Genomic DNA, 57257 nt, shown 5'->3' with positions numbered 1-57257 from the left:
GGACACGGCGAACCCCACCACCAGCAGACTGCCCAGCACGGAAAAGAACCAGAACACCGGCCGCGGCCGTTCGCCACCGCGCAGGACACCGAAGACGGCGGTCGCCAGCGGCAACAAACCGAGGAAAACAATCGAGTGCGCCGAGGTCACGTACTGCAAGGCCAGCGCTGTCAACAATGGAAAGCCGAGCACCACGCCGATGGCCACCACCACCAGGGAAAGCAGTTGGCTGCGGGCAGGGCGCTTTTCCCTGAACAGCAACAGCAGGCATAGCGCCAGCACCCCGGCAATGCTCGCCCGAGCGACGGTCAGAAACACCGGGTTGAACTCCAGGACCGCCACCCGTGTCGCGGGCAGCGAGCCGCTGAAGATCAATACACCGATAAATCCATTGAGCCAGCCACGGGCGCTGCTGGCGATCGCCGGGGTGTTCAGGGGCGAGGCTCGTTCCATTTTCTCTTCACGCTCAAGGTTCGGGTTGCTTGAGGCGCATGCTATGACTGAGTATTGATACAATCAAAATATTGTCATGGATACATCTGCCCCATGCCTCGTTCCCGGTACAAATCACTGGTTGACGTTTTTGCTGCCGATATCCGCTCGGGCCGCTTGCCGCCTGGCGCTCGCTTGCCCACCCATCGCCAGTTGGCCGCCACCCATGGTCTGGCCCTGGTGACGGCCAGCCGGGTCTATGGGGAGCTTGAAGCCATGGGCCTGGTCAGCGGGGAAACGGGGCGCGGCACCTTTGTCCGGGAGACGTCGCTGCCCTCCGGCCTGGGTATCGACCAGCCCGACGTTGCCCGGGGGATGGTCGATCTCAATTTCAACTATCCCTCGTCGCCGGGACAGGCCGAGCAGTTGCGCACGGCCTTGCGCCAGTTGGCGTTGTCCGGCGACCTGGAGTCCTTGCTGCGCTATCACCCCCATGCCGGGCGTCTGCACGAACGGGCAGCGGTCGCCCGTCACCTGGCGGCGCGGGGGCTGAGGGTGTCGGCCGAGCAGGTGCTGATTGTCAGCGGTGCCCAGCATGGTTTGACGGTGATCCTGATGGCGTTCCTGCAACCCGGCGATGTGATCGCCGCGGATGCCTTGACCTACCCGGGATTCAAGGTGTTGGCGCAGGCGCTGCACCTTGAAATAGTGCCGATTCCCGTTACCGACCAGGGGCCGGATCTCGATGCCCTGGAACAGCTCTGCCGCAGCCGCCCGGTGCGTGCCGTCTACAGCATGCCGACCCTGCACAACCCGATGGGCTGGGTGATGGCAGCCGATCAGCGTGAAAAACTGGTATCGATTGCACGTCAGCATGATCTGTTGATTATCGAGGATGCGGCCTACGCGTACCTGGCGGAGAAAGCGCCGCCGCCGTTAGCCGAACTGGCGCCGGAGCGGACCCTCTACGTTTCCGGCCTGTCCAAAAGCGTGGCCGCAGGCTTGCGGGTGGGATTTGTCGCGGCGCCGCTTCCACGGGTGGCGGCTCTGGAGCGCACCATCCGGGCGACCACCTGGAACACCCCGGGGGTGTTGACGGCGATTGCCACCGCCTGGATCGAGGATGGCACCGTCGCCAGGCTCGAGGTGCAAAAGCGCAAGGACGCCCAGGCCAGGCAGGCCCTGGCCGACGAGTTGCTGGCCGGCCTGCGCAGCGTTCGCTATCCGTCTTCGTTCTTTCTCTGGTTGCCCCTGCCGGAAGAGGTACGGGCCGATCAGATCGCCATGGCGCTGATGCGCGAGCAGATTTCAGTGTCCACCGCCGAGCCTTTCGCGACCTCCGTACATGTGCCCCATGCGATCCGCCTGGCGTTGGGTTCCGTGGACATGGAGACCCTTCGGGTTGCACTGGTGAAAGTGCAACGGCTGCTCGGGCCGTTGTTCTGATCCGTATTTTTCATCGTCATCTGCCTCTGTAATGTATTCGGCCCACGACCGACAATGAACCTACGGATCAGCCTTCTGCAGATGCCCGGGGCTACAGCCTGTGATGCCGGGCCACGGACCTCTGTTTGCTCTGCTCCGTAAACTCATTACGCAATCCGCGTTATGCGCTGACCTTATAGTTGAGGAGGCCTTATGGCCAAGATGGCGATGTTCCTGGGTGGATTTCTCATACTGACAATTGCGATTGGCCTCCTGGCCACGATTTCTCCGACATAGGCGGCGCTAGGGGCGTGTCGCACAATCGGTTGAAAAGGCCAGGTCCTTTTGTGCTCCTACAGGGGCGCGGCGCTTTCCGGGTCAGACCAGGTAGCGCCGAAACCATCCCAGGGTCCGGTCCCAGGCCAGCTTGGCGGCCGCCTCGTCATACCTCGGTGTGGAGTCGTTGTGGAATCCGTGGTTAACCCCGGCGTAGATATGCGCTTCATAGACTTTGCCGGCGGCTTTCAGGGCCTGCTCATAGGCGGGCCAACCGTCGGTGATGGCCTTGTCCAGTTCGGCGTAGTGCAGCAGCAAGGGCGCCTTGATTCGTACCACCTCTTCGGCCTTTGGCTGACGGCCATAGAAGGGCACGGCGGCGCTGAGTTCCGGATAGGCCACGGCGGCGGCATTGGCGACTCCGCCGCCATAGCAGAAGCCGGTGATGCCGACTTTGCCGGTGGTGCTGTCGTGTTGCATCAACCATTCGATGGCGGCGAAAAAGTCATTCATGAGCTTTTCCGGGTCAACGGTCAGTTGCAGCTCCCGGCCTTTTTCGTCATTGCCGGGATAGCCGCCGACCGATGACAGGCCATCCGGGGCCAGGGCGATAAATCCGGCCTTGGCCACGCGCCGGGCCACGTCTTCGATGTAGGGATTGAGGCCGCGGTTTTCATGCACGACCACCACTGCCGGCACCTTGCCACTGGCCTTGGCCGGACGCACCTGATAGGCACGTACTTGCCCGTTGCCTTTGGGGGAAGGGTAGGTGATGTATTCGGCGATGATATCCGGGTCGGTAAACGGCACCTGCTCGGCCAGCGCATAATTCGGGCTCAGAGCCGCCAGCAGGCTGCTGGCGGCCAGGCCACCGAGGGTGAACTTTGCCGCACGATCGAGAAACTCCCGGCGGTTGATCTTGCCGTGGACATAGTAGTCGTACAGCTCAAGCAGTTCAGGGGCAAAGTCTTTCGCGGTGAGACGTTCCATCGGGGCGCTACCTTTCGAGTGGTCCGGGTTCGGGCTTATTGTAGAGCCTAAACCCGGGCACCCAGGTATTGCTGCAACCAGCGAATGCCTTTCCAGTACAGCCAGGCCGTCAGCATCAGCCAGCAGGCCCCGCCCAACGTCGGCAGCAGCAGGAATGACCAGCCGGGTTGCGTCATGAAGACGATGACCGGATTGCCCCCCGCTGGAGGGTGAACGGTACGCGTCACCACCATCAACACCGTCGCCAGGGCACCGGCGAAGGCCATGGGCAGCAGGCCCGGACCGAAGACCTGCAAACACGTCAGGGCCACCAGCGAGGTCAGAAAATGTCCGCCGATCACGTTGCGGACCTGGGAAAAGGGTCCTTCCGGATAGGCGAACAGCAGGACGCCGCTGGCACCGAAGGAGCCGATCAGCAGGGGTTGCCCGCTGCTGGCGGTGATAGCGCCGAGCCCTGCCAGTCCGATAAAAGCCCCGAGCCCGATCCACAGCAGGGAAAGGGCCCGCAGGCGCCGAATGGGGCCAGGTTTCTGGCCCGCTTCTGTCGAGGTCGACGTCATTTCCTGAAGCGTTCTGCTTCTTCGGAACCCTTGGTGGCGTTGCCCGCGCTGTACGAGTGCGCACCGACGCCAGCCAACTCGCCGCCCTGGACGATCAGGTACTCGTCGCGAATCGGGCGGTTCTCGAAATAACATTCGAGAATTTCCCGTGTGCCGGCGGCATAACGGGTCTGGGCCGACAGGCTGGTGCCGGAGATATGCGGGGTCATGCCGTGGTGGGGCATGGTGCGCCAAGGGTGATCTTCGGGGGCCGGTTGCGGGAACCAGACGTCACCGGCGTAACCGGCCAACTGACCGCTTTCCAGCGCCGCCGCGATGGCATCCCGATCACAGAGCTTGCCGCGAGCGGTGTTGATCAGATAGGCGCCGCGCTTGAAGTGCTTCAGCGACTCGGCGTTGATCATGTGCTCGGTTTCAGGGTGCAGCGGGCAGTTGAGAGTGACCACGTCACAGGCTTTGGCCAGGCTTTCCAGGGTCGAGTGGTAAGTCAGGTTCAGCTCTTTTTCCACGGCCTCGGGCAGGCGATGGCGATCCATGTAGTGCAGGTGCATGTCGAACGGCTTGAGCAGGCGCAGGACGCGTAAACCGATACGGCCGGCGGCGACCGTGCCCACGTGCATGCCTTCGACATCGTAGGAGCGGGCGACGCAATCGGCGATGTTCCAGCCGCCCTTGAGCACCCATTGGTGCGAAGGCAGGTAGTTACGCACCAGCGCCAGTACGCTCATCACCACGTGTTCGGCGACGCTGTTGCTGTTGCAGTAAGTCACTTCGGCCACGGTGATCCCGCGGTCCATGGCGCCTTGCAGGTCGGTGTGATCGGAGCCGATACCGGCGGTGACGATCATCTTCAGCTTCGGTGCCTTGTCCATCCGTTCGGCGGTCATGTAGGCCGGCCAGAACGGTTGCGAAATCACGATTTCGGCATCGTGCAGTTCGCGGTCGAGGACGCTGTCGGCGCCGTCCTTGCTGGACGTGACCACGAGGGTGTGGCCATTGGACTCGAGGTATTGACGCAGTCCCAGTTCGCCGGAAACGCTGCCGAGCAGTGTGCCCGGTTCAAAGTCGATGGCTTTCGGGGTGGGCAGGGTTTGACCGTCAGGGTAGCGCTCGAGAGTGGGCAGGCCGTCTCGGGCATAAGTCTCGGGTTGTCCGGTGATGGGGTCGTCGTAGAGCACGCATACAATCTTCGCCATGGGGGACCTTCCTCTTATTGGAATAGGTCAGCACGGATCACCGCGCTGGTTCGAGCAGTTCGTGCTGCTCGATCGGCATAGTCCGGCAGGGGAGGCGGCCCTGGCTAATCGCTTGGACTGATCTATAGATCAGCGTGGGTTATCAGCCGTGCAGGAAGGCGTCGACGCGGGTTTGCAGGTCCAGGGTGCTGAAGATCGCCAGGGCCGATGCCAGCAGCAATGGCTGCGGATCGCGCTGCAGCATCACCAGGCCGATTTCCCGTTGCAGTTGCGGGACGATCGGAATGGCGGTGATTTCCTGGCGCATTTCAATCAGCGACAAGGCGCTGTGGGGGACGACGCTGCACAGCCCGGAACAGCGGACATGGGCATACAGGACCATCATCGAATCGGTTTCCACCCGGGGTGAAACCTCGACACCGGCTTCGGCAAACGCCGCGTCGATGCCCTGGCGGCATTGCATGTTCGCGGTGAGCAGGCACAACGGCAGGCGCGCGACGTCACTCCAGGACAGTTCGCTGGCACCTTGCAGGTCGCTGTCATCGCGGGTGATCAGAACATAACGCTCCTTGAACAGTGGCAGGGTCTGGAATTCGCGCAGGCGCCCGTCGCAGAGATAGGTCATGCCCAGGTCCAGTTCGAAGTTGGAGATTTTTTGCAGCATCTGCGAGTTGGCCAGGGTGTAGACCTCATGGCGCATGTCCGGATAGGGCCGCAGGCAGAAGTCGGTAAGCAGGGGCACCATCGACAGGGTGGTGGGAATGGCACCGAACCTCAGGATGCCGCTGGGGTTGAGTTCCCCGGTGCCGACTTCCTGGCGCATCGAGCCGCAATCGGAAAGGATCCGCCGTGCCCAGACCAGCACCCGTTCGCCATCCGCGGTAAAGCCTTCGAAGCGGCGGCTGCGCTGCACCACCGAGACCCCCAGTTCCTGTTCGAGACTGCGGATTGCGCCGGAAAGCGCCGGTTGCGAGACATTGCATTTTTCCGCCGCGCGCCCGAAGTGTCGCTCCTGGGCCAGTGTCACGAGGTAGGTCAGTTGACGAAGGAGCATGGGCCGTTCGCGCTCGCTGGTGGGAAGGCTCGACGATGAGCTGCACGCTAAAGCTACGCAATTAGGCGCTATGTAGTAAAGGATATAGCGTGTGGCGAGCTTCTCGGGTTTACCTGGATCTGAAGGGGGTTCACTTGGATTATGATCATGAGTAGAATTTGTGATCATCTGGATTAAAATGAGTTTGTCTCAGTATGTCCTGAGTGTCGACAATGGCTCCCATCAAACACATTGGAGTTTTTTGTCATGGCACTGGCCCATACCCTAGGATTTCCGCGCATTGGCCGCGACCGCGAACTGAAGAAAGCACAGGAGGCTTTCTGGAAGGGTGAGCTGAACGAAGCGGGCCTGCGTGCCGTGGGCAGCGAGCTGCGCAAGGCGCACTGGGACCTGCAGCAGAAAGCCGGCATCGAGCTGCTGCCGGTCGGCGACTTCGCCTGGTACGACCAGGTTCTGACCCACTCGCTGATGTTCGGTGTGATCCCGGAGCGTTTCCGTCCGCACGACGGCAAGACCTCCCTGCAAACCCTGTTCGGCATGGCCCGTGGCGTCAGCGATAGCTGCTGCGGCGGTGCGCACGCACAGGAAATGACCAAGTGGTTTGATACCAACTACCACTACCTGGTGCCGGAATTCAGCGCCGACCAGCAGTTCCAGCTCGGCTGGGACCAGTTGTTCGAAGAAGTCGAGGAAGCGCGCGCCCTGGGTCACAACGTCAAGCCGGTGGTGATCGGTCCGTTGACCTACCTGTGGCTGGGCAAGGCCAAAGGCGGCGATTTCGACAAGCTCGATCTGCTCGACCGCCTGCTGCCGCTGTACGGTCAGATCTTCCAGCGTCTGGCTGCCCAGGGCGTTGAGTGGGTACAGATCGACGAGCCGATCCTGGTCCTGGACCTGCCGCAGGAATGGAAAAACGCTTTCGAGCGCGCCTACAACCTGATCCAGCGCGATCCACTGAAGAAGCTGGTGGCCACCTACTTCGGCGGCCTGGAAGAGAACCTCGGCCTGGCGGCCAACCTGCCGGTCGACGGTCTGCACATCGACCTGGTTCGTGCTCCTGAGCAATATCCGACCATCCTCGATCGCCTGCCTGCTTACAAGGTGCTGTCGCTGGGGCTGGTCAACGGCCGTAACGTCTGGGGTTGCGACCTGGAAAAAGCCCTGGCGGTCTTGCAACACGCCAATGAGCGCCTGGGCGATCGCCTATGGGTCGCACCTTCCTGCTCGTTGCTGCACAGCCCGGTCGACCTGGGGCGTGAAGACAAGCTGGACGCCGAACTCAAGAGCTGGCTGGCCTTTGCCGTGCAGAAGTGTGAAGAGGTCGCGATCCTGGCCCGTGCCATCAACGAACCAGAAGCGGCTCCAGTCCTGGAAGCGCTGGCCAGGAGCCGTGCGGTTCAAGCCAGCCGTGCCGCCTCGCCGCGCATCCACAAACCGGCTGTGCAGGCCCGCGTTGCTGCGATTACCGCCAAGGACAGCCAGCGCCACTCGTTGTTCGCCACCCGTATCGAGAAGCAGCGTGCCGGCCTGAATCTGCCGCTGTTCCCGACCACGACCATCGGTTCGTTCCCGCAAACGGCGGCCATCCGCCTGGCGCGCCAGTCGTTCAAGCAGGGCAAGTTGAGCGAAGCCGAATACACCGAAGCGATGCAGAGCGAGATTCGCCATGCGGTCGAGTTCCAGGAGCGCCTGGGCCTGGACGTGTTGGTGCACGGTGAAGCCGAGCGTAACGACATGGTCGAGTACTTCGCCGAGCAACTCGACGGTTATGTCTTCAGCCGCTTTGGCTGGGTCCAGAGCTACGGTTCCCGTTGTGTAAAACCGGCGGTGATCTTCGGCGACCTGAGCCGTCCGAAAGCCATGACCGTGGAGTGGATCCGCTACGCCCAGGGCCTCACCGACAAAGTGATGAAGGGCATGCTGACCGGTCCCGTGACCATGCTGATGTGGTCCTTCCCCCGTGAAGACGTGACCCGTGAAGTGCAGGCCCGTCAACTGGCCCTGGCCATTCGTGACGAAGTGGTGGACCTGGAGGCCGCCGGCATCAAGGTCGTGCAGATCGACGAAGCGGCGTTCCGCGAAGGTCTGCCGCTGCGCCGGGCGCAATGGCAGCATTACCTGGACTGGGCCACCGAGGTCTTCCGTCTGTGCGCTTGCGGTGTGCGTGACGAAACCCAGATCCACACCCACATGTGCTACAGCGAGTTCAACGATGTGATCGAGTCCATTGCGGCAATGGATGCCGACGTCATCACCATTGAAACCTCGCGTTCGGACATGGAACTGCTGGAGGCGTTCGAAGCCTTTGCTTACCCGAATGAAATCGGGCCGGGGGTCTACGACATCCACTCGCCACGGGTTCCGGATGCTTCGGAAATGGCCAACCTGCTGCGCAAGGCCGCCCAGCGTATTCCCGCCGAGCGTCTGTGGGTCAACCCGGATTGCGGTCTGAAAACCCGCGGCTGGCCGGAAACCGAGGCTGCCCTGGTGCATATGGTCAGCGCCGCCCGCCAACTGCGTGCAGAACTGGCGTAATGCGCTAAGCCCTGTGCCTGAAGTACCCGCCGGAGTCTGTCCGCGTGCTCCGGCTTTTTTATGGCTGCTGTCAGCCTGAGTGCGTACACTGCCGGGGTTCTATCGCTTTTTCACTAGAGCGTTTTACAACTCGTTCAGAAACAGGAAGCCGGTTGAAATCCGGCGCGGTCGCGCCACTGTATTCGTCTGTTTATCAGCCGTAAGCCAGACCCTGTTTCTTCAATCCGTAATCCGTACTGGGACGCGTCTTCCCTGGAGGTTCATATGGCTTATAGCGCTGTTACGCAGACCGATGTTTCCCTGCCCACCATTCCGTTGGGCGAAATTCTTCCCTGGGCCATTTTTGGCGGCCTGCTGTTGATGCTGGCGATTTATTTCGTCGGTGCGGAGCAGGGTGCGACGGCCTTGTTCAAGGGTATGTATGTCCACGAATTCGTGCACGACGGACGCCACCTGCTTGGTTTCCCCTGCCACTGATTCAAGGAACATGACATGACCGGTCAATTATTGATTCGCGGCATGCTGGTGGGCTTGCTCGCCGGCATTCTCGCCTTTGGCTTTGCCAAGGTGTTTGGTGAGCCGCAAATCGACAAGGCGATTGCCTTCGAAGAACACATGGCGCACATGCACGGTGATGCTCCGGAAGAAGAGGAGCTGGTGAGCCGCGAGGTGCAGAGCACTTTCGGTTTGTTCACGGGGGTTGTGGTGTACAGCGTTTCGCTGGGTGGGATTTTCGCCCTGGTGTTTGCCTACTCCCTCGGGCGTGTCGGCAAGATCGGGCCGCGTGGCCTGGCCGCGCTGTTGGCCTTGGCGGCCTTTGTCACGCTGATCCTGGTGCCAGGTCTGAAATACCCGCCCAATCCACCGTCGATTGGCGATCCGGAAACCATCGCGCAGCGCACCAAGCTGTTCTTCCTGATGCTGCTGGTGTCGGTGATTGCCGCGGTGATTGCGATCAACGCCGCGCGTAAACTGATCCCGGCCATCGGTACCTGGGGCGGCTCGATCCTGGCGGTGGCGCTGTACATTGTGATCATGGCGGTTGCCGGTTCCCTGTTCCCGGTCATCAATGAAGTGCCGCAAGCTTTCTCGGCGGTCCTGTTGTGGAAGTTCCGCGTGGCCTCCCTGGGCATCCAGCTGGTGCTCTGGACCACCGTAGGCCTGACGTTTGGCTGGTTGGCCGAGCGCAAGCTGAATCTGCCCGGGTTCTCCACCCGCGCCTGAAGTTGAAGAGCGGTGCCGTGCAAACGGCACTGCTTGAACCCTGTCATCCCTCTGTTCCGCCCCTTTCAGAGCCTTGCCAGCCACTGCGCGAGCGGCTTTTGATTGCCTGGAATCAATTGTGTCGAAAATGAAATAAGTTGCAACAATTCGTTGACGTCATGGTTTTGCCTGTCTAGCATCGCGACATTATTTTGATATCAAGTTCTGCTTCGAGGGATCGAACATGTCTCAACTCGTCTTCGGGACGAGGCTGTGTCTTGCGTTGTTGTGCATTTGTGCCCTGAATACCGCTCACGCTGCCCCCCTTACACCCGGTGATACGGACCTGATCCGTGATCGCCAGGACCGCCTGCTCGAAGAGCAGCGTCGCCGTCTCGAAGAACTCAAGGAACTGCCCGGTAAAGCGGCGGCTCCCGTAGCGCCAACGGCCCCGGCCGATACCCGCTGTTTCCCGATCAAGAGCGTTGACCTGCAAGGTGCCGACTCCCTGTCCGCGGGCGAGCGCGAACGCCTGCTCAAGCCTTACATTGGCCAATGCCTGGGCGTGCCGCAGCTCAATGAGCTGCTCAAGGTCATCACCGATCGCTACATCGAAAAAGGCCTGGTCACCAGTCGCGCCTATCTGCCACAGCAGGACCTGTCCACGGGCAACCTGAAGGTGCTGGTGGTCGAGGGCAAACTCGAAGGCTTGACGGGCGCTGATGGCAGCGGCCTGTCCGATCGCGAACTGGCGATGAGTTTTCCGGGCAAGCAGGGCGAGTTGCTCAACCTGCGCGAGATCGAGCAGATGGTCGATCAACTGAACCGCCTGCCATCGAACCAGGCACAGATGGAACTGGCGCCGGGCAAGGCAGTCGGTGGCAGCGAGGTGCTGGTCAAGAACACTCCGCAGAAGCCTTGGCGCGCCGGGCTGTCGCGCAGCAACGACGGACAGAAAACCACCGGTGAGCAGCAGGTTGGGGCGACCTTCGATTGGGACAGTCCGTTGGGGCTGGCCGATCAGTTTTCCCTGCGCGGTGGTCATGACATCGTCAGTGACCAGGAAAAGAATTCGCGCAACGCCATGCTCTATTACAACCTGCCATTCGGCTGGTGGAACCTGAGCTACACCTACAGCGAAAGCGATTACCGCTCCCAGCAGCAGGCCAGCGGTTTCAACTTCGAGTCGACCGGCGACAGCCAGAACCACCAGGTGAAGCTGGAGCGGGTGATCTACCGCGACGCCGTGAGCAAGACCTCGCTCAACACCGGCGTGACCTACCTGCGCACCAACAACTATATCGAGAAGAGCAAGCTGGCCGACAGCAGCAACCGCCTGAGCGAAGCGCAGTTCGGCATCACCCACGGCCGACGAATCGGCAGCGCCTTCGTCAACCTGGACCTGGGGATGCAGGACGGCATCAGTGCTTTCGATGCCCAGGACAATGTGGCGAATTTCAGGCAGGGCCTGCCCGACGCCCGTTATCGCAAATACACCGCCACGCTCAGCTACCTGCAACCGTTCAAACTGTGGGGCGAGTCGTTCAGTTTCAGCAGCCTGATGACCGGCCAGCGCACCAATGATGTGTTGTTCAGCTCGCAGCGCATGAGCCTGGGCGGGCAGTCCTCCATTCGTGGTTATAAAGATCAGACGCTGTCGGGCGACAGCGGCGGCTACTGGCGCAATGATCTGCGCTGGAGCCGGCCGGTGACCTGGGGCTGGTTGCAGCCCGTGCTCTCCGAGTACGGCACCAGCCTTGGTTATGACCAGGGCGTGATTCGTAACGGCCGCTACAGCGCCGAACAGCATGGGCGCATGACCAGCGACTCGATTGAGCTGTTTGCCCGGGGCAAGTATCTCGCCGCGACCGTGACCTTTGCGCATTCGCTGGAGCGACCGGATCCGATTACCGAGCGCGAAGCGCCGATCTATTTCCGGATGGACTTCTTCCTTTAATTCAACTTACCGCACTCGTTGCATTGAGAGATCGACATGGACGTTCGTCAGTTTGCCTTCCTCGCGGGTCAGCCTTCTGCTGCCCTGAAAAACCGTGAGCATTGCCTGGGGCTACCCAAGCGTGGCTTGGCAATTATTCTGGCGAACGCGATGTTCTGGCAGCCGTTGCTGGTGCAGGCGGATGGGATTGCTGTCAGCGGGGGCGGCACGACGTTGGGTCAGGCGGGTAATGGCGTTCCCATCGTCAATATCGCCGCGCCGAATGCCCAGGGGCTGTCCCACAACCAGTTCACCGATTACAACGTCGGGGCCAACGGGGTCATCCTCAACAACGCCACGGCGCGGACCCAGTCGACGCAACTGGGCGGGATCATTCTCGGTAACCAGAACCTCAATGGCACGGCGGCCAATATCATCCTCAACGAGGTGAACGGCGCGAGCCCGAGCCAGTTGCGCGGTTATACCGAAGTGGCGGGGCAGTCGGCCCATGTGATCGTGGCCAACCCGTATGGGATCAGTTGCAACGGTTGCGGCTTTATCAACACGCCGCAGGCGACGTTGACCACGGGCAAGCCGGTGATTACCAACGGTCAGCTCACGGGGTATCAGGTTGATCGGGGCAGCGTGTCCATCGACGGTGCAGGCCTGAACGCCAGCAATATCGACCAGTTCGAAATCATCACCCGCTCGGCCAAGCTCAATGCCGAGATCAATGCGAAGAAGCTGGCAATTATTGCCGGTGCCAACGATGTGGATGCCAAGACACTCAAGGCCACGGCTCGTGCGGCGAATCCTGCCGATGCGCCGCAACTGGCGATTGACTCGTCGGCGTTGGGCGGTATGTATGCCGGTGCTATCCGGTTGGTCGGTACTGAAGCCGGTGTCGGGGTAAAACTCGACGGCAAGATGGTCGCCAGCGGTGGCGATATCCAACTCGATGCCAATGGTCATCTGAGCATGGTCGAGACCGGGGCGAGCGGGGCGATCAATGTCAACGCCGCCAGCCTTGAAGCCAAAGGTCCGATGTACGCCGGTACGACCCTGGATGTGAAAACCCAGGGCGATCTGACCAGCCAGAACAATCTGGTGGCCAAGGACCGCATCACGCTGAACAGCGGGGGGCAACTGACCAACAACGGCATTATCGAAGCCGGGGTCAATGCCGACAAAACCCGTAATGCGCTCGCTGATGTCAGCATCACTGCGCAGAACGTGACCAACAACGGCCAGAGCATCATCGCCAGCCGTGACTTGAGTGTCACGGCCACGCAAACCCTGAGCAACCAAGGCGGCACCCTGAGTGGCCAGCGGAAAACCACGGTTGTGGCTTCCACACTGGATAACCAGAACCAGGGCCGGGTCATCAGCGCCGACACCCTGAATCTGACCGCGGACACCGCGCTCAACGCCCAGGGCGGCTTGATCAAAGGCCAGAATGCCTTGATCGCCACCCTCGGTCATCTGAACAACAACGCCGGTGAAGTCTCCAGCCAAGGCAACACCACGTTGATCCTCGGCTCCATGGACAACCTCACCGGCCTGGTCATGGCCAATAACGTCCTGGACATTACCGCCAGCGGTGCAGTGAACAACCAGAACGGTCGCCTGGGTTCGAACAATAGCTTCACCTTCAAGGGCCAGTCGCTCGACAACACCCAGAAGGGCCGCATTACCGCGCAGCAAAGCCTTGATCTGACCGCCACTCACCTCGATAACACCGGCGGCTCGGTCATCACCAATGGCCCGCTGAACCTGACCGCCGACACCGTGGACAACGCCACGGGCCGTATCTCCAGCCAGGGCGACCTGACTGCCAACGTCTCCACCTTCAATCAGCAGGATGGCGCGCTGGTCACTGACGGTAACCTGACCCTGACCGGTAGCACCCTGGACAACCGCAACGCGGCGCTGATCTCCGCTAAAAAGCTGCTGACCCTGAACGTCGGCAATATCGACAATCGTGCCGGTGAAATCTCCAGCGTGCAGGCGGTCAACCTCAACGGTCAGTCCCTGAATAACAGCGAAGGCGGCAAGGTCCTTTCCGAAACCGCGTTGGGCCTCAAGGTCGCGCAAGTGATCAACCAGAGCCTGGGCCAGTTGGTCAGCCAGGGCAGCACCACGCTGATCGGCAGCAGCCTGGATAACAGCGGCGGTAAACTGAGCGCCCAGTCGGGCCTGGTGATCACCCTCGACGGCGCGCTGACCAACCAGCTCTCCGGCTTGATCAGCAGCGAAGGCACCCTGACGGCTCATGCCGCCAGCCTGGATAACTCGGGCGGCAGTTTCTCCAGTGCCGGCCAATTGAGCCTCACCAGCGATGGTGCATTGATCAACCAGGGTGGTCGACTGGTGACTGACGGCGGTATCGACCTGCACAGCGCCAGTCTCGACAACCGTCAGAAGGGCACGATCAGCGGCCAGGGCCCGGTGTCGATCACTACTGGTGCCTTCGACAATAGCCACAGCGGTTTCCTCAGCAGCGGCAATCGCCTTGATCTGACCACCGCCCAACTGACCAACCAGGACGGTGGCCGTATCGGCGCCAAGGACCTGACCGCCAGCGTCACCGGTCTGGACCAGCAAGGCGGTTCGCTGAAAGGCGATGCGTCGCTGACCCTGGACCTCAATCACGGTCAACTGAACAACCAGGGCGGCCTGATCAACGCGCCGTTGCTGGCGTTGAACAACCTCAAGGGCGTGAACAACCAGGGCGGCGAAATCTCCAGCGCCCAGGCCTTTACCCTCGCCGCCGCTAGCCTGAACAACGACAGCGGCAAGTTGTTGAGCAACCAGGCCCTGACCCTGCGTATCGACCAGGCCCTGAGTAATATCAAGGGCATGATCGCGGCGGCTTCGGTTGATGCGCATGCCGGTAGCCTCGACAACAGCGGCGGCACCCTGACCAGTCGTACCGACCTGGGCCTGACCGTCGACGGTCAGTTGACCAACCAGAACCTGGGCCTGATCAACGCCACCAATAACCTGACCCTCAACAGCGCCGGCCTCAACAACCAGGGCGGCAGCCTGCTGGGCAGCGCCATTGCTCTCGATTTTGGTGCGGCAACGGGTGATCTGAACAACGCTGCTGGCCATATCACCACCGCCGGCAACCTGACCCTCAACCACCTGCGCGACCTGAACAACCAGGGCGGCACACTGACCAGCGAACAAAGCCTCAACCTGAGCGGGCGCGCCCTGGATAACAGTAACGGCGGCAAGCTGATCAGCAACAACCAGTTGACCCTGACCGCTGACAATCTGATCAACCAGAACGCAGGTCTGCTATCGGGTTGGCAGGGTGTGGCGATCAACGCCGGTTCGCTCGATAACCGCAACAGCGGCACGGTTTCCAGCCGCAGTGGCAATGTCGATGTGACCCTCAGCGGTGCGTTGCTCAACAACAACGCGGGCGCACTGGCCAGCCAGCAGGCCTTGACCATCAAGGCGGGCAGTCTCGATAACAGCGCCGGGACCCTCTCCAGCGCGGGCGCTCAAAGCCTGACTGTCACCGGCCTGTTGAACAACGCCCAAGGTGGTTTGATCGACGCCGGCACGCTGCTGACGCTGAACGCCATGGCCCTGAGCAACAGCGGCACGGTCCAGGCGCAACAGGCGCTGACCTTCGCCGGTACTGATCTCGACAACAGCAACGGCACCCTGAGTGGCGGTGCCGGCGTCACCCTCGACCTGCTCGGCACACTGACCAACACCCACGGCAAACTCTCCGGTGTCGGTCCGTTGCTGGTACAACGCAGCAACCAGATCAACAACCAGGGCGGCGAACTCTACAGCCAGGGTCTGATGACCTTGCTCACCGGCGGCCTGGACAGCAGCAATGGCGGCCTTGTCAGTGCCAATGACAAGCTGCTGATCACCTCGACCGGCGCGGTACAGAACGGCAATGGCGGCTTGATCGCCAGCCGCAATGGCGACCTGCAACTGAGCGCCGCCAGCCTCGGCAACGGTAAAGGCTCGCTGCAAGGGAAGGGCGCGGTCAGCCTCGACGTCAGCGGTGATATCGACAACCAGAGCGGCAAGGTGATTGCCCAGGATGGCACCCTGCTGGTCAAGGCCGCCAACCTCGACAACCGTGGCGGCGTGCTTTCCAGTGTCAGAAATTCGCTGGAAACCCGCGTCGTCGGTGTGCTGAAAAACGGTTATGACCTGAACAACAATCGCCAGGCTGGCAGCATCCAGGGCCAGAGCCTGAACCTCAACGCACTCGGCGGTTTCGACAACGATGGTGGCCGTATCGCCGCTCGCGCCGGCGATGTGATGCTGAACACCGGCAATATCGACAACCGTAACGGCGGCCTTTATGCCAGCGGCCAGGTCACGGTCAATAGCGGTAACTTCGATAACAGTGGCGACCTGGGCGGCCAGATCGCCGGCAGCCAGATCAACCTGAACCTCGCGGGTGCCCTGAACAACCGCAAAGGCATCATTGAAAGCGACAACGCCCTTTCGATCACCGCCGCGAGCCTGGATAACCAGACCGGCCAGTTGCATGCACTGGGCAGCAGCGGCAAGACCCTGTTCCAGATCGGTGGGCTGTTCGACAACCGCAGCGGTAATCTGGAAATCGCCAGCAACGATCTGACCCTGGGGGCCGGCAGCTTCCTGAATCAGGGCGGCAGCCTGTTGCACATCGGTACAGGCACCTTTGATATCGCCACCGCCAACGTCCTCAACGCCGGCGGCAGCCTCGTGACCCGCGGCGGTCTGACCCTCACCGCCGACAATTGGACCAACAGCAGCGTGATCCAGGCCGGGCGCCTGACTCTGAATATCGGCACCCTCAATCAGCTCGCCGGCGCCCAGTTGCTGGCGTCCACCAGCCTGACAGGCAGTGGCGGCAACTGGAACAACGATGGTCTGATCGCCAGTGACGGCAGCGTCAACCTGGGCCTGGGTGGCAGCTATACCGGCAATGGTCGGCTGAGCAGCCTGGGCACCTTGGGCTTGAGCGCGGCGCAACTGAGCCTGGGTGGTAGCGGCAGCATCGCCGGGGGGGGCAATACCACGATCAATGTCGGTGGTGTGCTGAACAACTATGGTCGCCTGACTTCAGCGGCGAACATGAGCGTCAACGCCGGTGGCATCAACAACTACGGGACCTTGGGCAGCGCGCAGATCCTGACCGCGACCACCGGGGCATTGCTCAACGATCACGGGCTGATCTTCAGTGGCAGCGATATGGGCCTGCGTGTCGATTCGTTGAACAACAGCTACGGCACTATCTACAGCCTGGGCAACCTGGCCATAGACCGCGACGGTCTGGGTGGTTTGGCCAGCAGCATCGTCAACAGCTCCGGCTCGCTGCAGAGCGACGGCAGCATGAGCCTGGCGGCGAGCACGATCCAGAACGTGCGCGCGGTGCTGACCACCAACAATCAGGGCATCTACACCGCCTCGATCAATGAAGTCCAATGTATCGAAGGCTATAACGCCGGTGACTGCAGCGGTAAGCAGAACCACGTCTGGCAGATCATCCAGCGTGACAAGTTCGAAGTGACACAAGCCAGTGCGGCCTCGAGCATCACCGCCGGCGCCAATCTGAATGTTCAAGGTGGGGATCTGCTCAACAAGAGCAGCACCATCGCCGCCGGCGGCAGCTTCGTCGCCCGGGTCAACAACCTGATCAACAGCGGCCTGGAAACAGGGGAGACCGAAACGTCACGCACCTTCATGTCTGAGCGGACCAAGGACGCGGGGGGCTGGTACAACGCGGCCAGCGCCTTTAACAATCAATATTCGGTTCAAGGTGCAGGCTACAACCCCAATAACCTGGGCGGCCTCGAGGGCGCAATGAGTGCCTTTATCGGCATGACCGAGACCGAGCTGGGGCAGTTCCGCACCGTCCGTAAACTGGCCGCCAGTGATCAGAGCTACGCCGCGGTGATCCAGGCCGGCGGTGCGGTCTATGTCCAGGCGCAAAACGGCATCGACAACAGTGTCGTGCGCCCGGGCTACACCTATGTCGGCGCCGGCCCGCGTACCGACACCCAGTCCTCGGGGAGCAACTTCTCCACGCGGATCACCGTCAACTCGCAACTGCCGCCGAACCTGGCGCAGCAGCAGGTCAACCCGATCACCTTGCCCGGCTTCAGCCTGCCGACCGGCCAGAATGGCCTGTTCCATCTGAGCGGGGAGGGCAGCGGTGCACCGACTGTCACTGCGCCGCAGAGCTGGACCCTGGGTGGCGCCAGCATTGGCGCGGCGCAGCGCCAGCCGACACCGGGTGACCTTGCCACACCAAGCGGCCTGGCCGCTGGCACAGCAGACAGCGCCCAGGGTAGCCAGACCACCAGCATTACCCGGGTGCAGGGTTTGCCCGACACTTCGGGTCGGTCCAATCCGCAGAAGTACCTGATTGAAACCAATCCGGTGCTGACCGACCTCAAGCAGTTCATGAGCTCGGACTACCTGCTGTCCAACCTGGGCTACGACCCGGACGCCAGCGCCAAGCGCCTGGGTGACGGTTTCTACGAGCAGAAGCTGATCCAGCAGGCCGTGGTCGCCCGTACGGGGCAACGTTTCATCGATGGTCAGACCTCCGATGACAGCATGTTCAAGTACCTGATGAACAACGCCATTGCCAGCAAGCAGGCACTCAATCTGCAACTGGGTGTGAGCCTGACTTCCGAGCAGGTTGCGGCGCTGACCCACGATATCGTCTGGATGGAAAACGCGACGGTGAACGGCGAGCAGGTGTTGGTGCCAGTGCTGTACCTGGCCAATGCCAATAACCGCCTGGCCGCCAACGGTGCGCTGATCCAGGGCAGTGATGTGACCCTGATTGCCGGTAAGGACTTGAACAACGCCGGGACCTTGCGGGCCAGTAACAATCTGTTGGCCGCGGCGGGCAACGACCAGGTCAACAGCGGGCTGCTCGAGGCCGGTCAGCGCCTTGATGCGCTGGCGAACAACAACCTGACCAACAAGGCCGGTGGGATTATCGCCGGACGGGATGTCAGCCTGGCCGCCCTCAACGGCGATGTGACCAACGAACGCACCATCACCACACACGAGAGCGGCACCGGTTACAAGACCGAGCAACGCGGGTTTGCCGACAATGCCGCGCGGATCGAAGCGGCCAACAACCTCACCGTCAGCGCCGGGCGCGATATCAACAACACCGGCGGTGTGTTGCAGAGTGCAACGGACACAGCCCTCAGGGCGGGACGCGACGTCAATATCACCTCTGCCCAGCAGTTGAACAGCAATACCCTGGGCGATCATCATAATGATCAGACCATTACCCAGAACGGTTCCACTGTCGCCGCCGGCCGTGATCTGTTGGTCAGCGCCGGGCGTGACTTGAGCGTTGTGGCCAGCCAGATCGACGCCAAGCGTGATGTTGCGCTTTCCGCGGTGGACAACCTGACCCTGTCTTCGGCGGCGGATGAGCAGCACTCCTATGGCCATACCAAGAAAGTCACCAGCCAGGAAGATCACACCCAACAGGTGTCCTCGAGTGTGACTGGCGGTGGCAATGTCTTGCTGACGGCCGGCAAGGACCTGGGGCTGGTGGCGAGCACGGTGACCGCCGGCAACGAGGCGTATCTGAACGCCGGGGCCAACCTGACGTTGCAAACCGCGACCAATGACGACTACAGCTTCTACACCAAGACCAAGAAAAACTCCTCGGGCAGCAAGAGCCGCCTGGATGAAACGTCGAGCAGCACCAATATCGCCAGTGCTGTCACCAGTGGCAGCCACACCTCGCTGGTGGCGGGCAACGATATTGTGGTCAAAGGCAGCGCGGTGACGACTGAAAAAGGCGGCACCCAGTTGAGCGCTGGCAACGACGTGCAGATTCTGGCCGTTACCGATTCCGAGAGTGCGCGTCATGAAAGCAGCAAAAGTAAAAGCAGCTGGGGTGGCTTGAAGTCGAGCAAGGTCAAGGACAAGGTGGCTGAAACCCAGACCACGGCAGTCGGCAGCCTTGTCGCCGGTGACACCGTGGACGTGGTCGCCAAGCGGGATGCAACGATCACGGGCTCGGGCCTGGCCAGCGCCGGCGACCTGACCGTACAGGCGGGGCGCGACCTGACAATCAATGCCGCGGAAAACACCTTTAGCCGAAATGAAATGCACAAGGAAAAAGGTCACGACCTGACCGGTATTCTGACAGCCAACAAGCTGGGTATCGATGACATCACCGGTAACCAGCACCTGAACATGAGCAGCTCCAGCCATAACGGCCAGGCGACTCAAACCACCCTGACCGGCAGCACCATCGGTTCGAGCCAGGGCAATGTCAACCTGGTCGCGGGGCGCAATCTGGGCGTTGTCGCCAGTGAGTTGGTCAGCACCCGGAACATGAACCTGACCGGGTCCAATGTGACCATTGCGGCCGGGATGGAAAGTGCCAGTCAGAACAGCACCGACAAATCCTCCAGCCTGGGCGTCGGTCGGGTGTTGGGCGGCACTGTGATCGGTACGCTGGATACCATTTATAACCTGCGTGAGACCGTCAAGACGACCAAGGCGATTGACGATCCGCGGCTCAGGGCGGTGAAAGAGGCGCAACTGGCGATGTCGCTCGGCGGGATCGATCCGGTGGACATGGCCTCGGACGTCAAGGGCGCGGCTTCCAACTATCTGCAAGGGAAAGGCAGTTCGGGCTCGCTGATCAAGATCGGTACCGAGCTGGCAAGCACTCATAGTAAAAAAACCGAGGAAGCAGAGAGCCAGACGGCCAAACAAAGCAAGGTCACCGCCGGTGGGGGGCTGGCGATTGTCGCCACGGGCAACGCAGCGGGGACAGCAGGTGATATCCATGTGATTGGCAGCCAGCTCAAAGGCGCCAGTACGGTGTTGGATGCGAAGAACAATATCCTTCTCGAAAGTGCCCAGAACACGACGGATAAATCCAGTAATAGCAGCAACAGCAAAACTGCCATTGGTGCCAGCTTCAACCTCGGCGAGCAGAACGGTTTCACCCTCGACCTGGGGGCGCAGATCAGCAAGGGCATGGGCGATGGCCATTCGGTGACCCAGGTCAACAGCACCCTGGACACCGGTTCCCTGGTGCTGCACAGCGGCAAGGACACCACGCTGGCGGGCGCCCAGGTCAAGGCGGATAGCATCAACGCGGTCATCGGCGGCAACCTCGACATTGTTTCGCGCCAGGACACCGAGAGCGAAAAGAGCAAGCAGGGCAGCGCCGGCTTCGGTGCCAGTATCTGCATCCCACCGTTCTGCTATGGCTCGACGGTCACCGCTTCGGCCAACCTGTCCGCGGGTAATACGAACAGTGACTACAAGGCAGTGACCGATCAGAGTGGCCTGTTTGCGGGCAAGGGCGGCTACAACATCAACGTGGGCCAGACCACCACCCTGCAGGGGGCGGTGATCGCCAGCGAGGCGAGTGCCGACAAGAACCAACTCAGCACTGATCGGCTGGTGGTCAGCGATATCAAGAACAAGAGCGAGGCGAGCAGTCAATCGGCGGGTATCTCTCTCTCTTACGGTAAGGACGGCCTGGGCTTTGGCGGCAGTATGCCGTTGGCGCTCAGTGAGTCGGGCGAGAGCAAAACCCGTAGTGCGGTGAGCGAAGGTACGATCATCGTGCGGAATGCCGAAGGGGCCAATGACCTGGTCGGTCTCAATCGCGATACGGCCAATGCCAATCCGAAGCTGGACAAGCCGGACGTGGGTGCCTTGAAGACGCGCATGGATCTGATTCAGAGCTCGATAGCGCTGACCCAGAGTGTCGTGGGGCTGGTGTCTTCCGCTGAGAAGAAGGATGCGGAAGCGAAAGTGAAAGCCGCCAAGGACTCCGGGAACGTCAAGGACTTGAGAGACGCTGAGCTCAATCTCAAGGCCGTCAACGATAGTTGGGCTGCCGGTGGAGACAAGAAGATATTCGTCGATATCGCCAGCGGCCTGATTGGTGCGTCCATGGGCGGCGCCGGCGCGGCAACGACCCTGGGTATTGTCGCCAATACCACGGCGGCCGATACGTACAAGCGCATTGGTGACTACGCCAACCAACAGCTTGCAGACGCCAAGGACCCGGCTACCAAAGCGGCCTGGGAAGAGGGCGGCTCTGCTCGGGTGCTCATGCACACCCTGGCGGCAGCAGTCCAGGGACTTTCGGGTAACACCGTGGGCGCCAATGCACTGGGCGCCGGCGCGGCGGGACTGACGGCACCGCTGGTAGCGGAAAAGGTCGCGCAGATGGACCTGCCCCTGGACGTGAAGAAATCCCTGATCTTGGGTGCTTCCGGATTGGCGGCCGCGGGTGTTGGTGGGATTACCGGCGCTCAGTCCGGGATGGAAGAGGTCAAGAACAACTACCTCAAGCATGAGGACATTGAGCTGTTGTCCAAGCAGTTGGCGGTGTGTGCGGCGGATAACACGGCTTGCCGCATGCGTGTGCAACTCGAGGCCAAAAAATTGAGCGACGCCAATGATGCTGAACTCCTGGCGTGCACGGACCAGAAATGCCTGGACAAGCACATTGCGCAGATCGTCGACGGGGCCAAGAGCTTCGGCGATTTGTACGCGGCCGACAAGGCGGTCAACTCGAAGGATAAAGACACCTTCGGCGCAATCAGCGATATCGAAACCAACAGCCTGCTGGTCGCGGCCAACATGGCGGCCGGGCTGCCGGGCTTCAAGGTATGGGCTTCGAATAACTGTGAATCGATGGGGATGTCGGCCTGTCAGCTCAAGTTTGCCGACGTGGTGAAAAGCGGTACGTTCATCAATAGCAAAGGTCAGGTGGGCGGTGAAATTCCCAAGGGCTTCGAAACGTGGGAAGCCGTGGCGGGCAGCACCAAGCAGCCTCATGAATACAGTGATATCTCGTCGGGATGCATGGTGACCTTGGGTGGCTGCGGTACCCTGGAAAATGAATACGAGGCGCTGAAACGCAACGCTGGCCCTGGTGGCGATGGGACGACGGCGGTCAAAAGCGGAGGCGTGAGTGAGTTGTATCTGATGAAGCTCAAGCTCGGGTATGTGGCTCACCTGACGGACGACAGCAGCAAGAGTGTGATCAACATTACCTTGCCGGGCATGCACGCCCTGGATCCCGGTTTTGTCGTGCGCTCCGTGGTGCCTACTACCTCGGGTGGCTTCAATATCGAAACCCACGGTTGGGGCACCGGCAGCAGTCCGCTCTTCAACGTCAATGACTGGGGCGCCGGTGGGGTCTGGGGCGGCAATAGCGCCTGGATTGCCGGGCAGGAGTTGTTAAAGAACAGCCCGGTCTTCAACTGGGGCACCGATAGCAAACAAGGCGGGACCAATTGAGGCCCAACGGCGAACTCCGATTGTTCGCCGTGCCTTTGTGCGGTGGCGTTGTCTATGCCATCGCGAAGGGAATGCTGATCGGCTGGAGTGAGTCGGTGCTGTTTTCCGGATTTCTTTTCGGTAGCGTGATTTCCATTGTCCTGGGCATTCCCTTGCTGCTGCTGGGCGATCGCCGTTTTGGCGGGTTCGGGGCGCGCCATATGATGAGCAGCCTGATCCAGAGCCTGGTGGCCTGCCTGCTGGTTGGCGCCTGGGGCTGGCCTTTGTTGGTGATGACGGTGTTGGGCGGATTGGCGCTGTGGGGGTTGTACAGCGTTGTCGCCAGCGGCATAGACCGGCTGCCGGCCAGCGCCGATGGGTCTCTTTGCTCAGGGTGGGGACGGGTTGTTTGCGTTCCGCTCTCGGGTGGGGTGACGCTGGGCGTGGCGGCGGTGCTGTTTCTCGCGGATGGAGCGGCTTTTATCCTGTTTTTCCTGATCGGGGTGTTGCTTGGCATGCTGGTTGGCTGGCCAGTGCTCTGGGGGGTAGAGCGTTTTCTGACAGCGCATTCACGTTACGTCATCGCCGGTCTGTTGAGCAGTTTGCTGATCTGGCTGGCGGCCGCCGCACCGGCTTTCTTCACCTATGCTACCGCGTCATCGAAAGATGACGCGGTGTGGCCGATGCTGTTTGGGCAAGGACTCATCGTCTTCTTGTCCATCGGCTTGCTCTCAGGGGGTGTTTGCACGCTCTTCAATTGGCTGTACGAGCGCTACCGTAATACCCCTCACGTCCACCAGTAGCGCACCAGATGAAAGAAGATCGGCGCGGCAAAGCACACCGAGTCCAGCCGGTCGAGCATGCCGCCATGGCCTTCGATCATATGGCCCCAGTCCTTGACCCCACGGTCGCGCTTGATCGCCGACATGACGATGCCGCCGGCAAAGCCCAGCAGGTTGATCAACAACGCGATCAGCGCCGCTTGCCAGGGATTGAAAGGGGTAATCCAGAACAGCGCGCCGCCGATCAACGAGGCCAGGGTAATGCCGCCGACAAAACCTTCGACGGTTTTCGACGGTGACAGGTTGGGCGCGATCTTGCGTTTGCCGAACAGCTTGCCGCAGACGTACTGGAGCACGTCGGACAGTTGCACCACGATCACCAGGTAGGCGATCAGCAGCAGGTTGCGGCCTTCATAACCGGCAATCTCCAGGGTCAGCAGCGCCGGCACGAACGACACGCAGAACACCGCGATCATCAGGCCCCACTGGACCTTCGAGGCCCGCTCCAGGAAGTGCGTGCTGTCACCGCCCAGGGAGGCGAGGATCGGCAGCAGCAGGAACACATAGACCGGGATGAAGATCGAAAACAGTCCGTACCAGTCGCTGTAGATCAGCAGATATTGCAACGGCAGGGCCAGGTAGAACGCCGCTACCAGCGCCGGGTAGTCGCTGCGCCGGGTCGGCGTCAGGGTCAGGAACTCGCGCAGGGCGTAGAAGGACACCGCATAGAACAGCAGGATCACCGCGCCGGTACCCAGCCAGAAGGCGATACCGATCACCAGCACCATCACCCACCAGGCGTTGATCCGGGCGTTGAGGTTATCGATGACCGCATTCGGCGTGCCTCGGGTACGCCACTTGAGGACAAAGCCGATCAGCGAAGCCAGCACCAGGATCATGCCGATCCCGGCGAACAACATCAGGGTCTGCCTATCCATTTCAGTGTTGCTCCGGTGCCAGGGCCAGCAGCGCGTCGCGGCTGCGTTGCAGGAAGTGTTCTTTGCTTTCGTCGTCTTCGAGTCGCAGCGGTGCGCCGAAACTGGTGGTGCACAACAGGGGCAGGGGCAATACCCGACCCTTGGGCATGACCCGGTTGAGGTTGGCGATCCACACTGGAATCAGCTGTGCCTGCGGGTAGCTCCGGGTCAGGTGGAAGATCCCGCTCTTGAACGGCAGCAGGCCGTCCTCCTGGTTACGGGTGCCCTCGGGAAAGATGATCAGTGAGTGACCTTGCTCGAGTGCGTCGAGCATCGGTTGCAGCGGATTGTCTCCCGGCTCCTTGCGTTCGCGATCGATCAGCACGCCGTTGAAGACCCGCTTGATGATATAGCGGCGCAGGGCGCTTTTATTCCAGTAGTCGGCGCCGGCGACCGGCCGGGTGAGTTTGCGCAGTGCCGGTGGCAGCGAGGCCCAGAGCAGCACGAAGTCACCGTGGCTGCTGTGGTTGGCGAAGTAGATGCGCTGCTCCGGATTGGGCCCGCAGCCGATCCACAGGCTGCGGGCACCGGTGATCAGGCGGGCGCCGGAGGTGATGAGGGTGGCAACCACGGGTTCGAACATGACGATTCCTTATCCGGCGAAGGGCAGCCAGGGGCTGGCCAGAATGACGATCAGTGGCAGGGAAATTTGTACCAGCACCAGCAACGCCTGACGCTTGAGCAGGCCCAGCGCGCCACGGCCGCGCTCGGCCCAGGGGCGGTTTGTGGATTGTCGCGGTTGCAGGCCGAGGTCTTGCAGTGCCTGGTCCAGCGCCTCGGTGCGATCGCTCAGGTTGCTTGGGTCGTGTGCCATCAACTGGAACAGATCGGCGTCGAAAGCGACGCGAAAGGCCCAGTACTTTTGCAACAGGCCCGACAGTACCAGCCAGGCACTGGCCACCAGGCACCACAGGCTGATGGTGCTGAAGAGCAAGGGCGCCAGACCCAGCAGAACACCCAGTACGGTCAATCCCATGGAAAGATGGTCGAGCGCGCGGCCACGCCGCAGCAGGCTGGCGACCACGTGCAGTTGCATGTCAGCGGGCATCGGCGATCCTCGTTTGGGCGGCCGCTTCGCCAGGTACGAGCTGGACCATGGCTTCCAGCGCCTGGCGATGCTGCGGATGCAGGACCACGCCGGGACGTGCAGCACGTATCAGCGCCAGGGCTTCATCGATCGTCGTCGCTCGGCCACTGTGCAGCAACCAGGCGGCGAGCGCCGTGGCACTGCGCGAATAGCCCAGGGCGCAGCAGACCAGCAGCGGTCCGTGCTGACGCAGTTCATCGATACTCAGGGCGGCTTCGCGAGATTGCTCCGCTGACGGTGCGATCAGGTCCAGCACGGGAATGCTGCGATAGGTCCGGCCTTGAGGAGCCAAGGACAGTTCGGCACACAGGTCGACGATGGCCGCGAACGGGCCGGCCTGAAGTTCGCGCCGGCTTGGTAGTCGCCCAAGCCAAACGTCGTCTACAACGTGATCGGGTTGTGGATGGGATTTTGTCCAGAGCCGCGAATTGATCCAGGCACCTGCCCGGTAAGGTGCAAACAGCCAGCGTGCCGCCGGGCTCAAGCTGCCGTCGGCGCGTTTCTGGAAACCCTGGGCGCCGAACAGTGCGTAATTGAGCGCCACCAGCGCCAGGGCCGACGCCGGCCAGAGCAACCACAACGCGACACCGGCGAAACCGAAGCCGGCGATGGCCAGCAGCGCCGCCCCCAGCCCGTAGCGAGCGGCCAGGACAAGGCGTTTGCCATCGCCTGCCAGACGCGCGATGGCTAACGGGTTGGCACGGTCATCCGGCCACAGCCAGACGCACAACCAGCCGGCCAGGGCGCCGGTGGGGAGGTCGATAAAGTGGTGTTGATAGGTGGTCAGCACCGACACGCCAATCAGCGCGAACCAGCCATGCACCAGCCAGCGGCCGGCACCGTTGAAATGCCGGCGGTACATGACCCACAGAATCACCAGCAACGCGATATGCAGCGAAGGCGCCTGGTTGAAGGGCTTGTCGAAGCCCGCCAGTACCGCGAACAGCCAGCCGAACACGCCGTCCAGTGGCGGTCGGGGGAAGGTGAAGGTCAGCGGCCAGAGCAGGAAGCAGGAGACGGCGATTGCCTGGGCCGTCAGCAGGCGCAGGGCGTGTCGATCGAGCTCGCGCTTGCTTCTGGGCAGCAGCAGCGACAAACCGTAAAGCAGGTCGATGGACCAGTAGGGCACGATGGTCCAGGCCCAGAACGGCATATGGCTTTCCCAGCCGAACACGTAGCTGCCGACATCGCTGCGCCGGGCGGTGTACCAGGTGGCGAAGCCGTAGCTGGCGAAGAACAACGGCGCCAGCAGAACCAGCCAGAGCACGGCGCGTTTCAGCAGGCCGGCTTCGCGGGGTGTGCTGTTCATCCTTGCACGCGTTGCGCCAGGGACACGCTGAAGATCCCCCATTCATCGACCCGTTGAGTGATCTTGCGAAACCCGGCGGCTTCCACCAACTGGTCCATTTCCGCCTGGCTGCGCCGGCGCATGACCCAGGCCTGGCCTTGACGGTGACTGGTCAGGGCGCGGGCAATCAGTTCCAACTGCGGGTGCCAGGGTTGTCCGGTGTAGACCAGATAAGCGCCCGGTTCACAGGCCTCGGCCAAACCCGCGAGGGAGTTGCCGACCAGGGTGTTATCGGCGAACAGTTCATACAGGCCCGACACCACAGCGAGGCTTGGCTTGGGGTCCAGCGCGGCGAGATCGGCGCGGTCAAAGGCGTCGCCCTTGACGAATTGGGCGATCTCGCCCAGGCCTTTTTCGACGATCAGCGCGTTGCCGTCACGCACGTTGATATCGCTGTAGTCGCGCAACAGGATCGACTCCGGCAGTGGCGTCACTCCGTGCAGGGCTTCCAGGATATAGCGCCCGTGGCCGGCGGCGATATCCACGATCCGTACCTCGCGACCTTGCTCGCGCAGTTGGGCCATGGCCAGGCGCAGCAGCTCCTCGACATGCAACTTGCGCTGGCGGATGCCGCGCCAGCCGATGGAGTTCAGGTAATTCTGGTCGATCATCCGGCCCAGCGGGGTATGCCCGGTGGGTGCGTTGCGGTAGACATAGTCCAGGGTGCTGCCGGAGTCGAAACCGGTGTCGAAGCCGAGCTTGACCCCGGCCGACAGCTTGCTGCCCAGGCCCATGCTGGCGCGGGTCAGGCGCCAGTAGAGATCTCGCGGCGAGTTGTGCGGCAAGGGCGCTGCCAGCGACTCGGATTCGGCGCAGGTCTCGCCGATACGATCGGCGTCGAGCAGGGCAGGGCGGCTGACCGGTGAGAGGAAATTCTGTTGGATAAAGCGTTTGGCACGGCTGACGGCCAAGTGCCGGTCGCGCTCGCCGAGGGTGTCGTGAAAGAAGCCGGGGAGTACATGCCGTTCTTTTTTCAGGCTGCCCAGGCGCTGGAAAAATTGCTCCTGGGGTTTGCGATGGACCACGAAGTCCGCGCCGGAAATCAGCAACTGGGTCGGCACCTGGATCGCATTGGCATCGGCGACCACACGGTCGGCGGCCTCGTAGAGCCCGAGCAGGACGTTCACCGAAATGGCCTTGGTGATCAGCGGATCGCTGTCATAGGAGGCAATGCGTTCCGGGTCGTGGCTGAGGAACTTGGCCTTGACGTAGCTGTTGACGAAAAAGTTGCCGCGAAAGCGTCGCATCAGGGCCAGTCCCGGGCGGGCGAAAGGCACGTAGAGCTTGACCTTGAAGGCCGGGGAGGCGAGCACCAGGGCGCGGATCTTTGGCGCGTAATCGTGAACCCAGGTGGTGACGATCACCGCGCCGACGCTCTGGGCGATCACCGCGATATTTTCTTCGGCGATAGCGAAGGTGGCGCCGAGGTGATCGCAGAAGGTTTGCACATCCCGCACGCTGGTGGCGAAGCTCGGGCTGTCGCCCCGCGCGCCCGGCGACTGGCCGTGGCCACGGGCGTCCCAGGCGAAGAAGTCGAAGTCCGGCAGGTCGAGTTCATCCACCAGGTGGGCAATCCGCCCGGAATGCTCATGCCCCCGGTGGAACAGCAGGATGGCCTTGCGCGGCTCGCCGGCGGCCGGCGTTGTGGCCGGCCAGTGGCGATAAAACAGTTCGACACCATCGTGGGTACTGAAGGTCTGGGTTTGCTCGTCGCGCATTGCAATGTCCTTTTGCCGGATCTTGGAGTGGGAGCTTGAGGCCAATCTCTGGGGGAGCGGTTTTGCGATTCGGGTGTTATTGGGCCGGTGGCTCTGCTGTGGTTGCGGCTTCTTTCAAGCCTTGTCGTACCCGATTGACCAACGTGACCAGCAGGAGTGCCGCCATCAGTACAAATAACCCATTTATCCATTGGGCATTGATCAGGCCGAAGGCCACGCCGGCGGCGATAACACCCAGGGCAAATGCACGATCGCTTTTGCCCATGGGGCCGTCGTAGCGCCGTGAGGCACCGATCATTGTTCCCAAGACACCGGCGTATTCGCTGAACAACGCCAGCAGGGTCACCAGCAGCACTGCCAGCAGGCTGACATCGGGCAACAAGGCAAACGGCAGGATCAGCGCGCTGTCGGCGACGATGTCGCAGAGTTCGTTCAAGTAGGCGCCGAGCTTCGATTGCTGACCGAATTCCCGGGCGAGCATGCCGTCGATGGCATTCAAGGCCATGCGCAGGATCATCCACAGCGGGATGAGCACGAATACCCAGGCGTGCCCGGCAAAGGTGGCGACTACGGCGCCCACCAGCAAGGAAATCACGGCGGCGCTCAGGGTGACCTGGTTGGCGCTGGTGCCATTGTCGAAGAGGCGCTGGACCACTGGACGCAGCAGGTTCTGGAAGCGGGGTTTGAGCTGGTAGATCGAAGGCATGATGGCGACGGTCCTTGTCCGGGGGCGTTGAGCGGCGGGGCCTGGGGACTCCTGAGGGCAGGAGAGACCGCTGACTGGCGAAGCAGATGGATTATTGTCAGAAATGACCGGGGCTGACATTAGGTTCCGGATAAAAATGTGTGCCGCCGGGCATATTCGGGAAACAAACCGGTTTTTATGAAAGGTTGGTTTCCACGACTTTCAGCCAAGGCCAGCGAGCCTGATAACTTTTCGCCTTCTGCTCGAACAAGTCGGGCTCGCGATAAGCTGGATTGATCCGAAGCAGGCCTTGCTCGATATCGGTCAGGCCATAGGGTGCATAGATTTCGCCCGTGGCAACATCCAGTCCAATGCAGGTGCCGGCAATGAGGTAGCGATCAATACCTTCTTTTGCCGACTCCAGCCGAGCATAGGCTCTTCCGAACCGCTGGGCGTACCAAAGATGGACGCGAGCCTGGTTCTTGATATCGATGTTGACGCCAAGGTCCTGGAAGAGCAGGTGAGTGGCCTGGATAACCTCGTCTTCGGCTTCCCAGGAGAGGTCGTTGTCGAAGTAGAAAACATCGTAATCCTTGACGCCCCACTCGGGTGGCAGGTCCGAGTACTGATTCCAGACGGCCTGGAACAGACAGCCCGCCGTGAGCATGCATTGACTCAAGCCGAGGGAAGGCAGGCGTGAGGCGATTTCAGCGTTTACCGGGTTAGCCATGGCCAGGCTGAGCAGGCGTTCGGCAGTCAATGTCATCTTCATTCCTTTGGCGTAGATCGAGTCCAGGCCGTCGAGGATAGCTCAAAGGTTATGAAGTTTTGTGATAGGGAACGTTCATCCTGTTCAGGCGAACAGGATGAAATTTGGCGGGGACCAGACGGATAGATCAGGATTTTGCTGACGTGTGTTCATGGTCGAGAAAATCGGTCTGTAACTCTGGTTTACAGGCCATTCTTGGAAAGACTTGCTTCGAGTGCCTCGGTTACCAGGGAAATCAAAATGGGGCCTGAACTCGACTGCATTTCTTTTCCGATTGCGGATTGTCGCTCTATCACTTTACCGGCGTATTTTGAGTCTCGACCTTTGGCCGCGAGGGATGATAACTCTTCTGCGGAGAATGACTTCTCATAAGCGGCAGCAAGGTTCTGATCCCATTTCGGCTGGTACTGCGGGAGTAGCGCATTGATTTCGCTCGACACGGCAGTGTCTGCCCCGACAGCCCCGAGCTTTGCAACGAGTGTCCCATAGGTTTGCGTGCGCTTGGCGGCCGACAGCGCAATGGCGGCGAGATCTTCGCCCGCATGGGATTGGGTAATGAAGCTGCGGGCGGCTTCATTGGCCGTCTCAGCAGACGCTGTATTAGAGAGCGCGAGGAGCAATGTGAAGGCGAGGGTGACGCAAAAGGGTTTCGTCATTGTCTGGCTCCTGAAAGGTGTTCGAATAAGCGCTTCGTCCTTTGGACGCTCTCTACAACCAAGCCATCACACCTCCATGCCGCGAGCAGGTCCCCCGTCGGTGCTGGCTGAAACTGTAAGTGTTGTCGCGACACTTGGCCGTGGCACCCTCGGGAGCCCGATCGGACTTGGTATGGGCAGGACTGTGTACTGTGTTCCCGTCTTTGTTCGTATACGAGCCGTGCTCGATCAGTTGCGACTCATCGGGGGTGACGGCTTGGCGATCCGTATCGGTTCTGGCAAAAGCAGGCTGGAAAATCAAACAGGCGGCAAGCGCCAAGTAGGCGAGTTTCATTGGCTGACCAATCCTTGGTGTAGAGGGAGGAACTCATACAGGTGTGGTTACCATACGGTCCTTTTTATCAGGATGGTAGCAATTTGGAATCGCTCTGTCTTTTACCTCAAGGGCTCTTGTTTACAGGGAGCGTTAGTCGTTGATTTCGACTTCTGTGATCGCTCCTGGGCATAGGCGCAGGAGCGATGGGAGTCGCTTGTCAGCCGGTTTTGGCCAGCTTTATATCAAGCAGCGAATCCATATGTTGTTGCGCCATATCGATCAGGTGCACCGCGCCCAAGGCAAGTTTGCGATTCGAGCCTTGGAGGTTGTCCGCGCATTCGTAGGCGTTGGCTGAGGCGCATTGGAGAATTTCGTAAATGTGAACCAGCGTTTCTTCCAAGTTGCGCGGGGGGCTTGGGGTGGGTTTGGCGGCAGGTGGCAGTTCGTAGTGGGCGAAAGCGCGCTCTGCGGCGAGCTGGAAGGCCGGTGATACGAGGTCGTCAGTGGCGGGTGGATTAGGTGTGATCTTGAACATGGTGTCGCTCCTGTGTTGAAGGAGCTACCACTCCCTGCTGTCAAACAGGATTGGGTGGCAGCTGTACGTAGGTTGACAGACCGGACACAGGATACCCGGCGCACCCGAAGATGCCCTGCGCACAGCCGCCATAACACACAACGACAGGCATGAAAAAAGCGCCTACGTGGTGCTGGGGCGCTGTTGGCGCCTGTGAGTTTCGGTCTGTCAAAACCGGTCACTGAATATGCAGTGACGGTATGCAGACTAGTCATCGATTCTGGCAGGCGCAACGGGTTGGGATTTTCTAGGAAATGTCCGTCAAACGAAAGAGAACTTTCGTCAGGCGCCTAGCAAGCGAATCAGTGCCCTTGGGCATAGCATCAAAAATAGTGGAAAAATAAATGGCTACCCCTTTGTACTGGAAGTGTCTCTGGCGCAAGACCCAACCTTGCCTTTGGTGGGCCAAGTCTGCCGGATGCACTGTTCTGCTCCCCAGCGTCTGAATCGCAGTGGTTGCCTGAAGGTCCCTCAACGGTATTCCTGGGTCTGTCGAAGCTCGTCGATCACCCCCATGAACGCCTCGACCAGCAGACTGCGTCCTTGCGCGCGGGTCAGTACCAGCAGAGGCGCACAGGCGTCGGGGTCCGCCAGGGGGCGGTAGGTCACGCCTTTTTTCGCCAGGGTCCGGGTGCAGTGAGGCACCAGTGCAACGCCTTGACCGGCGGCCACGAGGGCGATGATTGAGGTGATCTGTCGCCCGGCAGGCCCCGGTTGCAAGGGCAGGTCGTGGCGTTGGTAGAGCTGCTCGATAAGCGTGTTGAGCCCTGAGCCGTAATCAACCGGATAACGTATCAATGGACGCGCACTGAGTTGCGCCAGGGTCACCTGGGTTTGCTCGGCCAGCGGATCGTCGCTGGAGAGGGCGGCCACTAGCTGCTCCTCGCCCAGGGACAGTGACTGGACCTCGGTTTGCCCGTCGGACGGCGACAGGCGGCTCATGCCGATATCGATACGCCCGTCGACGATCTGCGCCACCAGGGCACCTGATGCGCTTTCCACCAATGTCAGTTGAACCTCCGGAAAACGCTGGGCGAACGCCCGAATGGTCAGGCTGAAAATATCTGACAGGGCAATCGAGCTGGCATAACCGAGGACAAGCTGACCGGCAGTGCCAGCCGCCAACTTGTCGGCGATGACTTTGGCCAGGTCGACTTGCTCCAGCACCGAGCGGGCGTAAGGCAGAAAGGCACGACCTTGGGGCGTAAGCAATACGCTGCGGCTGGTGCGGTCGAAAAGGCGAAATCCCAGCTCGACTTCCAAGGCGGAAATCTGCCTGGTCAAGGGCGGTTGGGCGAGGTGCAGGCGCAGTGCTGCGCGGCCAAAGTGCAGCTCCTCGGCAACGGTCAAGAAGTAACGCAACCTGCGTAGATCGAGCATCCTGGTCCTTGGGTATTGATCGGTTCGAATTTGGTATTGGTCTTCGCCAGCCCACGTATTCTATAAAGCCTGTTCGTCATAAAACGAGAGGCTCTGTGAGTAAATACGATGACTGATTTGAAAAGCCCACTCACATTGAGCGAGTCACCACCTGCCGAGGCCTCTTTGCGTCGCCGGTCCCTGTTGGCGGCCTGTAGCGCCCACGCGGTGCATGACGGCCTGACCGATGTGATCTATGTGTTACTGCCGATCTGGCAGGCTCAGTTCGGCATGAGTTACGCGCAGGTGGGGCTGTTGCGCGGAGCCTATTCCGGGATGATGGCCGGTTTCCAGCTGTTGGCGAGCCGGGCCGCCAGGCGCTGGGGACGAGAGCGTTTGCTGGTGGGCGGCACGGCACTGGCCGCTCTGGCGTACCTGCTCGTCGGCCAGGCCGGCGGGTTGACGGTGCTGCTGTTGGCGCTGTTGCTGGGTGGGTTGGGCGCCAGCACCCAGCACCCGCTGGCGTCTTCGCTGATCACCGATACCCATGAGGCGGGTGGCGGGGTCAAGGAGGCGCTGTCGCAATACAATTTTTCCGGCGATATCGGCAAGACGTTGCTCCCGGGACTGGTAGGCCTGTTGCTGACGGTCGTCAGTTGGCGTGCCAGTGTCACGCTGATAGGCGTGCTCGGCCTGGCTGCTGCCGTGCTGCTGTGGTGGCTGGTCCCGACACAGGCGGCAACGTCGCTCGGGCCTCGGAAAGCCTCTGCGGCACTGGCGGGGAAGGGCTCCGCCAATGGGCTGCGTGCGCTGTTGCTGACGGGCACGCTGGACAGTGCGGTGCGCATGGGTTTTCTCACCTTCCTGCCTTTCCTGTTGAGCAGCAAGGGGGCCGGGACGGCGGGCATCGGCCTGGCGTTGATGCTGCTGTTCGTGGGCGGTGCGTTCGGCAAATTGTTCTGCGGTTACCTGGGCGCGCGTATCGGCATGATGAAGACTGTATGGCTGACGGAATCGGCTACCTCGGTGCTGATCGTGCTGGCGGTGTATCTGCCGCTGTCCGGCATGATGGCGATGCTGCCGTTGCTGGGGCTGGTTCTGAACGGAACATCGTCGGTGCTCTATGGCGTGGTGCCGGAGTTGTCGGAGGCGGGCAAGCGCGAGCAGGCATTCGCGCTGTTCTATACCGGAACCATCGGCGGTGGGGCGCTGGCGCCGGTGTTGTTCGGGGGACTCGGTGATGTGACCGGAATCCCGGTCGCGGTGATGGCTCTGGCAGCGACGGTGCTGCTGACGCTGCCATTGTCATGGTGTGTACAAAGGGCCCTGGACCGCTGAAACCACGGTATTCCCGCGGGGAATGCGCGCATGAAAATCATGCATTTCATTTATGGCGGCCAATCCCGTAGCGTGTCCCTTCCCACCTATGGATATGGAGATGTGTCGTGAGTGATCCCCGCCTGCAACTGTACGTCGATGCTCAATTCACCAGCCCTTATGCCATGTCGGATTTTGTCGTGCTGCGGGAAAAGGGTATCGACTTCGAACTGATCCCGCTGGACCTCGACACCCTGGAAAACCAGGCTGAAGGCTACGCCAGCCTGTCGCTGACCCAGCGGGTGCCGACCCTGGTGCATGGCGACTTTGCCTTGTCCGAGTCGTCGGCGATTGCCGAGTATCTGGAAGAGACATTCCCGCAGGTGCCGGTTTATCCGCAGGACCTTCAACAACGTGCACAGGCTCGGCAGATCCAGGCCTGGCTGCGCAGTGACCTGATGCCGATCCGGCAGGAGCGCTCCACCGTGGTGGTGTTCTATGGCATCAAGTCGGGGCCCTTGTCGCCGGCGGCCGAGGCGGCGACGCGCAAGCTGTTCGCGGCGGCCCAGGCGCTGCTGGCGGATGGCCGTGAGCACCTGTTCGGTGAGTGGTCGATTGCCGATACTGACCTGGCGCTGATGCTCAATCGGCTGGTGCTCAACGGTGATGTCGTACCGCCGGTTCTGGCGGAATACGCGCAGCGCCAATGGCAGCGGCCGGCCGTGCAGGAGTGGGGCGGGTTCCAACGTCCTGCGTTGTAGTGGGCAGCATTGCGTAGCGTTATCGTTTCTTGACGACCAGAGCAACGGCCAGTGCGACGACAACCAGCGCCAGTGCCGTGGCAAAGGTCGTCCGCATGCCGCTGGCGACGGCTTCGGGGGATGCGCTGCTGATGTCGGCGGCCTTTGACGCGAACACAAACACCGCACCCAACGCCGATGCTCCAGTGATCAGCCCGAGATTGCGCGACAGATTGAGCAGGCCGGAGACGACGCCGCGCTGCTGCGTGCCGACCTCGCTCATGACGGCGCTGTTGTTGGACGCCTGGAACAACGCATAGCCGACAGTGACAACGACCAACGGGCTGATGTAACCGCCCAGGCCAAAAGTCTGCGGCAGCAGCGACAACGCGAGGCAGCCAAGCGACATGGCCATCAACCCGACCATGCTCATGCGCTGTGCGCCGAATCGGTCCGCCAGGCGACCTGCCGGCACCCCGGTCAGCGCCGAGACACAAGGCCCGGCCGAGAGTGCCAAGCCGACCCCGGCTGCGTCCAGACCGAGCCCTCGTGCCAGATAGAACGGACCGACCACCAGCGTCGCCATCATCACCGTCGAGACGAGCCCGCTCATGAGCAGGCTCCCGCTCAGCCTGAGGTCGCGGAACATCGCCAGGCGAATCAGCGGCGAGGCGACCTTTGCCTCGGTCAACACGAACAGGCCAAGGCCGAGGACTGCCATGGCCAGCAGGCTGATATTGAGCAGGCCGAAGTGGCCGCGTCCCAGGGTCATGGCCAGTGCATAGGCCGCCAGTGTCAGCGCCAGCAGCAGTGTACCCAGAGGGTCGAAACCGCTTCGCTCGTGCTGAGTCCTTTGACGATCCGCGGGCAGATGGCGGTGGCTGAGGAAAAACGCCAGCAGACCCAGCGGCACGCTGATGAGAAAGAGCGCGCGCCAGCCCGGCCCGGCAATCAGGAAACCGCCCAACGATGGACCCAGGGCAGTGCCGATGGCGGACATGGTGCCCAGCAAACCCATGGCGCTGCCGGTGCGGGCCTTGGTCACCGTTTCGCTGACAAATGCCAGGGTCAGGGCCATCATGATCGCCGCGCCGACGCCTTGCAGCGCCCGGGCGCCGATCAGCAGACCCAGCGTGGGGGCGAAACCACAGAGCGTCGAGGCCAGGGTGAAGAGGGCAATGCCGGTCAGGAGCAGGCGTCGCCGACCGGTGAGATCACCCAGTCTGCCAACGCTGACGATCAGGGTGGTGATCGTCAGCAGGTAGGCGAGGACGATCCATTGCACGTTCTGGAAGGAGGCGTTGAACACCTGTGCCAAGGTGGGCAAGCCGACATTGGCGATGCTGGTGCCGAGGGATGACAGCAGCATCGACAGCGACAGGCCGGCCAGTGCCCAGCGTACCGACGGTGTCTGTGGCTCGGCATCCGTCGCGAGCTTTTCTGGTCCTGCAATGATCGGTTTCATCCGGCTTCTCTTTTCGGCCACTCCCAACGTGGAGCTGTCAGAAATCTACGCCGGCGCCTAACATGGCGGAAGGTGCACCATTTGCACTGTACTCGTGCGTTTGACGCGCTATCCGATCAGGCCATGCCGAGGACGATCCATGTCCACACCCGATCTCAATCTACTGGTCACCCTGGATGTGCTGCTGGCCGAAGGCAGTGTGGCGCGCGCGGCCCGGCGACTGCACCTCAGCCCCTCGGCGATGAGTCGGGCGCTGGCGCGTCTGCGGGAAACCACCGGTGATCCGTTGCTGGTCCGGGCCGGGCGCGGCCTGGTGCCCACGCCCCGGGCGCTGGAATTACGCGAGCGGGTCGCGCAGTTGGTGCAGGACGCTGAAGCGGTTCTGCGCCCTGTCGGGCAGTTGGACCTCAAGCAACTGGTGCGCACCTTCACGTTGCGCACCCGTGACGGTTTTGTGGAGAGCTTCGGTCCTGCGCTGCTGGCCCGGATCGCTGAAGAGGCGCCCGGGGTGCGCCTACGGTTCCTGCAGAAGCCGGACAAGGACAGTGCGCCACTGCGCGACGGCAGTGTCGATCTGGAAACCGGGGTGGTGGGCAGCAGCCAAGGTCCGGAGTTGTTGACCCAGGCGCTGTTTCGCGATCGTTTTATTGGCGTGGTGCGCCGGGAGCATCCACTGAGTCAGGGTGAAATGACTTCGGCACGCTATGCGGCCGGCCAGCACATCGGTGTTGCGCGGCGAGTGCTCGACAAGGGCGCTGTCGATGAGGTGCTGGAGCGGCTTGGGCTTGCTCGTGAGGTGGCTACGTTCGTTGCTGGATTTTCGACTGCGCTGTCGCTGGCCCGGTCCACGGATTTGATCGCCACCGTGCCCGAACGTCACACCGGCAATCTGCGTACCCGTATGCACAGCTTTGAACTTCCGTTCTCGCTGCCGATGTTCACGGTGGCCATGCTCTGGCATCCGCGGCTGGATGCCGATCCTGCGCATCGCTGGTTGCGCGGGTGCCTTCGGCAAGTTTGTGCGTCGCCGGAGTGACTCAGTTCAAGGTGAACTTGATCAGCATGTCGTAAGCCAGTTTGAGCAGGGGAATGGTGATGCAGACGAGCAGGATGCTGAGCTGCCAGCGCAGGATCTTGTTCTGTGAGTCCATTTCAGCAACAGATACCTGGAACTTTGCCCCCTGTTCTGTAATGGCGGATTGCAGTTCTGCGCCTTGTTTTGTCATGGCTTCCCGCAGTTCTGCGCTTTGCTTCGTCATGGACTCTCGCAACTCCGCGCCTTGCTTCGTCATGGCCTCTCGTAGTTCTGCGCCTTGTTTCGTCATGGACTCCCGCAGCTCCGCGCCTTGCTCCTTGATGGAGGCTCGTAGTTCTACCCCTTGTTCATTGATCAGTGCGCGCAGTTCGGTGCCCAGTGAGCGAACTTCCGAGCCCAACTCCGTAATCGACGCTTGCAACTGGGTCTCGGTGCGGAACAGATCAGACTTTGTCGCGAATTTTTCCATATCCGACTCCCAGGCATTTACAACCGCCTTGGCCTTGTTCGGAGGGACGCTGATGCTCGTCAGCGCGTCGTATAAGTTCATCGATAGCTTCATCGTATCTCCTGCAAAGGACAAGTGACCAGAAGGCACCGCCTGACGGCAGGCTCCCGTCAAAAGCGAGGGCTGGGCAGGCGCTGTCGAGGGCAGCGGTCCAGATTCAGATAATCGATGTAAAGCTAAGGAGTGGAAAGTCGGACATTTCCTGCGGGGTAGCAGGACCATGCCTGGCTTTTTGCACGCAAATCAACGTGGCTGCCGGGGAGGCAGCCGGTCAACGATCTGCGGTTGAGATTAGTCGCGCAGCATGCTGGTGCCGTAGTCACGGAAGCTGCTGCCCAGGTTCGACCCGCCAAAACTCTGGGTGACGGGTGTGCTGTTGTAGTGTTGATTACAGCTTTCGGTATAGCAGGCGCTGTTACTGGTCATTGTGCTCGTGCCGGAGCAGGCGCCCAACAGCAGGGCGCTCAACACTAGCGCGACTTTGACGAGGTTCGGCTTCATGGTTCGGTTTCCCCTGGCTGGATGCGATGCACAAATAACACCTTGTTCATCTTACGCCGCTTGAACGCTTTGCTGGATGAAACATTTCGCCAGTGGGGCAAAAGGCTGTACAGGGGAGTTTTCTTCAATACCGCTACCCGTGCCCATGGATACCTTCAGCCCAGACATCCACTCACGCAGAAGGTAGACGATGAGTATCCTTGTTTCCATGGCGGCCTTTGCGCTGGCCTCTTCCATCACCCCCGGTCCGGTCAATATCGTGGCCCTGAGTGCCGGTGCCCAGTTCGGCTGGCGCGCCAGCCTGCGGCACGTGACCGGCGCGACCCTGGGCTTCACCCTGTTGCTGGTCCTGATCGGCCTTGGCCTGAATGAGCTGCTGTTGTTCGTGCCGAGCCTGACCCGGGTGATCCAGCTGGCCGGGGTGGCATTCCTGTTGTACATGGCCTGGAAGCTGGCGCTCGACGATGGCAGCCTGAATACCCGCCAGCCTGGCAAACAGCCGACGATGACGGTCGGTGCGGTGATGCAGTGGCTCAACCCCAAGGCCTGGCTGGCCTGTGTGGCGGGGATGGGGGCTTTTGCGGCCAATAGCGAGCCGCGCTTGGTGTGGCAGTTCGCGGCGGTGTACTTCGTGATCTGCTACGGCTCGATTGCCTGCTGGGGATTTGCCGGGACCTTTCTGCGGCACTATCTGGACAACCCCAAGGGCATGCGCCTGTTCAACCGGCTGATGGCTTTGCTACTGGCGCTCAGCGCGATCTACCTGTTGCTGCCTTGAGGCGGATCAGCCGCGATACTGCCCCGGTGTCGCGGCCAGGTGTTGTTTGAACGCCCGCTGGAAGTGCGCCTGGTCGGCGAACCCGGCCTCCAGGGCAACGTCGGCGATCAGGCCGCCACGGCGCAGTCGATTGCGTGCGTACTGGATGCGCCGGTTGACCAGGAAAGCGTGGGGCGTCATGCCGTAATGCTGTTTGAAGGCGCGGGTCAGGTACGACGCCGACAACTGCGCGGCCTGGCAGATGTCTTCCAGCTTCAGGGCTTCGGTGCAGTGTTTGTGAATGTAGGCCGCGGCTCGTTCCAGCTTCTGGTTGATCTCTCTCACCGGCCGTGGCGCCGGGTTCAAGCGGTGCTGCAGCAGGGTGAAGAACTCGACCAGGGCACACTGTTTTTCCAGGAGCGCGGGCTCGTTGTCCACCAGGGTCTCGTACAGGTTGTTCAAACCCTCGTAGAGTGCCGGGTCGCTGGTGTGAGGCGTGGAAAATGCCCGGAAATCCAGATCCGGGCTGAACCCCAGTTCATGTTGCAGCGACGTCAGCCAGGCTATTTCGACATAGAACATGCGATAGGCCCAGGGCTGGTCTTCGATGGGGTTGCAGGCATGCACCTCACCCGGATTCATCAGCACCACGGTGCCGGCAGCGACCCGCCACTGGTTCTGCTCGTTGATATAGGTGCTCTGGCCGTGGGTGATCGCACCGATCGAGAAGTGTTCGTGGGAATGCCGGGAATAGCAGACCTTGCGGCCGTCCTGGATCGAGCGGGCCTCGATGAACGGCAGGCGTTCGTCCCGCCAGAAGTAGGGGGCCTTGTCATCGGGGAGGGCGGGGGAGGCTTTACTCATGAGCGGGTCCGGTGCGGGATGATTCGGTTCGGTGACGGGGCTGTAGCATAGCTTGCTCTTGCAGAAGCCGAAGCGGTTCCGGTCGCTCCAGGGTTTGCCAGGCCCGGGCATGAGTCGCCTCGGTTGCGCTCAGCCAGAGGTCTGTCTGTGGCTGCAAGGGTTCGGACGGCCACTCCAGTATCTCTTTCAAGACGATCTTCACACGAGTGCCCGGGTCGGAGCCATCCCTCTGGTCCCAGTCCGCTTCGAACTGGCGCACGTGCAGGGTGTCGGCGGTAAAGTCGATGAACTGCGGTCGGTTGCCCAGCCAGCCAGGGGCGGTGCGCAAGGTGCGTGCCTCGACGTCCAGCAGCAGGAGTTTCCAGGCGCGGCGGGTGTAGCTGTCGGCGAAGTCGCGGTGGTCGAGATAGAGTCGGGTCAGCGCCAGGTAACGTCCCTTCGGCGACCAGGCCATGGAGGGCGCCAGGTCCGACAGGGCGCAGCCGGAAGCGGTCAGCAGGTGTCCGCCCAGGCGAGCGATATGCCCGCGCCCCAGATCGTCGCCGTATTCGGTGCTGGTGCCGAACAGCCAGGCGGCGTCCAGACCGGTCGGGGACGGTTGGATAAACTCGCCTTCGGCGGTGGCGATCTGTGGCTGCTCAGCCAAACGCCAGGCGGGCAAGCCTTGCAGGCTGTCGGCACTCAATTGCAGTCTGCGCAGCTCGTGGTAGAGGCGCGAGTCTTCACGGTATTGGCAGAACTCCGCCGCCTGTGAAGCGTCAAGGGCGGCTTCGGTAAAACGTTGCAATGGCGTGCTGGCGACGTCCCGCGGCAGGCGCCCGACAATCACCGCTACGCTCAGCGTCATGGCCCTGAAATCCACCAGCGCGGCGACCCGCATCGTTGGGCTGTCGATCAGTCGGCGTTGGCGGGGATCGGCCACCACCACGCGGTCCGGTACTGCCGGATGCGGGGCAAACGGCACCAGCGCCAGGTAGCGGGAACAGTCGCTCACTCGATGATCCAGGCGCCAGAGGCCGGGCAGTGTCCAGTCGCCGATCTGGCATTGGTAGCCGGCTGAGTCGTCCTGGTCGACCTGGACCTGGCTGAAGCATGCGCGGATGCCATGCGCCAGCGGCTCTGACTCGATGGCCACGCTGGCCATGCTCCCGTCGCTGTCCAGCGGCAGGGCCAGGCGGATACGGGGCCTGTTCCATTCGGCAGTTTGCTCGCGGCCCAGAGGGTCGTGGCCGACCAGGATTTGCGAGTCGCTGTGGATACTGTGCAACTGGTAGCCGAAATGTCCATTGTCAGGTTGTGACAACGGCAGCTCGGTCCCCAACCAGACCTGCTGCTCGTCCAGCGCCAGCGGGTCGCTCCAGTATCCGCTGGGGTTGCGGTTGTCGCTGCTCCAGGGGCTGCGCAGCGGCCGCCAGCCCCGATCCTGCTGCCAGAGCCATAGCGGCCGGTACGGCTCTGACGAGTCGAGTGTGCGGGCGCGACAGACCAGGCTGCGGCTGTCGGCGTTCCAGGCAATCGGCGTCTGGGCCATGATCAGCAAGGGCGACGGGACGCCATCGAGGCTGAGCCGGTAATCGGGATGGAGGATCGGTCGGGTCGGCTGGTCCAGTTCCCGCAGGCTCACGGGCAGGTTCAACTGGCCGTGCAGCCGATGTCGACCATTGGGGGAGTGATATTCGATCTGTTGCTGGGCCAGGGCTTGCTGCCAGTTGCCCGGTTCCAGCCAGAGGTCGCTGACTGGGAGCAGGTCGATGGCTTGGGCGTCTTGCAATAACTCTTCAAGGGCATGCAGGTGGGAACCGTTGTCGACCAACGGACTGTAACGTCCACCCAGGCCTTGCTCGTTGAAGGTGTCCAGTTCCCAGAACTGATCCGCCTGGCAGCGATAGAGGCGGCGCAATGAGCGATCGAGGATCACCAGGCCCCAGCTGCCCCGTGACGGAATGGGCGCAGCGAAGTAGCGGGCATCGCTGGAAAAACGCGCCGAGGCCCCCAGCCCTTCGAGCAGGACGCCGTCGGGAAACAGGTAGTCGCACATTACCGGACCGCCCATGGCGATTTCGCCGTGGTTGAACACCCGGATCGGCTCGCCTTCGGGTGTCAGTGTCGGCTCCTGGCCACCCCAGGCACTGGCACCGTTGCCGGCGGGTGGGTTTTGCGTGGTGGGCTTTACCAGGCCCAGGCGCCGTTCCCAAATGCTCACGCAAGCCAGCCCGGGGAAAATCGCCAGGCAGGCGGCCGCGATATCCCAGTAATCGGGCAGTGCCCGCCCGAGGCTGAAGCCCAGGCCGAAGACCGCCGAGATCATCAGCCGGGCAAAGGCCCGTCCGCCCTTGGGCCAGCCGAGTTTCACACAGACCCACATCGCACTGGCGCAGGCGAGGACCACGGTCAGGGCGAGAAGGGGTGGGAGGATCGTTACGAAGAACATCGGCACCAGCAGCACCAGGAGCAGCCACAGCAATTCGAGCAACAGGCGGCCGATGTTTTTGTTCTCGGGGATGGGGTTGCGGGCGGCACTCACGGATGACGTCCTGTACGACGGAGGCGGAGCGCGATTATGCCGGTTTGGGTGCGCTGCGGCACCTCTGGGTTTACGGCGACGGGTTGGATTCCGCTTGCGGCGGATCGAGCGAGACCGTTGAAGTCACATCACTGCCCGCGAGGCAGACTGACGGACCCAGCTCTTCCAGGTGATAGGCGCGCAGGAACAGGCACCCGAGCACGACAGCGCGTGGCCCGAAGAATCGGGCCACGGTATCAGGGCTTACTTTGACGCTTGGGTACGGCTCTTGAGGTTCTTGTCGCTCTTGTAGCGCAGGGCCACATCCGGTACGCCACCGCTCTTGCCGGTTTCGATCCAGTTGCGGATCCGGCTGGCATCGGCGAAATGGGTGTACTTGCCGAACGCATCGAGAATCACCAGGGCTACCGGGCGACCGCCCATGTTGGTGACGAGTACCAGGCAGTGACCGGCCTGGTTGGTGAAGCCGGTCTTGGTGATCTTGATGTCCCAGTTGTCTTTATTGACCAGATGGTCGGTGTTGTGAAAGCCCAGGGTGTAGTTGGGCTTGCGGAACGCCACGGTCTTTTCCTTGGTGGTGCTCAGTTCGCTCAACATCGGATAGTGACGTGCTGCCATCAGCAACTTGCTGAGGTCACGGGCGGTGGAAACGTTATGGACCGAGAGGCCGGTGGGCTCCACGTAGTGGGTGTTGATCATGCCCAGGGACCTGGCCTTGGCGTTCATCGCCGCGATAAAGGCCGCATAACCGCCCGGGTAGTGGTGGGCGAGACTGGCCGCCGCACGGTTCTCCGAAGACATCAGGGCGATCAGCATCATTTCCTTGCGCGGCAGCTCGCTGTTGAGCTTGACCCGGGAGAACACCCCTTTCATTTCCGGGGTATCGGCGATGTTCACCGAGATGTACTGGTCCATCGGCAGCTTGGCGTCCAGTACCACCATGGCGGTCATCAGCTTGGTCACCGAGGCGATCGGCACGATCACGTCCGGGTTGCTGGAGTAAAGGGTCTTGTTGGTTTGCAGATCGACAACCAGGGCGCTGCCGGAAGCGACTTGCAGATGACTGGTATCACGGGGGGCGGAGACGGTTTCGCGGGCTTCTACGCCAGGGGTGATGACGGCGCCTGCCAGGACAAAAACCAGGCCGAAAATGGAATGACGAATGTTCACGCGGATGGACTCGCAAAAAATAATGGGTAAACCGTTGGTAACGGGTCGTTCTGAAAAAAAGCGTTACATTTTATGAATATAGTTCAGGAAGTTGCCATACCTCTGTAGATATTGGGCTTAACTGACACAAAATTTACTTTTGTACCAATTTTGTACCAATTCTCTCTTCGAGTTTCCCGATCTCGGTCCAATCCGTGGTTGAGCTAAGCCAGCGTGCATAGGTCGATAAGAGGACCTGAACGCTGTGTCCTAACTGGCCTGCGATGAACGCCGGATTCATGCTGGCCATAAGACACATAGTAGCGTACGTATGGCGGCAGTTGTATGGATTGCGGCCCCTTATTTTAAGGGCCTCCAGGGCCTTGGCGAAGTGACTGGCCGGGGTCGCGACGCGCCTGATGTATTCGGAGCTTCCCGATGGCTGGAACACGTATTGAGACGACTTTCGGACGCGCCGAAGGTCATCATCGCGCTCCCCAGCTATGCCCTTTGCATTGGCCAGGGCGCCCAAGGCGCGACTGTTCAGCATCACCTTCCTCGCGTACTTGGTTTTAGTGCGCTCCTCAACCTCCCCGCCAACGACGATACGGCAAACATGGGCAGTTCGCGCCGCCATATCGATCTCATCCCAGCGGAGAGCCATCAGCTCTCCGGTCCTCATTCCCGAGTAGAACGCAAACTCGAAGTAGGCGGCATAAATCCGTACCGCTTTGGGCATGGGGATTCCTCGCCCGCTCGGCGGTCGACGGGCTGGAGTTGGGAGGGAGTCAGGGCTGGGCGTTACGAGAAAGCGCGTGCGCCAGATGGCGCGCATAAGTAGAGACGGCTCGGCATCAAGCTGAAGTGGGGCATCCCGCAGGAACTGAGTACCGCCGACCTGCAGCGCACGGAGATCTGGTACAGCCAGACCAACGTCATCGGCACGGCCGTGAAGTTCGGCGACTATGCAAACCCGCAAACCGACCTGACGATCATGGGCCTGGCCGCCGGCGTGCGGTTCTTCTTCTGGGCGCGCCTGGTAGACCGGATCGGCAACGAGGGTGCTTTCTACGGCCCGGTCAACGGTCAGTCATCAGCCGACGCCGGGCCGATTCTGGACTACCTCAACGACCAGATCACGGAGACGCAACTCAGCCAGCACCTGCTGGAGAAGATCGATTCCGGCGGTGGCGCGCAGATTGAAATCGACGCGCTCAAGACCGAGCTCGCCGCGATGTACAGCATCAAGACCCAGCTCACCGTGGACGGGAAGCCGTATCTGGCCGGGATCGGCGTCGGCGTTGAGAACAACGAAGGGATCATCACGAGCCAAGTTCTGATTGCTGCCAGTCGCTTTGCAATCATTGATCCGAATACGACTGACGTCTTCTATCCATTCGTTGTTCAGAATAATGCGGCCTACATAAAGTCTGCATTTATTCAGGATGGGTCAATAACGAATGCGAAGATCGGAAACTATATTCAGTCAAATAACTACGTCCCTAACTCTACTGGCTGGAAGCTGTTTTTTGACGGAACATTTGAGATAAATGGCGCGCTAGGCGGCAAAGCCAGGCAGGTTATTAATAACTTCGGCGGCAAAGTTTATGATGAAAACGGCATTAAGCGATATCAGTGGGGAGATTTAAACGCATGAGTTATGGGATCAGAACCTGGGGGGCAGATGGATCCCTACAGCTGGACGAAAACTCTTTTACGATGCGAGTGGTGTTATCGACACTTGTTTTCGAAACTGGGGGATTCACGGACTTTCCAGTGCCCGGATGTACTCCGCAAAATTGCAGTGCTGTGGTCGTGCCGCTCGGCCCGCTTTCGAACCCAGCCACCCAGGACCCCTATGCTATTCAATTTGAGCCGGAGGTCCTGAATGGGGTAGTGCGGGTTTGGAAGGGTCATCGCACCGCAGTACAGGGGATCTTCGCACGTGGCACCCAGCGATTAATAGTTATGAGGTTCAAGTAATGAGCTACGGAATGCAGTTTGTTAATTCCGGAAATGTTACTACCCTAGACTCGGAATTTTCGCGATTGTCTATTATGTCGTCAGGCCGATTCACGCCGGGCGCAGACGGTTTTAATTCCTATACGAATTTTGTGAGACCAGTAACTACTCAAGAGCCGCCTCTGGTCTTCGTTAAAATGGATCGCGTGTCCGGCTCAATGGGGTTTGGGTGGGCGCAAGTCCAAGGTGCGGCGGGTAATTGGACTGGGTTCTCAATGATCCGATATAGCATCAATACCGCGCCTTTAAGTGGGGAATATTTTGCAGCCGCGTTTCAAGCCGCCCCCGTGGCCCGGTACGGTTTCAGGCTATGGGATGCTTCAGCAAAACTGATCGCAGATAGCGGAACCCCAAGTGCCTTGTTTACTAGTGGCTCTGCCGCATGGTATTACGTCACTGCTAGTAAAAACTCGCAAGGGCAAGATGTCATAACCTTTGCTACCCCCTACAGTTTTTCTACTAGCGATTTTTTGTTATTAAATAACTTCGGGATGGATGTGGCAGGCGCCCGGCTTCGCTCGGCAAAGCTCTATTGCCTTTGGAACTTCAGTACGGGGCAATTAAACGCAGTTACAATAGGCACAACAAACGTTGTGACGCTATACATTCCAGCTATTTTTGCGAGGCTATCAAACAATTGAGTAAATAACGGGCCGGGTTAACCAGTCCGATATACAAATTTCACAGAGGCCCGCCAAGCGCGGGTTTTTTATTACCTGGAGAAAACCATGCCCGTCACCCAGCAGCAGTTGCTACAGATCCTCCCGAACGCCGGCGTCAAAGCCGGCGTTTTTGCACCCGTGCTCAACGCGGCAATGCAGAAGTACCAGATTGTCGGCACGCTGCGCACTGCTGCCTTCATTGCCCAGGTCGGCCACGAATCGGGCCAGTTACGCTGGGTCCGCGAGATCTGGGGGCCTACCGTTGCCCAGGCCGGCTACGAGGGTCGAAAAGACCTCGGAAATACCGTGCCTGGCGATGGCTCCAAGTACCGTGGGCGCGGCCTGATCCAGATCACCGGGCGCGCAAACTACAAGGCGTGCGGTGATGCCCTGGGCCTGGATCTGGTGAATCAGCCTGAGCTGCTCGAGCAGCCGCAGTATGCGTGCCTGTCCGCCGCATGGTTCTGGGCGAGCAGGGGCCTGAACACCCTGGCCGACGCCGGCGACTTCACGAAGATTACGAGCAGGATCAGCGGTGGCCAGAATGGCGCCGCAGATCGCCAGGCGCTGTATGACCTGGCGCTGAAGGTGTTGCCATGAACGAAATCAAAACCATTGGGCGAGCTCTGGGGCAGGCGGCCGACGGCTCGTTGATGTTCTTCTGCAATGGGTGCGACGAGCCGCACAGGATTCAAGTCGGCGATGGTCCTGGCCCGCGCTGGGGCTACAACGGCAATCCTAATGCGCCGACGTTCACACCATCGGTGCTTGCGAAGGGCGTCCAACAAGTGACCGACGAAGAGCACGCGACCCTCATGGCCGGTGGTCATGTTGAGCCCAGGCCATTCGTCTGTCACTCGTTCATCACCGATGGCCGTATCCAGTTCCTGGGCGACAGCAGCAATCATCTGGCCGGCCAGACTGTCGATCTGCCGGACTGGGAGGAATCATGGAATCGTTGGTAGGACGAATTGCCCCATACCTGACCGTCTTGCTGCTGGTCCTGGTGGCCAGTGGCTCGGCGGCACTGGCTTGGCGGGTTCAGGCCTGGCGCTATGGCCTGCAGTTGGAAAGCCAGGCCCTGCTGCACCAGCAGGATCTGGCAGAAATCAGCAATGCCGCGGCTGCCCAGCAGCGTGCCGAACAGGACAAACGACTGGTGCTCGAGCAGCGCCTGGCCGCGTCCGACCAAACCCACCAGCAGGAGATGACAAATGCTCAGAAAGACCAGGCTCGCTTGCGCGATCGTCTTGCTACCGCTGACCTACGGCTGTCAGTCCTCGTCGCCCCGGGTTCAGCCGGTGTCGGCGACCTGCCTGCCGCCGCCACCGCCGGCGGCATGGTTCATGGAGCCACGCGAGCCAGACTTGACCCGCAGGCTGCTCAACGAATTGTCGGAATCACCGGCGACGGTGACCAAGGACTGATCGCCCTGGCGGCATGCCAGGACTACGTCAAAGAAGTGTATTCGCCCAAGTAAAAGGAGCGACCTGCCTGGGTAGGCCGAGCCTGCTGAGCGCAACCGCTATTTCTTGTCATTGTCCGGTGGCTCCGCAGAGCCATGAAGAGCAATGATGGCCTCTGCTTGCGCCTTGGCGATGATGCGTAAAGCCTCGGCAGGCCTCTCCCTGGAGAACTGGGTTAGCCAGTTTTCGAGCTCGGTCTGCTCGAATTTCATTTCCACCAAAAACGACCCCGAGAGGGATGCCTTCTCGATCTTGCCGTATGCGGAGAGAGCGTCATGCCAGAAAACTGGACCCGAAGATAGCGGCCTGTAACCCTTCGCTTCGTTCGCAACAGGCTTCAGGGTGTGGTGATGCTGGGTCATCTCTCGTCCCCAGCCCCTCAGTGTAAGCTTCATAGTTACATCCATGTCTTTGTGATGCCAGGATGCTACTAGCGATTCCGTGGTCGAGCAACGGTGTCGGCGTGGGCTGCCGCCGGACTGCGCCAAGCCGATAGCCTGGAGGTGAAGGTGCGCGCGCTGCTGGCCGAGCGCAGGCAGCGGATGGGGTACGAGGGGGGGGTGGTCGCTTCGGTCTCGGCTTGCCGGTGACCTGCGGGTTTACGTTACGAGCGTGTGCCAGTTAGCGCGAAAGCCTGGAGCTCGAGGTTGTTCTTCATTCGCTGCATAGAGCAGCCATTGCGGCCAGGAAATTCCGGATATCAAAAAGCCCGCACGTGCGGGCCTAAGTCGAGCATCAAGGGGGGAGTATTAGCTCGACTCAGTAAGTATAGATAAGGAAAAAATATCGGAGAACAGCATGCAAAGAAAAGCCCGCGATGGGGGAGCGGGCTTAAGGGGTGTTCACTAGGAGCAGGGATAAACATAGGCGCTCGACTGTGAAAGGGATGTGAAAGGCCAGCGTAACCCATACCTACAACCTATTCTCGGTACATCAACAGTCGGTGCTGGAGTCTATGGTCACCTATCGAATAGAGAAAACCAGCAAGGGGTGGGCGATGTTCAGAGCCCGTAAATTTCGACCTGTAATCGAGGCTGAGACGAAGGAGGAGTTGGTGAAGCTAGCCGCCCAAGCATTGGCAGGCAGCCGAGTGGCGGTGCGTATTCAGAACAAAAACGGCACTTTCCAGGAACTGAGGTTCTAGGGCCCCCTACGCGTACTTCTGCGTCGATGGTGTGTGGTACCGGGCGAGTATGAACAAAATTTTGAGTCGAGCTCAAGAGCGCTGAGCTATGGAGTGTCACTCGGGTGAGTTGAGCACTGCCAGGCTCATGCTGATGAACTCGAGGTTGTTGTCCAGTGGCCAGAGTGCGGCGCGGATGTTGTCGGCCACCTCGACAGAACCGCGCTGCTCGACCCAGTTGGACAATTCTTCGATCGCTGCTCCCAAGGCGAGCTGGTTCTCGTTGAGCTTGGTGAGCAGGGCTGGTAGCAGGTCTGTATTTGGCATGGTTGGGCCTCCTTGATGGAGATAGCGTAGCAGGAGTGGATTGGGGATTCTGTTCGTTCGGCAGGACGCCGGAGGTGGGGTTAGGCTTGTACCAATTCTCGTACCACTGCGTGCGTTTTGCAGGTTTTCGATGAGTGGTCGAGCGTGTTAAGCCTCAATAAACGCTGGGGCTTAACACGCTGCGTCACGTACTGAAACGCGAAAATCATTTTATGAATATAGTTCAGGAACTGTCGATTGTTCTTCGAGTGGCGGCAAAAAACCCTTAAAAAGTAAGAAGAATTTAAGGTTTTTCCTGAGTGATGGCTATTTAATTGTGTATCCAGCCTGATACGTGGTGGTGCGGGCCTCACGCACCGATTAGCATCGGCCCTTGCGGCGTAATCAGCGCGATCCAATGACTCAGGAGTCCGGCAATGCCGAAGGGTTTGATCAGCAGGGATTACCTGCCCATGGTGGTCTGGGCGGGGATGGTGGCGGTGCTGTTGCTGGGCTTTGCTTTCTTTCCGAAATCGGCGGACTGGTATGGCTGGATCCAGGCCGTGGGCCTTGTGGTCGGCTTGATGGTGGCGATCAGTGTGCCGGCGATCCAGCGCAAGCAGGAATTCCAGGAACAGCGCAAGCAGCGTCGTGAACGTGACGTGGGTTATGCGCGGCGGTTGCACTATTTCGGCATCGAACTGCTGGATCTGCTGGGGCGTATCAGTGCCAATCTGGCGCACCTGCGGGCGTCGGATCGGCATCGCTGTCAGCGCACCCTCGAGGATTTCCTGCACCGTCTGTTCGAGTCGCATAAGGATGACCTGAACGACGACCGGATCGTCATCAGCCATGAACTGCGCCAGGTGACCCAGGCGCTGATCGACGAGTTGGAAAGTGGTCGCAGCGACCGCGTGGTGATGATCGAGCTGGAGAAGCGTTTGCAAAAGCTCACCCATCGTGCCCAGGTCAATGCCGCCTTGGCCGAGCGCGGCTGATCGGCACAGTCCCATAAAAAAGCCCGCAACGAATGCGGGCAAAGGGGTGTGCGGAGCAACGCACGTTTTCGGGAATCCTGGGCCGGTCAGGCGTTCAGCGCAGACAGGTTCATGCTTTGCGACGAAGTCTTGGCGGCCATCAGTGAGGTGAACGGTCCGCTGATCGGTACACCGTCTCGAACCAGATACCAGCAGGCGAGCAGGCCCAGCTCTCTGAGCGAGGGGGGAACGGCGCTGCCGATTACGGACATGATTTGTACCTTGGCCATGAGGACCTCCATCAATCTATGGAGCTACCTTAAGGCCCGGCCCGATCAGAGGAAAATCATCGCGCTCGATAGTGGACATCGACGAGATCGACAGGCGGCAATAGAGTGCGTCAGTCGACGACCTGATCCAGCATCTTCAGCACTTCCTGCTCATTCAGCAGCCCCTTGCGGACCAGGTTCTCGGCCAGCAACGAGAGAAATTTGGCCGTGCGGTGGCCTTCGAGCTGCTTGAGCTCGGTCAGGGCGCTGTAGACCTTGCTGGACGTGCAGAGGCCAGCGGTGCGATGTGGGTTCTGTGTCGGCATGGTTCGTCCTTGTTCTTATCATTTAGCCTGATCTTGCTGATCGGGCATGGCATAAATATGACAGTCGTATTAAGGCCCATCCTGGGCGACGACAGGTCATATGATGCCTTTTATTGCCGGTGGATGGTTGTCTTGCCTGCGACCTTTGCTGGCGCAATTCAGACATCGACGTCCGGATATCGCAAAAAAAAGCCCCGCTCTTGCGAGCAGGGCCTGGTGTGCTGCCTGTCGATTACCAGCGTGGGCCGCCGTAGTAATGCGGGTGGCCGTAGTAAACAGGACGGCCATAGTAACCACCCTGGACATAGACAGGGGCTGGTTGGACATAGACCGGTTGCTGGACATAGACCGGAGGCGGCTGCTGTACATAGACAGGGGCCGGTTGCACATACACAGGCTGTTGAACGTAAGCCGGGCGGCTGTTCGACATCACCGAACCGACGATGGCTCCGCCGATCACGCCACCCAACAAGGCAGGGCCGACCCAGTTGCCACCGTGGGCAGAGGCCTGGCCTGCGACAGCGAGTGCACCAACGAGCAAGGCTATCTTGGGGATTGTACGAATCATGATTATTCCTCGGGTTCCAACCCCAGCGCTTGTTGTCTGCAATAGACTCAAGGACTGTCGCGGGGATACTTCTATGACAACGACTTTCTGAAAAATTGCGAAGCCGTTGAGTAAATTTTTTGTAAGGTTCCTGGCGTCGTTTCTTTGACGGGTATCCGAAGCTTGAGCCAGAGCCTTGCAGCGAGAGTCCATGATCGACGAAAGTAGGATAAATGCCTAATCCCTTTTGTCCGAAAACACCCTTCAGGAGATGAAACATGCAGATGAACCCCAACAAAGACACCCAATTGTGCATGTCGTTGTCGGGGCGCCCCGGGAATTTCGGTTTGCGTTTCCACAACCATCTTTATGAGCAACTCGGCCTGAATTTTTACTATAAGGCGTTCAGCAGCCAGGACCTGACCGGCGCGGTCGGCGGGATTCGGGCCCTGGGCATTCGGGGTTGCGGAGTGTCGATGCCGTTCAAGGAGGCGTGCATCGCCCTGGTGGATGAGCTGGATGCATCCGCCGCGGCGATTCAGTCCATCAATACCATCGTCAACACGGCAGGCCATCTGAAGGCCTATAACACCGACTACATCGCCATCGCGCAGTTGCTCCAGACCCATTCGGTGCCCAAGGACATCAGCTTTGCGCTACGTGGCAGTGGCGGCATGGCCAAGGCCGTGGCGTCGGCCCTGCGTGATGGCGGTTACCGTAATGGCGTGATCGTGGCCCGCAACGAAGCCGCGGGCCGGGCGCTGGCGCAGAGTTGCGGTTATGAGTGGCAGGCGGAGCTGGGGACGCTGCGTCCGCGGATGCTGGTCAATGTCACGCCGATCGGCATGAGCGGCGGCCCGGAGGCGGATCAACTGGCCTTCGAGGCCGCGGCGGTGGCGGCGGCCGACACGCTGTTCGATGTGGTCGCGGTGCCCTCGGAAACCCCGTTGATTCTAAGCGGCAGGGCCCAGGGCAAGCAGGTGATCACCGGGCTCGAAGTGATTGCTATCCAGGCGCTGGAACAGTTCGTGCTGTACACCGGTGTGCGGCCCAGCGAAGAACAGTTCCAGAAAGCGGTGGCCTTTGCGCGCAGTTGAATGACGAGGCTGGCGGGGTTACTCCAATCGCGCCAGACGTTCTTCAAGCGCGGCGATCCGAGCTTCGAGCTCTTCGATACGCTCCACGGACACCGCACCGGCCGCACTGCGCTCCGGTCCCTGCTGACGGGCCGCGAGGATCGCCTCGATATCCGCCGGGTCGCCCAGGGCGTGGGTATAGCGGTCTTCCCGCTGCCCGGCCTGTTTGGGAATCAGCAGGGCCAGGCCACGGGCAATCAGGCGTTCCAGCTGATGCACGACCTGCTCGCTGTCTTCGAAGTCATGCATCCGGCCACTGCGGGTCAGCAGTTCGTTGACCGTCTGCGGGCCACGCAAAAACAGCAGGCCGATCAATACCACCTGGGCCGGCACCAGTTCCAGGGCTTTTTCGACCCGATGTTCCCAGCGGTCGGCACGGCTGCCCATCACCAGGCGGGTGAAGCCGCGGCCTTCAAGGGCGCGCAGGCTCTGGCCGACCTGGCCCGGGTTGAGGTTCGTCACCGGTTCGCGGCTGGTTTTCTGGTTGCAGGCCAGCACCAGGGCATTGAGGGTCAGGGGATAGGTTTCCGGGCTGGTGGCCTGCTTTTCGATCAAGGAGCCCAGGATGCGAATTTCCGTGCTGTTCAATTGTGGTTGATCGACGGAAGTCTCTTGCTCGCTGCCCATTGTGCGTTTCCCTGTGCGTTGAAAGGTCGTAAGCGTAGGGCCTTCAACCGTAAAAAGACAAGCCGCGATGCGCTTCAGCCTGGCTATAATCGCCCAGCTTCACTCCTGCCATTTTCACTGCGAGATCCTCATGACCATTTCCCTGTACGCAGCTTCCATTCCGGTTTTCAAGCAAATGCTCAATGCCTTGAGCGACGTTCTGAACAAGGCCGAAGCCCATGCGGTGGCAAAGAACATCGAGCCGAGCGTTTTCGTACAAGCCCGTCTGGCCCCTGACATGTTCGCGTTGAACCGTCAGGTGCAGATCGCGGTCGATTTCGCCAAGGGCGTTTCTTCGCGTCTGGCCGAGATCGACGTGCCGTCCTACCCGGACAGCGAAACCACCTTCGCCGAATTGCAGGCACTGATCACTAAGGTGCTGGCTCACCTGGACAGCATCACCCCTGACCAGATCGACGGCAAGGAAGGCATCGAGATCGTGACCCGTCCGGGCACCCCGAAAGAGAAGCGCTTCACTGGCCAGGCTTACCTGCTGACTTACGGCCTGCCACAGTTCTTCTTCCACGTGACCACTGCCTACGCGATCCTGCGCCACAACGGCGTGGAAATCGGTAAGCGTGACTACATGGGCGCGTTCTGATTTCCCACGGATTGATACCGGTTCAAATCTGACTGACCGGTGAGATCTTGTGGTGAGCGGGCTTGCTCGCTCACCACACACCTTCTGTTATACTGGTCACTTCCCCTCTGTTCTCATCTCTTATTCAGCGGGCCCTCGGGCTATCGCTGGCGTTGTCGTTTCCGGAGTGATTCATGTTGTTGCCCATTCTGCTGTTGTCAGCCGCCGGATTTACCGTGCTGACGACGGAGTTCGTGATTGTCGGCCTGTTGCCGGCAATTTCCCGCGACCTTGACGTCAGCATTCCCCAGGCGGGTCTGCTGGTGACCTTGTTCGCGTTCACCGTCGCCGCATTCGGGCCTTTCCTGACCGCGTACTTTTCGCGTTTCGAGCGCCGGCGCCTGTTTATCAGCATCCTGGTGATGTTCGGCCTGGCCAACACCGTGGCGGCATTGGCGCCGAATATCGGGGTCATGGCCATCGCCCGCTTGCTGCCGGCATTGGGGCTGCCGGTATTCTGGGCCCTGGCCAGCGAAACGGCGGTGGACATCGTCGGTCCCGACTATGCCGGGCGGGCGATCGAAAAAATCGGCTTCGGCATTGTCTGTGCGACGGTGTTCGGCATTCCCGTCGGCACCTTGATCTCCGACGCCTGGGGTTGGCGCAGCGCCTTTGGGATCCTGGCGGTGGTGGCCCTGGTCAAGGCCTTGTTGCTCTGGCGTTACCTGCCGGCCACGCGCCTGCACCTGGAGCAAGTGTCCTTGCGCTCGCAGTTCGGCATCCTGCGTCGTCCGCTGATGATCGGCCATGTGCTGTTGTCGATCCTGGTGTTCTGCGGCATGTTCACCGCCTACACCTACCTGGCGGATATCCTCGAACGCCTGGCCGGTTTCAACGGTACGGTGGTCGGCTGGTGCCTGATGGGCTTCGGTGCCGTAGGACTGATCGGCAACTCCCTGGGCGGGCGCATGGTCGATCGCCATCCGCTGATCGCATCGATGGTGTTCTGCGCCTTCATGATCGGCGGCATGGTTGCCCTGGTGCCGAGCATTCACTCCACCCTTGGCCTGGCGGCGGCCATGGGCGTCTGGGGCGTGACCCAGGCGGCCCTGTTCCTGGTCAGCCATGTCCGTCTGATGAAGGTCGCGCCCCATGCGCCGGCCTTCGCCGCGTCGCTGAACATCGCCGGGGCCAACCTGGGGATCGGCCTGGGGGCGCTGGTGGGTGGTCGGGTGATCGATAACCTGGGCCTGGGCAGCCTGGGGTTTGCCGCCGCCGGTTTTATCCTGCTGTCGATTTTGTTGGCGCTGGCGCTGATGAGCGCCAAATCCCGGACGGTCAGCGCTTAGTCTTCCTGGGTGGTGAAGAGCTCGCGTCGAGCCCCCTCGGTAATGGCAACAATGCCAGGGTGCTTGACCTTGCGTTCCACCGAGATCGCGTAGAACGATTCGCTTACCGCATCGGTCTGGCCGATCAGCTCGACGCCGTACTGCCGGCACACCTCCTCGGCGATCACGCTCGGGGCAATGAAAATCCCGCTGCCGGATTGGCCGAATGCCTGCATCAGCGCACTGTCGTCGAACTCGCCGACGATCCTCGGGTGCAGGTGTTGTTCGGCGAACCAGCGCAAGAGCCGGCTGCGCACCACGCTTTCCTGTCCGGGAATCAGCAGCGGTGCGCCATGCAGGCAACGTGGAAAATCCTCGTCATGGCGCGCTGCCAGTGCCGACGTGGCAAAAAAGCTGATCCCGCATTCCCCCAGCTTCTGGCTATAGCCCTTGATGTCCAGATGGCTGGGCATGGGGCTGTCGGAAATCACCAGGTCCAGGCGCTGGATCGCCAGGTCGGCGAGCAGGCGTTCGAGCTTGTCTTCGCGGCAGGTGATACGGATCGGCTCATCCAGCTCCATGGTCGGCGCGATCAGGCGGTAGACGATGGATTTGGGGACCACGTCCGCGACCCCGACCCGCAGCAGTCGCTGCTGCTCGTTCGGCTGGGTGCGCAGCATGGCTTCCAGTTCATTGCCCAGTTGAAACATCTGCTCGGCATAGGGCAGGGTCCGACGCCCGGCTTCGGTCAGTTCCAACTGTCGTCCGGCCTTGCGGAACAGCTCGACGCCAAAGGTCTGTTCCAGCAGGCTGATCTGGCCGCTGATGGTTTGCGGCGTCAGGTTCAACTGCTCGCAGGCCCTGACGATACTGCCGGTCCTGGCCACGACCCAGAAATAGTGCAACTGGCGATAATTGAGCATCGGGTTCTGTTCAGTTCGTTAAAACCGAAGTATAGCGTTTAAAAATACGAATTTTCCTGAAGTGTCTGTTTCCCTAGAATGCTGCGCTATCGGTGGGCCAGGACGTGGCCGCCTTACTCCCGAATCAGGACTGAACCATGGAATACCTGTTGCAACTCGCCGTCAGCCCCACCGCCTGGATTGCCCTGGCGACGCTGATCGTCATGGAAATCGTGCTGGGCATCGACAACCTGATCTTCATCTCGATCCTGACCAACAAGCTGCCGGCGCAGTTTCGCACCAAGGCCCGACGTATCGGTATCGGCATGGCCCTGATCCTGCGCCTGGGCTTGCTGGGCACCATCGCCTACATCGTCAAGCTCACCGCACCGGTGATCGAGGTGTTTGGCCAGGCGTTCTCCTGGAAGGACATGATCCTGATTGCCGGTGGCCTGTTCCTGGTGTGGAAGGCCACCACCGAGATTCACCACAGCATGGACCCCGAGGCCAAGGAGGCCGAAGACAGCAGCGCCGGTATCTCCCTGGGCTTTGCGGCGGCGATCGGCCAGATCCTGATGCTCGACATGGTCTTTTCCATCGACAGCATCATCACCGCCGTGGGCATGACCGAGCATCTGCCGATCATGGTGATCGCGGTGGTGGTGGCGGTGCTGGTGATGCTGCTGGCGTCCGAGCCGCTGGCGAAGTTCATCAACGACAACCCGACGGTGGTGATGCTGGCCCTGGGCTTCCTGATCATGATCGGCATGACGTTGATCGCCGAAGGCTTCGGCGCCCATGTGCCCAAGGGTTATGTCTACGCGGCGATGACCTTCTCCGCAGTGATCGAAGGTTTGAACATGCTGGCCCGCCGTGCCCGGCACAAGCGTCAGGTAGCAGAAAACTGATAGCGGTTGCGTGTCTAGTCCTGAAATAGGTT

The 57257-nt window shown here is 60.8% G+C and carries 51 protein-coding genes, 1 pseudogene and 1 riboswitch (1 of these 53 running past the window's edge); of the genes and pseudogenes, 22 read left to right on the top strand and 30 right to left on the bottom strand.

What is annotated here, in order from left to right; all coding sequences use genetic code 11:
- Window positions 1-453, bottom strand: partial view of a DMT family transporter gene (locus tag CWE01_RS22945; protein ID WP_100942834.1) — the 5' portion only. 444 nt of this gene lie to the left of the window's left edge; only the first 453 of its 897 coding nucleotides appear in the window; it begins with the start codon at window positions 451-453; the stop codon falls past the left edge of the window.
- Window positions 454-546: 93 nt separating this feature from the next.
- Between CWE01_RS22945 and CWE01_RS22940 the strand changes: the two genes are divergently transcribed.
- Window positions 547-1878: a PLP-dependent aminotransferase family protein gene (locus CWE01_RS22940; RefSeq protein ID WP_100942833.1), complete on the top strand. Its 1332-nt coding sequence runs from the start codon at window positions 547-549 to the stop codon at window positions 1876-1878.
- A 357-nt stretch (window positions 1879-2235) separates the two neighbouring features.
- On the opposite strand, the gene yghX is transcribed toward CWE01_RS22940, so the two are convergent.
- The 4 genes from yghX to CWE01_RS22920 form a co-directional block, all read right to left on the bottom strand.
- Window positions 2236-3123, bottom strand: coding sequence for a YghX family hydrolase (gene yghX, locus CWE01_RS22935; RefSeq protein WP_100942832.1), 888 nt, complete (start codon window positions 3121-3123; stop codon window positions 2236-2238).
- Window positions 3124-3170: 47 nt separating this feature from the next.
- Window positions 3171-3683, bottom strand: a complete 513-nt coding sequence (locus CWE01_RS22930) for an HPP family protein (RefSeq protein WP_100942831.1) — start codon at window positions 3681-3683, stop codon at window positions 3171-3173.
- Window positions 3680-4879: an NAD-dependent formate dehydrogenase gene (locus CWE01_RS22925; protein ID WP_100942830.1), complete on the bottom strand. Its 1200-nt coding sequence runs from the start codon at window positions 4877-4879 to the stop codon at window positions 3680-3682. Before CWE01_RS22925 ends, CWE01_RS22930 begins: the two co-directional genes overlap by 4 nt.
- Window positions 4880-5021: 142 nt before the next feature.
- Complete coding sequence (locus tag CWE01_RS22920; RefSeq protein WP_100942829.1) at window positions 5022-5933, bottom strand: LysR family transcriptional regulator; 912 nt, start codon at window positions 5931-5933, stop codon at window positions 5022-5024.
- A gap of 246 nt (window positions 5934-6179) precedes the next feature.
- Here CWE01_RS22920 and metE point away from each other — a divergent pair, with 246 nt between their 5' ends.
- From metE to CWE01_RS22890, 6 genes are all read left to right on the top strand, one after another.
- Entirely contained in the window at window positions 6180-8468 is a 2289-nt protein-coding gene (gene metE, locus CWE01_RS22915; protein ID WP_100942828.1) for a 5-methyltetrahydropteroyltriglutamate--homocysteine S-methyltransferase, read from the top strand.
- 97 nt (window positions 8469-8565) lie between these two features.
- Window positions 8566-8699: riboswitch (cobalamin riboswitch) on the top strand.
- A gap of 33 nt (window positions 8700-8732) precedes the next feature.
- Window positions 8733-8945, top strand: coding sequence for a CbtB domain-containing protein (locus tag CWE01_RS22910; RefSeq protein WP_100942827.1), 213 nt, complete (start codon window positions 8733-8735; stop codon window positions 8943-8945).
- Between the two features lie 15 nt (window positions 8946-8960).
- Window positions 8961-9692, top strand: coding sequence for a CbtA family protein (locus tag CWE01_RS22905; RefSeq protein WP_100942826.1), 732 nt, complete (start codon window positions 8961-8963; stop codon window positions 9690-9692).
- A gap of 223 nt (window positions 9693-9915) precedes the next feature.
- Window positions 9916-11628: a ShlB/FhaC/HecB family hemolysin secretion/activation protein gene (locus tag CWE01_RS22900; protein WP_100942825.1), complete on the top strand. Its 1713-nt coding sequence runs from the start codon at window positions 9916-9918 to the stop codon at window positions 11626-11628.
- Window positions 11629-11664: 36 nt separating this feature from the next.
- Window positions 11665-22896: a hemagglutinin repeat-containing protein gene (locus tag CWE01_RS22895; RefSeq protein WP_100942824.1), complete on the top strand. Its 11232-nt coding sequence runs from the start codon at window positions 11665-11667 to the stop codon at window positions 22894-22896.
- A gap of 29 nt (window positions 22897-22925) precedes the next feature.
- The gene (locus CWE01_RS22890; RefSeq protein ID WP_256579405.1) at window positions 22926-23678 is read left to right on the top strand and encodes a hypothetical protein; all 753 of its coding nucleotides are present in this window, start codon (window positions 22926-22928) and stop codon (window positions 23676-23678) included.
- Here the strand turns inward: CWE01_RS22890 and CWE01_RS22885 are convergent.
- From CWE01_RS22885 to CWE01_RS22830, 11 genes are all read right to left on the bottom strand, one after another.
- The gene (locus tag CWE01_RS22885; protein ID WP_100942822.1) at window positions 23663-24595 is read right to left on the bottom strand and encodes a phosphatidate cytidylyltransferase; all 933 of its coding nucleotides are present in this window, start codon (window positions 24593-24595) and stop codon (window positions 23663-23665) included. The two genes, CWE01_RS22890 and CWE01_RS22885, sit on opposite strands and share 16 nt — an antisense overlap.
- Window position 24596: 1 nt before the next feature.
- The gene (locus CWE01_RS22880; RefSeq protein ID WP_100942821.1) at window positions 24597-25217 is read right to left on the bottom strand and encodes a 1-acyl-sn-glycerol-3-phosphate acyltransferase; all 621 of its coding nucleotides are present in this window, start codon (window positions 25215-25217) and stop codon (window positions 24597-24599) included.
- A 9-nt stretch (window positions 25218-25226) separates the two neighbouring features.
- Complete coding sequence (locus CWE01_RS22875; RefSeq protein WP_100942820.1) at window positions 25227-25682, bottom strand: hypothetical protein; 456 nt, start codon at window positions 25680-25682, stop codon at window positions 25227-25229.
- Window positions 25672-27030: a phosphatase PAP2/dual specificity phosphatase family protein gene (locus CWE01_RS22870; protein ID WP_100942819.1), complete on the bottom strand. Its 1359-nt coding sequence runs from the start codon at window positions 27028-27030 to the stop codon at window positions 25672-25674. Before CWE01_RS22870 ends, CWE01_RS22875 begins: the two co-directional genes overlap by 11 nt.
- The gene (locus tag CWE01_RS22865; protein ID WP_100942818.1) at window positions 27027-28787 is read right to left on the bottom strand and encodes a bifunctional alpha/beta hydrolase/class I SAM-dependent methyltransferase; all 1761 of its coding nucleotides are present in this window, start codon (window positions 28785-28787) and stop codon (window positions 27027-27029) included. Before CWE01_RS22865 ends, CWE01_RS22870 begins: the two co-directional genes overlap by 4 nt.
- A gap of 76 nt (window positions 28788-28863) precedes the next feature.
- Window positions 28864-29493, bottom strand: a complete 630-nt coding sequence (locus CWE01_RS22860) for a CDP-alcohol phosphatidyltransferase family protein (RefSeq protein ID WP_100942817.1) — start codon at window positions 29491-29493, stop codon at window positions 28864-28866.
- A gap of 175 nt (window positions 29494-29668) precedes the next feature.
- On the bottom strand, window positions 29669-30238 hold the full coding sequence (locus CWE01_RS22855) for a nucleotidyltransferase family protein (protein ID WP_100942816.1): 570 nt from the start codon (window positions 30236-30238) through the stop codon (window positions 29669-29671).
- A gap of 185 nt (window positions 30239-30423) precedes the next feature.
- Window positions 30424-30897 carry a hypothetical protein gene (locus CWE01_RS22850; RefSeq protein ID WP_100942815.1) on the bottom strand — a complete coding sequence of 158 codons (474 nt, stop codon included), beginning with the start codon at window positions 30895-30897 and terminating at the stop codon, window positions 30424-30426.
- Window positions 30898-30949: 52 nt separating this feature from the next.
- Window positions 30950-31231 (bottom strand): DUF3761 domain-containing protein, encoded by a 282-nt coding sequence (locus CWE01_RS22845; RefSeq protein WP_100942814.1) that lies wholly within the window; start codon window positions 31229-31231, stop codon window positions 30950-30952.
- A 199-nt stretch (window positions 31232-31430) separates the two neighbouring features.
- The gene (locus CWE01_RS22840) at window positions 31431-31748 is read right to left on the bottom strand and encodes a DUF6124 family protein (RefSeq protein ID WP_100942813.1); all 318 of its coding nucleotides are present in this window, start codon (window positions 31746-31748) and stop codon (window positions 31431-31433) included.
- 510 nt (window positions 31749-32258) lie between these two features.
- Window positions 32259-33167 carry a LysR family transcriptional regulator gene (locus CWE01_RS22830; protein ID WP_100942811.1) on the bottom strand — a complete coding sequence of 303 codons (909 nt, stop codon included), beginning with the start codon at window positions 33165-33167 and terminating at the stop codon, window positions 32259-32261.
- Window positions 33168-33275: 108 nt separating this feature from the next.
- Between CWE01_RS22830 and CWE01_RS22825 the strand changes: the two genes are divergently transcribed.
- A complete protein-coding gene (locus CWE01_RS22825; protein ID WP_100942810.1) occupies window positions 33276-34484 on the top strand; it encodes an MFS transporter in 1209 nt (402 codons plus the stop codon).
- Between the two features lie 107 nt (window positions 34485-34591).
- On the top strand, window positions 34592-35224 hold the full coding sequence (gene yfcF, locus CWE01_RS22820; RefSeq protein ID WP_100942809.1) for a glutathione transferase: 633 nt from the start codon (window positions 34592-34594) through the stop codon (window positions 35222-35224).
- Window positions 35225-35243: 19 nt separating this feature from the next.
- Here the strand turns inward: yfcF and CWE01_RS22815 are convergent, their stop codons facing one another.
- The gene (locus CWE01_RS22815; RefSeq protein WP_100942808.1) at window positions 35244-36668 is read right to left on the bottom strand and encodes an MFS transporter; all 1425 of its coding nucleotides are present in this window, start codon (window positions 36666-36668) and stop codon (window positions 35244-35246) included.
- Between the two features lie 139 nt (window positions 36669-36807).
- Here CWE01_RS22815 and CWE01_RS22810 point away from each other — a divergent pair, with 139 nt between their 5' ends.
- Complete coding sequence (locus tag CWE01_RS22810; protein WP_100942807.1) at window positions 36808-37704, top strand: LysR family transcriptional regulator; 897 nt, start codon at window positions 36808-36810, stop codon at window positions 37702-37704.
- A 1-nt stretch (window position 37705) separates the two neighbouring features.
- Here CWE01_RS22810 and CWE01_RS22805 read toward each other — a convergent pair whose 3' ends face one another.
- Entirely contained in the window at window positions 37706-38266 is a 561-nt protein-coding gene (locus CWE01_RS22805; protein ID WP_100942806.1) for a DUF1640 domain-containing protein, read from the bottom strand.
- Window positions 38267-38503: 237 nt separating this feature from the next.
- Window positions 38504-38713 carry a hypothetical protein gene (locus CWE01_RS22800; protein ID WP_100942805.1) on the bottom strand — a complete coding sequence of 70 codons (210 nt, stop codon included), beginning with the start codon at window positions 38711-38713 and terminating at the stop codon, window positions 38504-38506.
- A gap of 190 nt (window positions 38714-38903) precedes the next feature.
- Between CWE01_RS22800 and CWE01_RS22795 the strand changes: the two genes are divergently transcribed.
- Complete coding sequence (locus tag CWE01_RS22795; RefSeq protein WP_100942804.1) at window positions 38904-39491, top strand: LysE family translocator; 588 nt, start codon at window positions 38904-38906, stop codon at window positions 39489-39491.
- Window positions 39492-39497: 6 nt separating this feature from the next.
- Here the strand turns inward: CWE01_RS22795 and CWE01_RS22790 are convergent, their stop codons facing one another.
- From CWE01_RS22790 to CWE01_RS22775, 4 genes are all read right to left on the bottom strand, one after another.
- Window positions 39498-40334, bottom strand: a complete 837-nt coding sequence (locus CWE01_RS22790) for an AraC family transcriptional regulator (RefSeq protein WP_100942803.1) — start codon at window positions 40332-40334, stop codon at window positions 39498-39500.
- Entirely contained in the window at window positions 40327-42858 is a 2532-nt protein-coding gene (locus CWE01_RS22785; RefSeq protein WP_256579403.1) for a hypothetical protein, read from the bottom strand. Before CWE01_RS22785 ends, CWE01_RS22790 begins: the two co-directional genes overlap by 8 nt.
- Window positions 42859-43101: 243 nt before the next feature.
- Entirely contained in the window at window positions 43102-44028 is a 927-nt protein-coding gene (pbpG, locus tag CWE01_RS22780; RefSeq protein WP_100942802.1) for a D-alanyl-D-alanine endopeptidase, read from the bottom strand.
- A 133-nt stretch (window positions 44029-44161) separates the two neighbouring features.
- Window positions 44162-44746, bottom strand: a complete 585-nt coding sequence (locus CWE01_RS22775; RefSeq protein WP_315975338.1) for a site-specific integrase — start codon at window positions 44744-44746, stop codon at window positions 44162-44164.
- A gap of 210 nt (window positions 44747-44956) precedes the next feature.
- Between CWE01_RS22775 and CWE01_RS22770 the strand changes: the two genes are divergently transcribed.
- The 5 genes from CWE01_RS22770 (at window position 44957) to CWE01_RS22750 (ending at window position 48171) form a co-directional block, all read left to right on the top strand.
- On the top strand, window positions 44957-45664 hold the full coding sequence (locus CWE01_RS22770) for a DUF1983 domain-containing protein (protein WP_315975339.1): 708 nt from the start codon (window positions 44957-44959) through the stop codon (window positions 45662-45664).
- A gap of 325 nt (window positions 45665-45989) precedes the next feature.
- Complete coding sequence (locus tag CWE01_RS33350) at window positions 45990-46670, top strand: hypothetical protein (RefSeq protein WP_177410504.1); 681 nt, start codon at window positions 45990-45992, stop codon at window positions 46668-46670.
- Window positions 46671-46757: 87 nt separating this feature from the next.
- Entirely contained in the window at window positions 46758-47291 is a 534-nt protein-coding gene (locus CWE01_RS22760; RefSeq protein ID WP_100942800.1) for a glycoside hydrolase family 19 protein, read from the top strand.
- Window positions 47288-47656: a DUF6527 family protein gene (locus CWE01_RS22755; protein ID WP_100942799.1), complete on the top strand. Its 369-nt coding sequence runs from the start codon at window positions 47288-47290 to the stop codon at window positions 47654-47656. The genes CWE01_RS22760 and CWE01_RS22755 overlap by 4 nt, the downstream gene beginning before the upstream one ends.
- Window positions 47641-48171 carry a lysis system i-spanin subunit Rz gene (locus CWE01_RS22750; protein WP_100942798.1) on the top strand — a complete coding sequence of 177 codons (531 nt, stop codon included), beginning with the start codon at window positions 47641-47643 and terminating at the stop codon, window positions 48169-48171. Before CWE01_RS22755 ends, CWE01_RS22750 begins: the two co-directional genes overlap by 16 nt.
- A 45-nt stretch (window positions 48172-48216) precedes the next feature.
- Here CWE01_RS22750 and CWE01_RS22745 read toward each other — a convergent pair whose 3' ends face one another.
- Window positions 48217-48552, bottom strand: a complete 336-nt coding sequence (locus CWE01_RS22745; protein WP_100942797.1) for a hypothetical protein — start codon at window positions 48550-48552, stop codon at window positions 48217-48219.
- A 60-nt stretch (window positions 48553-48612) separates the two neighbouring features.
- Here CWE01_RS22745 and CWE01_RS34355 point away from each other — a divergent pair.
- Window positions 48613-48747: pseudogene (locus tag CWE01_RS34355) on the top strand (hypothetical protein); the annotation flags it as partial.
- Window positions 48748-49397: 650 nt separating this feature from the next.
- Here CWE01_RS34355 and CWE01_RS22735 read toward each other — a convergent pair.
- Window positions 49398-49607 carry a hypothetical protein gene (locus CWE01_RS22735; RefSeq protein WP_100942795.1) on the bottom strand — a complete coding sequence of 70 codons (210 nt, stop codon included), beginning with the start codon at window positions 49605-49607 and terminating at the stop codon, window positions 49398-49400.
- Between the two features lie 416 nt (window positions 49608-50023).
- On the opposite strand from CWE01_RS22735, the gene CWE01_RS22730 reads away from it, so the two are divergent.
- Window positions 50024-50584, top strand: a complete 561-nt coding sequence (locus CWE01_RS22730; RefSeq protein ID WP_100942794.1) for a hypothetical protein — start codon at window positions 50024-50026, stop codon at window positions 50582-50584.
- An 86-nt stretch (window positions 50585-50670) separates the two neighbouring features.
- On the opposite strand, the gene CWE01_RS22725 is transcribed toward CWE01_RS22730, so the two are convergent.
- The 3 genes from CWE01_RS22725 to CWE01_RS22715 form a co-directional block, all read right to left on the bottom strand.
- A complete protein-coding gene (locus tag CWE01_RS22725) occupies window positions 50671-50853 on the bottom strand; it encodes a hypothetical protein (protein ID WP_100942793.1) in 183 nt (60 codons plus the stop codon).
- Window positions 50854-50963: 110 nt separating this feature from the next.
- Window positions 50964-51158 (bottom strand): hypothetical protein, encoded by a 195-nt coding sequence (locus CWE01_RS22720; protein ID WP_100942792.1) that lies wholly within the window; start codon window positions 51156-51158, stop codon window positions 50964-50966.
- A 232-nt stretch (window positions 51159-51390) separates the two neighbouring features.
- Window positions 51391-51726 (bottom strand): hypothetical protein, encoded by a 336-nt coding sequence (locus CWE01_RS22715; protein WP_100942791.1) that lies wholly within the window; start codon window positions 51724-51726, stop codon window positions 51391-51393.
- Window positions 51727-51983: 257 nt separating this feature from the next.
- Between CWE01_RS22715 and CWE01_RS22710 the strand changes: the two genes are divergently transcribed.
- Window positions 51984-52802, top strand: a complete 819-nt coding sequence (locus tag CWE01_RS22710; RefSeq protein WP_100942790.1) for a shikimate 5-dehydrogenase — start codon at window positions 51984-51986, stop codon at window positions 52800-52802.
- An 18-nt stretch (window positions 52803-52820) separates the two neighbouring features.
- On the opposite strand, the gene CWE01_RS22705 is transcribed toward CWE01_RS22710, so the two are convergent.
- Window positions 52821-53468 carry a YceH family protein gene (locus CWE01_RS22705; RefSeq protein WP_100942789.1) on the bottom strand — a complete coding sequence of 216 codons (648 nt, stop codon included), beginning with the start codon at window positions 53466-53468 and terminating at the stop codon, window positions 52821-52823.
- Between the two features lie 130 nt (window positions 53469-53598).
- Here CWE01_RS22705 and CWE01_RS22700 point away from each other — a divergent pair, with 130 nt between their 5' ends.
- Together CWE01_RS22700 and CWE01_RS22695 are read left to right on the top strand one after the other, a co-directional pair.
- On the top strand, window positions 53599-54108 hold the full coding sequence (locus CWE01_RS22700; protein ID WP_100943028.1) for a DUF1993 family protein: 510 nt from the start codon (window positions 53599-53601) through the stop codon (window positions 54106-54108).
- Window positions 54109-54281: 173 nt separating this feature from the next.
- On the top strand, window positions 54282-55436 hold the full coding sequence (locus tag CWE01_RS22695) for an MFS transporter (RefSeq protein WP_100942788.1): 1155 nt from the start codon (window positions 54282-54284) through the stop codon (window positions 55434-55436).
- On the opposite strand, the gene nhaR is transcribed toward CWE01_RS22695, so the two are convergent.
- Complete coding sequence (nhaR, locus tag CWE01_RS22690; protein WP_100942787.1) at window positions 55433-56338, bottom strand: transcriptional activator NhaR; 906 nt, start codon at window positions 56336-56338, stop codon at window positions 55433-55435. The two genes, CWE01_RS22695 and nhaR, sit on opposite strands and share 4 nt — an antisense overlap.
- 137 nt (window positions 56339-56475) lie before the next feature.
- On the opposite strand from nhaR, the gene CWE01_RS22685 reads away from it, so the two are divergent.
- On the top strand, window positions 56476-57225 hold the full coding sequence (locus CWE01_RS22685) for a TerC family protein (RefSeq protein ID WP_100942786.1): 750 nt from the start codon (window positions 56476-56478) through the stop codon (window positions 57223-57225).
- Window positions 57226-57257: the final 32 nt, after the last annotated feature.

The sequence above is a fragment of the Pseudomonas sp. QS1027 genome (genome assembly GCF_002814235.1).
Lineage (GTDB): Bacteria > Pseudomonadota > Gammaproteobacteria > Pseudomonadales > Pseudomonadaceae > Aquipseudomonas.
Note: the sequence above shows the minus strand (reverse complement) of the source record. Positions and strands in the feature narration are given on the sequence as shown.

Bases quoted from the DNA above. Each gene is read 5' to 3' on its own strand.
- CWE01_RS22940 (WP_100942833.1), top strand. From the start codon at position 547: ATGCCTCGTTCCCGGTACAAATCACTGGTTGACGTTTTTGCTGCCGAT.
- yghX (WP_100942832.1), bottom strand. From the start codon at position 3,123: ATGGAACGTCTCACCGCGAAAGACTTTGCCCCTGAACTGCTTGAGCTG.
- CWE01_RS22930 (WP_100942831.1), bottom strand. From the start codon at position 3,683: ATGACGTCGACCTCGACAGAAGCGGGCCAGAAACCTGGCCCCATTCGG.
- CWE01_RS22925 (WP_100942830.1), bottom strand. From the start codon at position 4,879: ATGGCGAAGATTGTATGCGTGCTCTACGACGACCCCATCACCGGACAA.
- CWE01_RS22920 (WP_100942829.1), bottom strand. From the start codon at position 5,933: ATGCTCCTTCGTCAACTGACCTACCTCGTGACACTGGCCCAGGAGCGA.
- metE (WP_100942828.1), top strand. From the start codon at position 6,180: ATGGCACTGGCCCATACCCTAGGATTTCCGCGCATTGGCCGCGACCGC.
- CWE01_RS22910 (WP_100942827.1), top strand. From the start codon at position 8,733: ATGGCTTATAGCGCTGTTACGCAGACCGATGTTTCCCTGCCCACCATT.
- CWE01_RS22905 (WP_100942826.1), top strand. From the start codon at position 8,961: ATGACCGGTCAATTATTGATTCGCGGCATGCTGGTGGGCTTGCTCGCC.
- CWE01_RS22900 (WP_100942825.1), top strand. From the start codon at position 9,916: ATGTCTCAACTCGTCTTCGGGACGAGGCTGTGTCTTGCGTTGTTGTGC.
- CWE01_RS22895 (WP_100942824.1), top strand. From the start codon at position 11,665: ATGGACGTTCGTCAGTTTGCCTTCCTCGCGGGTCAGCCTTCTGCTGCC.
- CWE01_RS22885 (WP_100942822.1), bottom strand. From the start codon at position 24,595: ATGGATAGGCAGACCCTGATGTTGTTCGCCGGGATCGGCATGATCCTG.
- CWE01_RS22880 (WP_100942821.1), bottom strand. From the start codon at position 25,217: ATGTTCGAACCCGTGGTTGCCACCCTCATCACCTCCGGCGCCCGCCTG.
- CWE01_RS22875 (WP_100942820.1), bottom strand. From the start codon at position 25,682: ATGCCCGCTGACATGCAACTGCACGTGGTCGCCAGCCTGCTGCGGCGT.
- CWE01_RS22870 (WP_100942819.1), bottom strand. From the start codon at position 27,030: ATGAACAGCACACCCCGCGAAGCCGGCCTGCTGAAACGCGCCGTGCTC.
- CWE01_RS22865 (WP_100942818.1), bottom strand. From the start codon at position 28,787: ATGCGCGACGAGCAAACCCAGACCTTCAGTACCCACGATGGTGTCGAA.
- CWE01_RS22860 (WP_100942817.1), bottom strand. From the start codon at position 29,493: ATGCCTTCGATCTACCAGCTCAAACCCCGCTTCCAGAACCTGCTGCGT.
- CWE01_RS22855 (WP_100942816.1), bottom strand. From the start codon at position 30,238: ATGACATTGACTGCCGAACGCCTGCTCAGCCTGGCCATGGCTAACCCG.
- CWE01_RS22850 (WP_100942815.1), bottom strand. From the start codon at position 30,897: ATGACGAAACCCTTTTGCGTCACCCTCGCCTTCACATTGCTCCTCGCG.
- CWE01_RS22845 (WP_100942814.1), bottom strand. From the start codon at position 31,231: ATGAAACTCGCCTACTTGGCGCTTGCCGCCTGTTTGATTTTCCAGCCT.
- CWE01_RS22840 (WP_100942813.1), bottom strand. From the start codon at position 31,748: ATGTTCAAGATCACACCTAATCCACCCGCCACTGACGACCTCGTATCA.
- CWE01_RS22830 (WP_100942811.1), bottom strand. From the start codon at position 33,167: ATGCTCGATCTACGCAGGTTGCGTTACTTCTTGACCGTTGCCGAGGAG.
- CWE01_RS22825 (WP_100942810.1), top strand. From the start codon at position 33,276: ATGACTGATTTGAAAAGCCCACTCACATTGAGCGAGTCACCACCTGCC.
- CWE01_RS22815 (WP_100942808.1), bottom strand. From the start codon at position 36,668: ATGAAACCGATCATTGCAGGACCAGAAAAGCTCGCGACGGATGCCGAG.
- CWE01_RS22810 (WP_100942807.1), top strand. From the start codon at position 36,808: ATGTCCACACCCGATCTCAATCTACTGGTCACCCTGGATGTGCTGCTG.
- CWE01_RS22805 (WP_100942806.1), bottom strand. From the start codon at position 38,266: ATGAAGCTATCGATGAACTTATACGACGCGCTGACGAGCATCAGCGTC.
- CWE01_RS22800 (WP_100942805.1), bottom strand. From the start codon at position 38,713: ATGAAGCCGAACCTCGTCAAAGTCGCGCTAGTGTTGAGCGCCCTGCTG.
- CWE01_RS22795 (WP_100942804.1), top strand. From the start codon at position 38,904: ATGAGTATCCTTGTTTCCATGGCGGCCTTTGCGCTGGCCTCTTCCATC.
- CWE01_RS22790 (WP_100942803.1), bottom strand. From the start codon at position 40,334: ATGAGTAAAGCCTCCCCCGCCCTCCCCGATGACAAGGCCCCCTACTTC.
- CWE01_RS22775 (WP_315975338.1), bottom strand. From the start codon at position 44,746: ATGCCCAAAGCGGTACGGATTTATGCCGCCTACTTCGAGTTTGCGTTC.
- CWE01_RS33350 (WP_177410504.1), top strand. From the start codon at position 45,990: ATGAGCTACGGAATGCAGTTTGTTAATTCCGGAAATGTTACTACCCTA.
- CWE01_RS22760 (WP_100942800.1), top strand. From the start codon at position 46,758: ATGCCCGTCACCCAGCAGCAGTTGCTACAGATCCTCCCGAACGCCGGC.
- CWE01_RS22755 (WP_100942799.1), top strand. From the start codon at position 47,288: ATGAACGAAATCAAAACCATTGGGCGAGCTCTGGGGCAGGCGGCCGAC.
- CWE01_RS22750 (WP_100942798.1), top strand. From the start codon at position 47,641: ATGGAATCGTTGGTAGGACGAATTGCCCCATACCTGACCGTCTTGCTG.
- CWE01_RS22745 (WP_100942797.1), bottom strand. From the start codon at position 48,552: ATGAAGCTTACACTGAGGGGCTGGGGACGAGAGATGACCCAGCATCAC.
- CWE01_RS22735 (WP_100942795.1), bottom strand. From the start codon at position 49,607: ATGCCAAATACAGACCTGCTACCAGCCCTGCTCACCAAGCTCAACGAG.
- CWE01_RS22730 (WP_100942794.1), top strand. From the start codon at position 50,024: ATGCCGAAGGGTTTGATCAGCAGGGATTACCTGCCCATGGTGGTCTGG.
- CWE01_RS22725 (WP_100942793.1), bottom strand. From the start codon at position 50,853: ATGGCCAAGGTACAAATCATGTCCGTAATCGGCAGCGCCGTTCCCCCC.
- CWE01_RS22720 (WP_100942792.1), bottom strand. From the start codon at position 51,158: ATGCCGACACAGAACCCACATCGCACCGCTGGCCTCTGCACGTCCAGC.
- CWE01_RS22715 (WP_100942791.1), bottom strand. From the start codon at position 51,726: ATGATTCGTACAATCCCCAAGATAGCCTTGCTCGTTGGTGCACTCGCT.
- CWE01_RS22710 (WP_100942790.1), top strand. From the start codon at position 51,984: ATGCAGATGAACCCCAACAAAGACACCCAATTGTGCATGTCGTTGTCG.
- CWE01_RS22705 (WP_100942789.1), bottom strand. From the start codon at position 53,468: ATGGGCAGCGAGCAAGAGACTTCCGTCGATCAACCACAATTGAACAGC.
- CWE01_RS22700 (WP_100943028.1), top strand. From the start codon at position 53,599: ATGACCATTTCCCTGTACGCAGCTTCCATTCCGGTTTTCAAGCAAATG.
- CWE01_RS22695 (WP_100942788.1), top strand. From the start codon at position 54,282: ATGTTGTTGCCCATTCTGCTGTTGTCAGCCGCCGGATTTACCGTGCTG.
- nhaR (WP_100942787.1), bottom strand. From the start codon at position 56,338: ATGCTCAATTATCGCCAGTTGCACTATTTCTGGGTCGTGGCCAGGACC.
- CWE01_RS22685 (WP_100942786.1), top strand. From the start codon at position 56,476: ATGGAATACCTGTTGCAACTCGCCGTCAGCCCCACCGCCTGGATTGCC.